Here is a 57,671-nt window from a genome sequence, read left to right as displayed (position 1 = left end):
TGAGATCACATGCTTCTTTATTATCTTCACAAACGTCAACATGCGTCATTGCTGCTGTATTAACAATAAAATCTGGATTAATCTTTTTTAGCAGCTTATTAACTTCCGAGAAATCGGTAAGATCTATATCATAATAGGAATAATTTGTGCTGGTAATATTTCGATCTTCTCCTCTTGACAAACCATAAACGTCAAATTCAGCAGTATCGAATTGATTTACTAATGTTTGACCCAATAGACCATTGCTGCCTGTCACAACAACTTTTAACATTATAGTATGGTATTTAATTTAGCTATTTGTTCTGCACTCCCTAAGACAATCAATTTAGAATCTGGTATCAATTGAGTGTCTGAGTTTGGATTTACAATATATTCGTTTTGTGGAGTCTTGAAGCCAATGATTGTGCATCCTGTTAATTTTCTAAAATCTAAATCTCTGATTGATTTTGAATTATAATTATTTGGTAAATCTTCTATAGCAATTTCTTTTAGACAGGTTGAATTATGAGCATCTACAGCTAACATATCTACAAACTCTACTATATCTGGTGTTACTAATAGTGAAGCCATATGATCACCGCCTAATTTATCTGGCATAATCACATTATCTGCCCCAGCAATACGTAACTTAACATCTGAAGAATCGTTTGAAGCTCTACTCACTATCCTTAATTTTTTGTTTAACTGTCTTGACGACAATACGACATATAAATTATCGGCGTCTGAAGGGAGTGCAGAAATCAAGTTTTCAGCATTTGAAATACCTGCCTTTTGTAAGGTTTCATCATTCGTAGCATCTCCTTTAATATATAATAAATTCATGCTCTCTAACTCATCAATTTTTTCTTCATTATTCTCAATAACTACTAGAGATTTATCAAACTTTATTAATTTACTAACAGACTGTTTTCCGTTTCTACCATAACCACATACTATGGTATGTTTCTCAAGCTGTTGAATTTTTCTCTGCACTTTATTAAATTTTATTTTTTCAAATAACTCTCCACTTACAATATACTCTGTCAAAACTGAAGCCACATATCCTAAAGTAATCACACTCGTTAAAATTAGAAAAATTGTAAATAATTTTTCTGCATCATTAAGCTCATGTAGTGTACCAAAACCTACGGTAGTTATGGTAATTACTGTCATATAAAGCGAATCAATAAAGGAATCGCCAGAAATAACCATAAATCCCACAACTCCAGTAATAATTACTAAAAAGAAGAGCGCTACAGCCTTATATAATTTAGATTTAAATACATTCATTAATTAGAGATCAAAAACTGAGCTTCTTTTGGTATAAATCATATCTTTAAGTTTTAATAAAAATGCCATGGTAAGATAGATACCAAACCAGAAACCTAAAGTAATGAATGTAATGTAAACAAAAAATAATCTTACATTAGTCACCTGCATCCCTAGTTTATCTGCTAATCTTGACGACACATCAAAACCTCTTTTTTCAAAAAAATGCCGTATATCAGTAATAATTTTCAACTACCAGTATTTTGTTGGCAATTTAACTATTTATTATATACCTATGTTAAAATTTTTCTAACAATTCAGTACCTTTGCGGTTTGCATTTTACAGCTAATGATCCCAGAACAACAATATATAGAAGTACTTGGTGCTAGAGTTCACAACTTAAAGAATATTGATGTAAAAATACCCAGAGAGAAACTCGTTGTTATTACAGGATTAAGTGGTAGTGGTAAGTCTTCATTGGCATTTGATACTATTTATGCTGAAGGGCAACGTCGCTATATTGAAACTTTTTCTGCGTATGCTAGACAATTTTTAGGCAGTTTAGAACGACCAGATGTTGATAAAATTGATGGGCTTTCTCCAGTAATAGCCATCGAACAAAAAACTACAAGTAAAAACCCAAGATCTACTGTTGGCACTATTACTGAAATTTACGATTTTATTCGACTCCTTTTTGCAAGAGCTTCAGATGCTTTTTCTTATAATACAGGAGAGAAAATGGTTAGTTATTCTGATACCCAAATTCAGGAACTTATTTTAAAAGATTTTAAGGATAAAAAGATTATTATTTTATCTCCTGTAATTAAATCTAGAAAGGGGCATTATCGTGATCTTTTTGAGCAAATTTCTAAACAAGGATTTGTAAGAGTTCGTGTTAATGGTGAGTTACTAGAAATTGAAAAGGGAATGCGTTTAGATCGTTACAAAACGCATGACATTGAAATAGTAATTGATCGATTAAAAGTAGATGACACTTCTAATAAAAGACTACAAGAAACTATAAAAACTGCTATGCACCATGGCGATGGTGTTTTAATGGTTATTGATAATGATGATACTAAAAATGCACGTTATTTTAGTAGAAATTTAATGTGTCCCTCAAGTGGGATTTCATATCCACTACCTGAACCCAATACATTTTCGTTTAATTCTCCAAAAGGAGCATGCCCTACATGTAATGGTCTTGGTAAAGTGAATGAAGTGAACACAGAAAAAATTATTCCTAATAATTCAACAAGTATCTATAGTGGTGGCCTTGCTCCTTTAGGTGAGTATAAAAATTCATGGATATTTAAGCAACTATCTTTGATAGCAGATCGCTATAAATTCACATTGAACACGCCTATAAATGAAATTCCAAAAGAAGCTTTAGAAATTATCCTTAATGGAGGAAATGAAAAGTTTGATGTAGTTTCAAAAAGCGCAGGTATAACACGTAATTATGAAATTGATTTTGAGGGAATTATTAATTTCATAAAAAACCAGTTTGAGAGCACAGAATCGACCTCAATAAAACGATGGGCAAAAGGTTTTATGGATGAAAATCTATGCCCCGAATGTTATGGCTCTAGATTACGTCAAGAAGCTTTGCATTTCAAAATCAGTGAGAAAAATATTTCCGATTTAGTTGGTATGGACATCATTCAGTTAGCTGAATGGTTTACATCTGTTAAGACTAAGTTATCAGAAAAACAATTATTAATCGCTTCAGAAATCCTTAAAGAAATTGAAACAAGAATACAATTTCTATTAGATGTTGGTTTAGATTATCTTACGCTGAATCGTAGTTCGAAAACACTTTCTGGTGGCGAGGCACAACGCATTCGATTAGCGACACAAATAGGCTCTCAACTTGTTGGGGTATTGTATATATTAGATGAACCTAGCATTGGTTTACATCAGCGCGACAATGAAAAATTAATCGATTCTCTTCAAAAATTACGTGATATTGGCAATTCTGTATTGGTAGTAGAGCATGATAAAGATATGATAGAACAGGCCGATTATGTAATTGATATTGGTCCTAGAGCTGGGCGTTATGGTGGAGAAATTATTAGTATAGGTTCTGCAAAAGATTTACTTAAAAGTAACACATTAACCGCAGAATATCTCAATGGAGATAAAAAAATTGCAGTCCCTAAAAGTCGCAGAAAAGGGAGTGGAAAAAAAATCGTTTTAAGCAATGCTACTGGGAATAATCTTAAAAATATTACTACTGAATTCCCTTTAGGTAAAATGATCTGTGTTACTGGTGTTTCGGGTAGTGGAAAATCTACCTTAATAAATGAAACACTATACCCTATTATAAATCAGCATATATATAAATCGGTTAAAAAACCGCTGCCTTATAAATCTATAAAAGGATTGGAGTATATTGATAAAATCATAGAAATAAATCAATCTCCTATTGGAAGAACTCCTCGATCTAACCCAGCAACTTATACTGGTGTGTTTAGTGAAATAAGAAGTTTATTTGCTAAAACACCAGAAGCCATGATTCGCGGTTATAAACCAGGTCGTTTTTCTTTTAATGTCAAAGATGGCCGTTGCCCGACCTGCGAAGGTGGTGGTGTTCGTGTTATAGAAATGAACTTTTTGCCAGATGTTTATGTAGAATGTGAGATCTGTCAAGGAAAACGTTTTAACAGAGAGACACTAGAAATTAGATACAAAGGAAAATCTATATCTGATGTTTTGAATATGACTATTAATGAAAGCGTCTTGTTTTTTGAACATATTCCAAAAATATATCGCAAACTAAAAACCATACAAGAGGTAGGATTAGGCTATATTACACTAGGCCAACAATCGACTACACTATCTGGCGGTGAAGCGCAACGCATTAAGTTGGCCACCGAATTATCTAAAAAAGATACAGGAAATACCTTTTATATCTTAGATGAGCCTACAACAGGCTTGCATTTTGAAGATATTCGCGTATTGATGGATGTATTAAATAAATTAGTAGATAAAGGAAATACGGTGCTAATTATAGAACATAACTTAGATGTTATAAAGCTAGCTGATCATATCATTGATATAGGCCCAGAAGGAGGGAAAAAAGGCGGACAAGTATTATGTATTGGAACACCTGAAGAAATAATAAATAATAAAAAGAGCCATACCGCTCGATTCTTGAAAAAAGAATTACTTTAGAACACATAAAAATTTTGATACTATGACGAATGACGATAGAAAGATTCGCGAAAAATTACAACAGAAAACTTGGAATGAAATAAAAACAAACGATTCTTGGGCTATATTTAAAATTATGGCAGAGTTTGTTGAAGGCTATGAACGATTAAGTAAAATTGGTCCTTGTGTGTCTATCTTTGGGTCTGCTCGTACAAAACCAGATCATAAATATTATAAGCTAGCTGAAGAAGTAGCATTTCAACTTACACAAAGTGGTTTTGGTGTAATAACAGGTGGCGGACCAGGTATTATGGAAGCTGGTAATAAAGGAGCGAACCGAGGAAAGGGTTTATCGGTAGGTTTAAATATAGAATTACCTTTTGAACAACATGATAACCCTTGGATTGATCCTGGCAAAAGCCTAGATTTCGATTACTTTTTTGTTAGAAAAGTTATGTTCGTAAAATATTCTCAAGGATTTGTAGTAATGCCTGGCGGTTTTGGTACTATGGATGAGCTTTTTGAAGCAATCACCCTCATACAAACTAAAAAAATTGGTCGCTTCCCTATTGTTCTTGTGGGTACTAAATTTTGGTCTGGCCTTATAGATTGGGTTAAAAACACCTTAATAGCTGAAGGAAACATAAGTGATGAAGATCTTAACTTATTTAGAATCGTAGATACTGCAGAAGAGGCTGTAGAGCACTTCAACCGATTCTATGCTAAGTATAGCCTAAAGCCGAACTTCTAGAAACTTATGCGTAGAAAAGCTACTATTATAGCCATCATGGCTTTATTCTCTATGTGCGCATTTTCACAAGAGAATTACAAGATCATGTTTTATAATTTATTAGAGTTTCCTGATGCACCTCCTTCAAACAGATCAACAATACTAAAAACTATTATTGATAACATATCTCCAGATCTATTCATGGTTTGTGAGTTAAAATCTGAAAATGGCGCTAAAACTATTTTAGAAGAAAGTTTGGCAACTAGTGATGGTCGCTTTGCTATGGCAAATTATGTTTCAAATAGATCTAGTGGTGCTAACTTACAACAACTGGTATATTATGATACAAATAAGTTTGAGTTAGAAAATCAAAGTGAAATAGTAACCTCTGTACGAGATATCAATCGTTATACCTTTAAGTTAAAAAACACCAATACCTATATTGAAACCTTTGTGGCACATCTCAAAGCTAGTCAAGGGTTTACCAATGAGCAAATTCGACTAGATATGGTACGCGAGTTTACACTTGAGCTGGCCAGAATACCTAAAGATCGCTTTGTACTCTTTGCTGGAGATTTTAATTTTTATACCTCAAATGAAGATGGTTACCAAGAAATACTTGATAACACCAATGCTATTATTTTAAAAGATCCAATAAACACTAGTGGTAATTGGCATACTAATTCAACATTTAGTAACATTCATACACAATCTACACGCACCTCTTCATCATCTTTTGAGGGCTTTGGCGCTGGAGGCGGTTTAGATGACCGATTTGATTTCATTATGATTTCAGAAAATCTAACAGATGGTTCTGTACTGCAATATGTTAAAGATTCATATAAGAGTATTGGTAATAATGGTAATTGTTACAATCGAAATATTAATGACTCACGTTGTACGGGATCCTACTCTCAATCCTTAAGAAATGCTTTGTATAACATGAGTGATCATTTACCTGTAACCTTAGAATTAACTCTAGATGCAGTACTTTCTATCGATGATTTAAATGCGAATAAAGGAATAATCCGATTAAAGGATGGTAATATCATCAAAAATCAATTAATTATTAAAGTAGATGACCGTGCATTAAATCAATCATTGGTTATTTATAATAGTCTTGGACAACAAATAAAAAAGATTAATATTGTAAGTTCAATGATTCATAGAGAGATAAATATTAACGCAACCCATTTAGCTTTAGGCATCTATTATTTAGCTATCGAAAACTCAACAACCCCTAGCCCTATTAAGTTTATTAAAATTAATTGATACAACGAATTTTCATAGCGATCTTTATGGGATTCATTTTAAGCTCAAATGCTCAAAATGATCATATTACTATGCAAGTTTTTTTAAATATAAAAGAACATCAGTTAGAGATTGAACAAGAAATCATTTATTTTAATAAGAGTAATACTTCACACGATACTATTTACTTACTCAATTGGCCAAACAGTTACAAAGGGCGTAATACACCCTTAACCAAAAGGATGATAGAAGATTATAATAAAAGTCTTTATTTTTCTAAAAAAAATGAAAGAGGATATACTCGAATAGACACTATAACTGTAGAAAATTACCAGTCTAGCTGGAAAATTAATAATAAAAAGCCAGATATTATTCCTTTAGTATTGAACAGCACATTGAAGCCTAATGACTCCTTAGTCATTAATTTAAAATATAAAGTTCTTATACCATTAGATGAGTTTACCAAATATGGCAGAGCGGGTACTACTTATAATTTGAGAAATTGGCATATTACTCCTGCCGTTTTCGATTCAAAATGGCAAGCTATGAGCAATCTTAATCTAGATGATTATTACATGCACCCTACAAATTATAACATACAACTCAAAACATACGAAGGTATTGCCGTTAACACCGATCTAGATCAAGTAAATACTAACGTGCAACCACCTTACAAAACCTATAACTTTAAAGGAAACGATCGCGTTGATCTAGAGCTTAACATTTCTGTATTAAATGATTTTAAAAGTTATCAAGCTAATACTGCTGAAGTGTTGACGAATGTAAATGGCACTACTTTAAAAGAAGATTTAAAGGAAGACGTTATTAACCGGCAAATAAGTTTTATTGAAAAATATTTGGGCGCATATCCACATAAAAAACTCTATGTAAGTAAGATAACATACGATAAAAATCCTATTTATGGATTGAATCAACTACCTAAGATATTCAATCCCTTTTCGGGTGTTTTTGAATGGGATATAAAAATGTTCAAGGCACTCACAAGAAAATATTTAGAAAACACCCTCATTGTAAATCGCAGGACAGATAACTGGCTTTTAGACGGTATCCAAACCTATTTAATGATGCAGTATGTAGCGAAATATTATCCAGAAATTAAAGCCATGGGTAATATCTCAAAAATTTGGGGTGTGCGTAGTTATAATATTGCAAAGTTAGATTTTAATGATAAGTATCCTTTTGTGTATCAGTTTGCTGCTCGAAAAAATTTAGATCAAGCGCTTAGTACTCGAGTAGATTCACTATCAAATTTTAACAGAAAAGTTGTCAATAAATATAAAGCAGGTATAGGTTTACAATATCTAGATGAATATTTACAAGATAGTATTGTGACTAAAAGTATTAAAGAATTTTACAATACTAACAAACTCAAAAATACTTCTAGCCATAACTTTAAGAAACTTATTACAAAAAAAACCGATAAAAATGTAAGCTGGTTTTTTGGTGATTATATAAACACTCAAAAAAAAATAGACTATACCATTTCTAAAGTAAAAAAGAAAGGTGATTCGATAAAAGTTACCATTAAAAACAAACGAAATTTCACAGCACCAATTACTTTATACGGTGTAAATAAGCAAAAAGAAACTGTTTTTAAGAAATGGTTAGAAAATATAGATAGTACTGCTACTGTTACAATACCAAAAGGCGATTATAAACGGCTTGTTTTAAATTACGATTATCATTATCCAGAATTAAATTTACGGGATAATTGGAAAAATCTAAAAGGTATATTTAATAAGCCCATACAACTTCGTTTCTTTAAAGACATAGAAAATCCATTCTATAATCAGGTTTTTTATAACGTTAGAGCCAATTATAATTTCTATGACGGATTGATTCTCGGACCTGAAATTTATAACGAGGCCTTATTCAAAAAAAAATGGTTATATAAAATTTCACCATCGTATGGTTTTAAAAGCAATCAATTATCGGGTTCAGCGTCATTAGTCTATGAAAATTTACCAGAAGATTCTTCGATTTATCGTTACAGAATCGGTGTATCTGGCAGCACTTTTCAGTATGCACCAGAATTATCGTACACACGATTCACTCCTTTCATTTCACTAGATTTTCAGAGAAAAAGCTTAAGAGACATTGGCGGAAAATCACTTTTTGCAAGATATGTAGTAGTAGATAGAGAAGCAGCACCAGATGCCGAACCCTCAGAATTAGACAGCTATAATGTTTTTAATGCCCGATATGTTTTTGCAGATTTAGATATTATTACAGAGTTAAGTTATAGTACTGACTTTCAATTATCAAAAAATTTTAGCAAGCTAGCGTTAGACTTTAGGTACAGAAGACTCACAGAAGAAAATCGCAGGTATGATCTGCGACTGTTTGCAGGAACTTTTTTACATAATCAAACCTCTTCTAATGAGTTTAGTTTTTCTCTAGATAGACCTACAGATTACCTATTTGATTATCAATACCTAGGACGCTCTGAACAATCTGGATTTTTAAGTCAGCAGATCATTATTGCTGAAGGCGGATTTAAATCTCAATTTGAAAATAGCTTTGCAAATCGTTGGATGATCACGGCAAACGGAAGTATCGGTATATGGAGATGGATAGAAGCTTATGCTGATGCTGGATTATTTAAAAATAAAGGCTTTGAACCAGAATTTAGATATGATACAGGCATCCGGTTAAACTTTGTACATAATATCTTAGAAATCTATTTTCCGCTACAGTCGAGTTTAGGTTTTGAACCCAATCTAGGAAATTATAGCAGGAGAATACGATTTGTAATTACATTAAGTCCAGGAAGAATCTATAACTTTATAAAAAGAGGATTCTACTAATTTTCTTTTGAAAAAATCTGGAAAAAAATTACAGCTCAATGCTATAAGAATCGTAAAAAAATCTCATTTTTTTTACTAAAGAATTGCTTTTTGTTAAATAACTAGTATGTATTTTTAAAAGAGTTTTAAAAATCATACCTTTGCAAATTGAAAAACCACCCATATAAAATGTCAGAAAAGTTGATTGATTCGCAAGAAAAATTGTCATATCAAGAGTTTAAAAAAGAAATTCTTACTGACTATAAAATTGCTGTAGTTAGTAGAGAATGTAGCTTATTAGGACGAAGAGAGGTTTTAACTGGCAAGGCAAAATTCGGAATTTTTGGTGATGGTAAAGAAGTACCTCAATTGGCCATGGCCAAGGCATTTAGAAATGGTGATTGGCGTTCTGGTTATTATAGAGACCAAACCTTTATGATGGCTATTGGTGAACTTACACCTCAACAATTCTTCGCAGGTCTATATGCACATACAGATATTAAAGCCGACCCCCAATCTGCAGGCAGACAAATGGGTGGGCATTTTATGACACATACCTTGAATGAAGATGGCTCTTGGAAGAACTTAATGCAACAGAAAAATGTAAGCGCAGATATCTCTCCTACTGCCGGACAAATGCCTAGGTTATTAGGCTTGGCACAGGCTTCAAAAATGTTTAGAAACAATGACGGATTAAAAAATAAAACTACATTTTCTGATAATGGAAATGAAATAGCTTGGGGTACAATTGGTAATGCCAGTACTTCTGAAGGATTATTTTTTGAAACTTTTAATGCGGCAGGAGTCTTGCAAGTGCCCATGGTGATTAGTGTATGGGATGATGCTTACGGAATTTCTGTACCTGCAAAATACCAAACTACCAAAGAAAATATTTCTGAAATCTTAAAAGGATTTCAACGTGATGAAAATAACCAAGGCTATGAGATTTATATTGTTAATGGATGGGATTATTCTAAATTAATAGATGCTTATAATCAAGCGGCAACCGTAGCGCGTAATGAACATGTGCCTGTTTTAATTCATGTTCAACAACTAACACAGCCTCAAGGACATTCTACTTCTGGCTCGCATGAGCGCTATAAATCTGCTGAACGTTTACAATGGGAGAAAGAATTCGACTGTAACACAAAGATGCGCGAATGGATTATTAGCACATTTGAAAATGAAGAAGAAATAATTGCATTAGAAAAAGATGCAAAAAAAGAAGTAAATACCGCTAAGCGTGAAGCCTGGACAGCCTATTTAAATCCGATTAAGGAAAAGAAAAATCAATTATTACGATTGATAGATAGTATAGCAGAACAAAGTTCTAATAAAGTATTCATTGCTAAATATGCTAACGACCTAAAATCAACTACAGAACCTACCAAAAAAGATGTACTGTCTATTGCTAGAAAAGTATTGGTTCAAATTAGAAATGAAGAAGTTGTTCATAAGGAGGCTTTACAAAACTTTATAAAACAATTTACAGCCGAAGAATATAAAAATTATAGCGAACATCTTTATAGTGAACTACCCAACAAAGCAACTGCTGTTAGAGAAGTTAAACCTACATATGCTGAAAATAATGAGACTGTAGATGCTCGTATTATATTAAGAGATAACTTCAGTAAGCTTTTAAACAAGCATCCTGAGATTGTTATTTTTGGCGAGGATGCAGGTTATATAGGCGATGTGAATCAAGGCTTAGAAGGACTCCAAGAAAAATTCGGTGAACTAAGAATTGCCGATACGGGTATTCGAGAAGCTACAATTATGGGACAAGGTATTGGTATGGCAATGCGTGGTTTAAGACCTATAGCAGAAATTCAATATCTTGATTATCTGTTATACGGAATACAAATTTTAAGTGACGATCTTGCTACCCTTAGGTACAGAACTTTAGGAAAACAAAAAGCTCCTATGATTGTAAGAACCAGAGGGCATCGACTAGAAGGTATTTGGCATGCAGGTTCTCATATGGGTGCAATGATTCATTTACTACGTGGCATGTATATTCTAGTTCCGAGAAACATGACTAAAGCTGCAGGTTTTTACAACACACTTTTAGAAAGTGATGAACCTGCTATTATTGTCGAAAATTTAAATGGTTATCGCCTTAAAGAACAATTGCCAACAAATTTAGGTGAATTTAGAACCCCCATTGGTCTTGTAGAAACTATAAAAGAAGGTAATGATGTAACGGTCGTTTCTTACGGATCAACGCTAAAAATAGTAGAAGAAGCCGCTAAAGAACTCGCACAAGTTGAGATTGATATTGAAATAATAGATGCACAAAGTTTGATACCATTCGATCTAAATCATGATACTGTAAAAAGTGTTGAGAAAACGAATAGGCTTATTATAATAGATGAAGATATGCCTGGCGGAGCTTCTGGCTATCTTCTAGATTGTATTTTAAATAAGCAAGGAGCTTATCAGTATTTAGACAGTCAACCGTTAACAATTACCGCTAAAGATCACAGAACAGCATATGGCACAGATGGAGATTACTTCTCAAAACCTTCAGTTGAAGATGTTTTTGAGGGTATTTACAACCTTATGCATGAGGTAAATCCCACTAAGTATAAATCACTTTATTAAACGTTTTCAACATAGGTGTATTTTTTTTAGAATAAATAATTACTTTTGACACCTTAAAATAACTCAATAAATTTTTTTAGTAAATGAAACGAGCTAAGTTAATACTCTCAATTCTCACCCTACAATTACTATCATTAACCCTTAATGCTCAAAATACTACTAGTGAAGAAACAGGTTCTTTAAACGATGGCTCTATTCAAAGTCAATTTGACTACTTATATAAGAAGTCGCCAAAATGGACTGATCCTAGAACTGGTCAACGTTATAAAACTGTAAAAGTTAACAACCTTTTTAAGTTTAGAGATAATGTGATCGATTCATTAAAAAGTGCCCGAGCTCAATTTGCCAATGCAAACAATACCATTGCTACTCAAAAAAGTGAGATCGAAACGCTAAAATCTGATCTAGGCAAAACCAATGAAAATTTAACTTCTGTTACTAAAGAAAAAGATAGTATAAAGTTTTTAGGGATTCCAATGAGTAAAACTGGGTACAATACTTTGTTATGGTCTATTATTGCTGCATTATCTGTTTTACTAGCAATATTTATTGGTAAGTTTAAACAAAGTAATACAATTACTGTACAAGCAAGAAAAGATAAGGCTGAAATAGAAGAAGAGTACGAAGGGCACAGACAGCGTTCTTTAGAACGCGAACAAAAACTCAGACGTGAACTTCAAGATGAGTTAAACAAACAAAAATATACTAGTGATACTAAAAAAGGCAACAAATAATGTTGTCTTTTTTGTTAAAGTATATTTTCTATACAATAAATCATAATAAAATAAGTTAATAGAATCTGTGTGTTATCGCATGCTTCCCTTTTTTTAATGGAAAATTATAAACTAATTTCTATCTAAACATGAAAGAAAAAGGACTTTTATTGATTTTATTTTTATTTACTTTATCTACTATTTCTTGGAAAAGCAGTGTTGAAAAACCTATTGTAAAAGAAAAAACACCTATTCTTAAAACCAATGAACTTTCCTTTGAAAGTTATGCCTATAACTTTTATGAAGATCTCCATACAGAAAATCTAAATTTTAAAGCATTTAAAATCGCATTAAAAGGGTTTTTAACCTTACAAAAAGATAATAAATTATCGAATACTAGATTTCTAACTGTAATTGATTTTAGTAAGCATTCTAAAGAAGAGCGTTTATTTATCATCGATACAAAAACGAAGCAAGTAGTTCATAAAAGTTTAGTGGCTCATGGCAGAAATTCTGGTTTCGAATTTGCAAAATATTTTTCTAATAAACCTAATAGCCATAAAAGTAGTATTGGTTTTTATAAAACTGCAGAAACTTACATGGGTAAACACGGGTATTCGCTTCGTCTTGATGGATTAGAATACACCAATAGCAATGCTAGGAAAAGAGCTGTGGTAATTCATTCAGCTGACTATGCTAGTCCTGATTTTGTGAAAAGAAACGGCAGATTAGGTAGAAGCTATGGGTGTCCTTCGCTACCAAAAAAAGGTTATAAAAACGTTATTGCCAAAATAAAAGAAGGTAGTTGTTTATTCATTTATTTTCCAAAAAGAGACTACTTGTCTAAATCAAAAATAGCGAATACTTCAGTAGCTATTCAGAAAAATACCTAATCATTATTTGGTTGGTATTTTTTATCTATTTGACGTAATTGCTCTAAAATAAGTCTGTCCTTATTATACATATCATCATATAATACAACTTTATCATTTTCATTAACATCTACAGTAAAATAATATAGAAATACTGGTAATCGCTTTTTAAGTCGTATAGATTTTTGCTTTTTAATACTTATATATTTTTTTATAGTATCGATAGTCATTCTATTTTTATCATACGTAAGTAAGTTATCAGCTAATTGTAAAGCATGTTGTACGCGAACGCATCCATGACTGTAGGCTCTTTTCTCTCGATTAAACAATGATTTTGAAGGAGAATCATGCAAATATATTGCATTTTTATTGGGAAAAATAAATTTGACCAACCCTAGTGAATTTGACCAGCCACCAGCCTGTCGAACCAGATAATTAAACTTACCCTTATTGATTTCTTCCCAATTTAAACTGGCATAATCTACTGGTTCTTTTTGATAGGTAATGATTTCAAAATTATTTCTTTTAAAATATGTAGAATCCTTTTGCGCCTTCACAAACACCTCTTCTAACGATATTTTTTTAGGCACATACCAATACGGGTATGCAATCACCGAAAGTAATGAGTCTTTTATTTCTGGGGTTTGTGTTTTATACTTTCCTACAACAGTATTATATTGATGTTTTAGTTTACCTTTCACAAACATTTTTACATTATACGCAGCAATATTTGCCAATAAATAATCTTCTGGTAATGTATCTTTCCAACGCCATCGTTCTAGGTTAGCCACCAAGGTTTGATAATACCTGTAAGGGCTTTTAGAGAGTGCCTTGGCAGTGTTACTACCTACTAAACCATCGGGTTTTAACCCATGATCTTCTTGAAACTTCTGCAAAGCAGTATTAAATATAGAATCTGATGCTACACTGTCTAAATACTTATGTAAGATTAATGCCTTTTGAGCTTGCGTTAAAGCCTTTATTGAATCTTTTCTAAAATTCGTTACAGAGACATAATCGGTACTCATTGATCCGTTATCCAAATAATCAGCAAGTTTAAATTGAATTTTCTTATAGGTAGCGCTTTTAGGCTGTAAGTCAAATAATGAATTGAGTAAAGTTTCAGATGTTAAAGCATTTTTAAAATAATCAATAAAGTTTACAGTTAACTTCTTTCTTGGCAACTCAGTAATTCCTGTTAATGAATCTAACACACCATAATGCAAGTGTTTCCCGAAAAACATATAGGCATCAGAAAGTTTTAATTCGATCTCAGATGCAATTTTGTATTTCTTTTTCTCATCAACTTCTTTTAAAAGTTCTTTGGTAAGCTTTCTAATTGAATTCACATGATAATATGAAGCATTAAGTCCATACTTTCTAGCTTCTGTTAAACTATCTAACAACGCTTTTGCCTTATTATTTAAGGTTAATGAATCACTAATCCAGATACATTGATGATTAAGATCATTATAGAGAGAATCTAACGCAAAATTTTTATTAGAAAAGCCTTCGTTTAATACACTTAAATTTGACTTTAAATAGGATTGTAGTTCTTTTTTATAATCAATCTTAGGTGGCGCAGTGGCAAAATTTACACCTTCTTTTTGCAACTCTTTTGCACAAGAAATTAAAAGTAGAAAAGTACTGATATTAAGCAGTATTTTCTTCATAGCATTTTGGTTTTTCAATTCTGGTACTTATAAAGATACAAAAAAGCTGCCAAATAGCAGCTTTTCCGATTTTATTTAAGCTAGTGTTAAACGCTTAATAAAGTACATTTAAAGCAATCACATCATTATTATTAAATGTAATAGCTGGACCACAAGATTGCATTAAAGAAGTTGCATCTGATTCTGTTGGTGTACCTGCAATATGAATTGCGCCAACTCCAGCACTACCTTCATTCACATTAGAACCACAACTTTCTCTTGTTTGATAATCTGTATGACGAAAACCTATACAATGCCCAACTTCATGCGCCATAGTACCTGCAAGCTCAGCAACACTCGGTGCAATAGAAAGTTCAAACCAACGACTATTGATACCAAAACCTTTAGCTGGATCGCCTTTTCGAGTTGGAAAACCAGCAGCTCTACCTAAAGTAATAAAGCCTCCAGATTCTAACTCATAAAATTCGGTAACTTCAATATTAGCGCTTCTTTTACCCTTTAAGCCAAAATCAACTCTCCTAAAAGTGATTGATAACCCTTCAGCATTATACATATCGATCGTTGCATCTAAAGCATCAGATCCTATTTGACCTAAACCAGGATCAACACTCATTGTAATCACTCTAGAACCACCTCTAACACTTACAATATTGTTTGTTCGATACTGCTTTGTTTGAATTGCGCCCTCATTAGCATCAGCCATTTCGTCTATTTGTTCTAATGTAAAGAACATATCTTCTACGGCAATTCCATCTTCTCCCATAAAATTCATATACTTTGCATTAGAAATGTCAAAATACATTTTTTCTAATTTCGCAAGTGCGTCTTTAGGGATTTCATTTTCAATAGATGTATTATCTTCATTACAAGCGACAAAAATTGTTAAACAAGCTAACACTAATACTGATGCTAACTTTGTAATTAAATTAGTTTTTTTCATTATTTAAATAAATTGGTTAATAAATTATTTGTTAAAAAACAGGCGAATATAAACTTATTATCTAAAAAAAATAAATATTTTATATTAACATCACTTATTTATTACTGACTTGTTAATAACTTAACTCCTATATTACAATTTAGACAGTTGTTATTTTGACAATATTTTTTCTTTAATTGTAGCAGTGACTGAGAATGTAATGCAGATTTTGATACTACACCCAACTCACTAAAATGTCTAATTGTAGTATTTTTTTCAGGTTTAATAGTATCGATTAATGCTAGTACCTCATCATTATCTGGCTTACCAAGATGTTTTTTATAAATAAATTTTAAAGGAATGATCGTATTGATAAGCAACAGATCTATAAAAGGTTTTGATAATATTTTAGCGCTTTTTTTAGATGTAGCATCGAACGTATAATGTGCATCCCAAAATGAAGATGCCTTTACAGAAAAAAGATCGTAAAAATCATTTTTAGAAGAAGTGACAATAGCTTGAGAAAATAAATTTTTATGCTTAAAATATAAGGCAGCTAATTGAGCTAATCTAATTGTAGGAAAATTATGAGGTCGCAATCTAAAAAACTGCACACTTAATTTATCTTGAACAATTAGTTTATACTTCTTTACTTGAAAATCATACTCCTTTTTTAGTGAATTATAATAACTACTGTCCTTCTTTTCTAATAATAGCCCTACTTGACCCAAAAAAAGTGCTTCTAAGTTTTCCTGTGAATGAGATTCTTTTCTAATAATAGAAAAATCAATTTTTGTTGCCATATCAAAAAATGACTCTGCATTCACCTTTAAACCAAAATTTCTGGCTAACAACCTGAAAAGTACAGCTTCCCAATCGTTATTAGATGTAGTTAATAAATCTAAAATTAGATTTCCTTTCTGTTCTAATCTTTCAAAGTATAATCGCTCTAACCAATTATCAATTATAAAATTATCTATCTTATTAATTTGGCTTTCACAATTAATCCATTTTCTTTTTTTAGAAAATAATTCATAATATTTTTTAAGCACAGATATATCAATAAACTTTGAAAGTTCTAAAGTTGCAAGTTCTGTATTGTCTTTTCTAAAAACAGGTACGTCATGTTCCCAAACAACGTGCAGAATTACATTATCATAATTCGTATCTTTTTCATGACCATGCACATACCAGTCTGAAGATTTTACATGCATTTCGATAGTACCAGCCCATAATTGATTATCTATTTTTAATAGTGCATTAAAAAAATCTGGCCCAGTATTCATATTGCGATGACCTACATTTTTCACAAGAACCGATTCGTTCTTAACTGTTTTTAAAATGTTGGTATCAAACATTTTATTTACCCAAAGATAATATAGAAAGTCTTCTTTAATCACCAAGGTAATATACTAATTTTTAGCTGTTTTATTACAAGTTTTGCTATTTGTAAAATAATTTATATTTTTACATAAGCACTTATATAAATATTTATATGAATTCATTAAGAGGATTAGGAAATATTGGTATTGGCTCTCGTCTAAAAAGATTGAGCGAGTATATGATGAAAGAAACACAGTTAGTGTATAATCATGTAAATCTAGATTTTGACCCGTATCTATTTCCTTCTTTTAAAATTATAACTCAGAAAAAAGGCGTTACAAATACTGAACTAAAAAACAGTTTGCAATTGTCGCAACCTGCAATTACACAAATAACTAATAAACTATCAAAAAAAGGGTTAATTGCTTTAAAAAATGATTCTATTGACAAACGAAAAAAAATCATTACGCTTTCTAAAAAAGGTAAAAATTTATTACCGAAACTAAAACCAATATGGAATGCTATTGAGAAAACTATTAATAAAATTACTCAACATACTAGCACTTCTCTAATAGAACATATAAATCATTTAGAAGATCAATTCAGTAAAAAAGACTTCAGTAATTTAATACTTGAAAATATGGAAACAAAAACTGAAATAGAAATTATAGATTATAACAACAAGCACAAAAAGTACTTTTATGACCTAAATATAGAATGGTTAGAAACTTTTTTCTATGTAGAAGCATATGATAAAGAAGTACTTAGCAAACCTGAAAAATATATTTTAGGAAAAGGAGGTTATATTTTCTTTGCAAAATATCAAGACAATATTGTGGGTACTGTGGCTTTAATGCCTATGAAAGATAAAAATGTTTTCGAACTCACTAAAATGGCTGTTTCACCAAAGTATCGCGGTTTAAAAATTGGCCAACAATTAATGCAAAAATGCATTTCTTTTGCCAAAGAAAGAAAATTTAACAAATTGACTCTTTATTCAAATAGAATTTTAGAAAACGCCATTTACATCTATAGAAAATATGGTTTTATAGAAATACTGGTTGAAAAAAAATCTCCTTATAAACGGAGTAATATAAAAATGGAACTAAAAATTAGTTCATAATATTCTACTAGAACTCATATATTAGCGTCTATATAAAAAAATATGGTCAACTTATCAAAATCTATTTTTATATCTGCGCTAAACATTATTGCTGTTTATATCTTTATAAGTAGTTCATTTAAATTATTTACAGATGGCTTCTCATTTTTACAATTAGGTAAACTCATTTCTTCTGGATCTATTGTCTCCTATTTTGCTGGCTTATTCTTATTTCCGAAACCAAGAACTAGTTTAAATCTAAAACCACATACCATAGTAATAATTATAGGATTACTTTGTAGTTCAATAGCTGCTTTTATACATAACGAACATATATTTAAATCTATAACTATTGCATTTTTATTATTGGTATGGCTTCTATATGTTTATTGGTATTCTAAACTAACTAACGATGAAAGCAAGGTTTTAAAATTAGGAGAAAAATTACCCGTTTTTGAATTAGAAGATATTGACAGTAATCGTATAGTTTCTTCAGGTTTTAAAGGTCAACCTACTATATTTTTATTCTATCGCGGAAATTGGTGCCCATTATGCATGGCGCAAATAAAAGAAATAGCATCTCAGTATAAAGAGCTATCAAATAGAGGTGTAAAAACTGTTCTTATAAGTCCTCAACCTCATAAGTTTACCAAGACTTTAGCAGAAAAACATCAGGTTTCTTTTGAGTTTTTAATTGATGCTAATGGTAAGGCAGCAAAACAATTAGGTATCTACCATAAAAACGGAATACCAGCAGGTTTTCAATTATTAGGTTACAATTCAGACACGGTTCTACCTACAGTTATCATTACCGATAAAAATTTAAAAATAATTTATTTAGATCAAACTGATAATTATAGAATTCGTCCAGAGCCAGAAGAGTTCTTAACTATAATTGATACTCATTTAAAATAATTTTTGCGTGGTATATGGATAAAGAGAATATTTTAAATGAGATTATTATCGGATATCGCAACCTCATCGATGAGCGTTATCAATATAAAAATCTTATTAAAAAATATGAATTACCATCTTCTATCACTGAAGATCAAATTAATGAAATTAGAACCTATTTTTTAACCTACATCTATCCAGATCTTCAAAAAAGAAAGCAACTCGATGAAGCTTTTGAAAGTCTAGATAATTATATTAAAAACCCAGGTAATCTATTACAAATATTAATTGATTCTGCATCTCTTATTTTTAAACATGGTCGATATCTTCCAAAAATATTAAACTCTGGTATAAAAGCTTTACGCTCGTTTCGCGATGCAAACACGTTTGAAAAACAAATCATAGCACAAGCAGAAAAATCAAAAAAAGAACCTCCTTTTACTACTGAAATCATTTATAACTTCATTAGAAAGTTACCGAGAGCAGATGTAGATAACTTTATATATGGTACTAAAACACTATTTGAAACGCTACATGATAGAAAACAGGTAGAAAAGATTATTGAGATCATCTCTTTTTTGATTATAAAAATGAAGAAAAAACCAAAAGCGTATTCAAAACAAGAAATTAAGGGATTAGAAATTGGCTATGAACTTATCGCAAAAGGAAACGATTTATTTAAAAACCTTGGTAAAGAAAACCAAGAACAACTTATTGATTTTATTGTTCAAGTCGAAACAGATACATTAGATAGTATCTACACTTAAAAAAGTTAATCTATATATCCCATTTCACGCATCCAATCATTATTAAACATCTTACCTACATAGCGACTTCCGTGATCGTGAAATAATACCACTACTACATCATCTTTGGTAAAATGCTCTTTTAATTGTAATAAACCTTTTACAGCAGCTCCCGCAGAATTCCCTAAAAACATTCCTTCTTCTTTAGCAAGCAGTTGCGTATATACCGCAGCATCTTTATCGGTTACTTTCGTAAATCCGTCAATAATAGAAAAATCTACATTCTCGGGTAAAATATCTTCACCTATACCTTCTGTGACATACGGGTAGATTTCATTTTCGTCAAAAATACCTGTCTCATGATATTTTTTAAATACAGATCCATAGGTATCTATACCCCAAATTTTAATATCTGGATTTTGCTCTTTTAAATAGTTACCAACACCAGATATCGTTCCGCCAGTACCTACACCTACCACAAAATGTGTGATTTTACCATCAGTTTGTTTCCATATTTCAGGGCCCGTACTTTCATAATGCGCTTTTGCATTACTAGGATTATCATATTGGTTTACATACCAAGAATTAGGTGTCTCCTCTCCCAGCCTTTTAGAAACTGAATAATAACTTCTCGGGTCGTCTGGTTCAACATCTGTAGGACACACAATTACCTCGGCACCTACAGCACGTAAAATATCCATCTTCTCTTTAGATTGCTTATCGCTAATCACAAAAATACACTTATATCCTTTTACAATTGCAGCGAGTGCTAACCCCATACCTGTATTACCAGAAGTACCTTCGATGATCGTTCCGCCTGGCTTCAAGCGTCCATCTGCTTCGGCATCTTCAATCATTTTTAAGGCCATACGATCTTTTACCGAATTGCCAGGGTTAAACGTTTCATATTTTGCCAACACCAAACATGGTAACGCTTCCGTTAACTTATTGAGTTTTACCAACGGCGTATTACCAATGGTTTCGAGTATGTTCTTAGCGTATTCCATCTATTCATTTTGTCGGCGCAAAAATAGTAAATACTAATCGTAAAATAATAGGTTAACGAAACATTCTTGGAAAGGCTTTTTCTATCGGATTTTGAAGCACGCTTATGCGAAAAACAGATCGTAAGAAACCGAACCCATATCCTAAAAATTGCACAAGCGTTGTCAACATACTCATAAGCGCAACACTAAAATTTTGATTTTTAACAAAGCTATCTAAAAATAGTAAGATAAAATAGAGGCTAAACCCTAATAAAAACCAAGTATAACCAAAGAAAAAGGCAACCACAGAAAACAACAAGCCAAGTACAAACAAACTAGGAAACCAATAGGTAATCTTTGCCGTTTTGGGATGTTGCTTATTTAAAATCGGTCTAGCAGCACCAAAATTAAAGGTTTGTTTAAAAAAACTTAACAAGGTATTTCTACGTTTATGATAGACAAAGGCTTTTTCAATAAACTGAGATTCAAATCCGTTTTGCCGCAATCGAAAACTAAGGTCGATATCTTCACCAAAATGCTGTGCTCCAAATCCATTAGTCTTTTCAAAAGCAACTTTTGACAAGCCCATATTAAAACTACGCGGTTGGAATTTTTTTATATTTTTATTTCCACGAATGCCTCCTGTTGTTAGTACCGAGGTCATCGAATAGCTAATCGCCTTTTGTAAGTGGGTAAATGAAGGATGCGAAGCATCTGCACCACCAAATGCATCGGTAAAATTATTTTGTAAAGTAATATCGACTTCCGTTAAATAATGTGCTGGTAATAAGACATCAGAATCTAAAATGATAAAATAGTTTCCATTAGCTTTTTGCATTCCATGATTTCTGCTCAACCCAGGACCACTATTGTCTTTAATAAAATATTGAAGATAAAGTTTGTCTTTAAAGTTGTTTACTAGCTCTTCTGAAGTAGTATTAGAACCATCTTCAACCACCACCACTTCAAAATCGTCTTTAAAAGTTTGTTTACATAAACTTTTAAGTAATTCCTTAATTTCTTGAGGGCGATTATAAACAGGGATAATTATAGAATACGAACGTTGCAACACATATTTGGTTTGCTGTAAAAATAGAAATTTAGTTTGATTCTTAATTCGTTTTCAGGCAACTTCGCTTATCACTCGCTAAACGGAATTAAAACTCAGCTTAAGCTTAACGTTGGCAAACATTTGAAAAAATCAGACGTGAATTAATTCAAATGAATAATTATAATCTATTAAACTTTTGCTTTTTTCATTTTCTAACCAAGCTTTTTCATCATGGCTTTTTTGCATTATTTGTGTAGCATTACATCCTCTGAATGTACTTACAATAACATTTAAAGACTCTATTTCCTCGGAACTGAATAATTCAGAATTAAAATCCTTTTGACTCGATTTATAAAAACATTTACCCCAATATCCATTACCATAATCTTCCACTTTCATAAAAATATAATCCTTATTTGCTGCATAATCAAAGATACCTCCAAATCTCACTGGAACTGGACCATAATTATGTGCCATATAATTTGAACCACTTATTGAATATGCTGTCTTCTTGTAATTATAAAAATCAGAATAAAACAATAATTTATTCATCATTGTTTCGGTAGGATTTAGCTTTTCGGCAAAAAACAAAATCATATTTGCCATCTTTTCCATATCAGGTTTTCTATAACCTGTATAATTATCTGGTAATCTATTTTCAAATAAGATATCTACATATTTATTATCATCCTTGCTCTCTCGATAATTTTCAATGACAACCTCAATCTTTTTAAGAATTTTTATTTTTTCTTCATCGTTTAAATCATTGTTTAAATCCACTAACAATTTAAAGTTCAAAATACTGTTTAAAACGGTATTAATTAAATTAGCATTTGCTAAACTTGGAACTTCACCTTTTTCATAATTCCTATAACTATTAGTCCCAAAACCCAATATTTTGGACATCATACTTGCAGATAACCCATAAGTATTTCTTAATTTAATAATTTGGTCTGGAAAAGGGATATTATGTTTATCCCTATATTGATTATAAACTTGATTTAAATTAAAATCATCTAACTCTGTGGTTGTAAATGATTCTCCACTTTCTTCACAAGAATAACTTTTGTGATTATACTCGAATTTTTCTTTTCGAAATTCCAAAATACTCTTTTCAATTTGTAAGGTCATTTCCTTACCTGTGATTGGACTTTTCATAATTAATTTGTTTTTAGTTTAATCCTTAAGCGGAAATTTCATAGGGAATTCAGCCTTGTGAAAAGAAATGCAAATTGCTTGGTCTGTGATTTGAGAAATAGTTAACTTAATATAAATTTGTTGACCTTTAATTGTTTTGCCAAAAACCCACATTTCAGTTCCTCCTTGTTGAGTTTCCTCTAAAGGTCCTTCACTATAATCCTCAATTTCTAGATTGAGAATTATTTCTTCACGCATATTAGCAGTAATACTTAAATCTGCAAGATTTTGAATACTATTTTTAGGGCGATTGGAAAAGATAATACCCCATACTTTAATAATCTGCTTTAGTTTTTGTAAAAAAGATTGTACAATTAATTTATCTGCCATTTTAACGTGTCAAATTCAGTACAAATATAGAAATATTTTAAATAAAAACACTATAAAGTTGCGTTATTAACACTTTGTAAACAAATATACAACTTTAAAGTGTATAAAAAAAGTTTGCCAACACCGTGCATTATTAATTGCTTGGCTCTAAACTACATAGGAATATCCTTGCGGATACTTTATTTAATTTGTATTTGCTAACTTTTAACACTTAAACACACAACGAAACCATACACAAAATCGATAAGCGAAACTGGTAAATTTACCACTCAATTATTTCTAAATTTTCACTTTTTAGTAAAGCATTTGTTTTCGAAAAATGCTTGTTACCAAACCAATAGCCTCTATTAGCACTTAAAGGTGAAGGATGCCCAGAAGTTAACACATAGTGTTTTGATGTATTAATCTTCGCTCCCTTTTTCTTGGCATACCCACCCCATAATAAAAAGACTACATTTTCTTTTTGTTCAGAAATTTTAGCAATTACCGCATCTGTGAATTGCTCCCAACCTTTATTTTGATGTGAACCTGCTTGGTATGCACGAACCGTTAATGTTGCGTTTAATAATAATACACCTTGCGCTGCCCATCGTTCTAAATTTCCGCTTGACGGAACTGGCAATTCTAAATCAGTTTCTAGTTCTTTAAAAATATTAATCAATGATGGCGGATGTGCTATACCATCATTTACCGAAAAGCACAAACCGTTCGCCTGTCCTACCCCATGATACGGATCTTGACCAATAATCACCACCTTTACATCATTAAAAGAACAGTGATCAAAAGCCGAAAAGATCTGACTTCCTTTTGGATAGCAGGTATAATTTTTATATTCACTTTTCACAAAATCGGTTAGTGATTTAAAATAGGGTTTCTCAAATTCGTCTTGTAAAACAGCTTTCCAACTTTCGGCAATTTGAACATTCATAATACTCGTAAAAATAGTTACTTTGCAGTGTGTTTGTAAAAGTACAATTTTGAGTAGCAAAATCACCCAAAAAACATTGAATGATCTCGAGTTTTATACCGTGATCGATAGTATAAGTGAATACTGTATTTCTGATTTAGGTAGAGAGGCTGTTCAAAAACTAGGTCCGATCTCAGCTAAACTCAAATTACTAGAAGAATTACAATTGGTAAGTGAATATGTAAGCTCTTTCGAGAATGAGAATAAGTTACCTAATCATCATTTTGATGAAATTACCAAAGAGATTCATTTATTAGGTATTGAAGATAGTTTTTTAGAAGCTGATGCTTTTCTAAAGATTGCAGCTATTTCTGAAACTGTAAACATTCAATTAAAATTTTTAAAGAAATTTCAAGAATATTATCCAACACTCTATAAAATAGCTTCTAATGTCGAATTTACTAGCACATTGATAGATTTTATAAGAAAAGTCATCAACAACTTTGGCGAAGTTGACAGTAAGGCTTCAGATCAATTAAAAAGTATTCGTAAAGAACTCAACACAGTTAGAGCTAAGATAAGCACCAGTTTTTCGAGTGCGATGAGCCGTTATGCGAACGCTGATTATTTAGATGATATTCGTGAATCTGTTATTGAAAATCAACGTGTTATGGCGGTTCAAGCCATGTATAGACGTAAAGTAAAAGGTTCAATTTTAGGTACCTCAAAAACTGGAAGTATTGTTTTTATCGTTCCAGATGCAACAGCAAGGTTGAATCGCGAACTTCAAGATCTTATTCATGAAGAAAAAGAAGAGATTGTAAGAATTCTAAAAAAACTAACAAATGATATTCGAATATACAGCCCTTTATTAAGTACTTATCAAGAATTCTTAACACAGTTAGATCTTATTGCGGCAAAGGCAAAATATGCAAAGCATATTGGTGGTATCTTACCCAACATCTCGAATACTAAAAAACTATTCTTACGCGATGCGTATCATCCTATTTTACTTGAAAGTAATAAGAAACAGCATATAGAAACGATACCTCAGACGTTAGAATTAAACAAAGAACAACAGATTATCGTTATTTCGGGTCCTAATGCTGGTGGTAAAAGTATTACGTTAAAGACTATTGGTTTATTACAAGTTATGATTCAAAGTGGTATTTTGATACCCGTTCATGAACGTAGCGAGGTCTATTTTTTTGATACTATTCTCACCGATATAGGAGATAATCAGTCAATTGAAAATCAATTAAGCACCTACAGTTACCGCTTAAAAAATATGCGTGCTTTTTTACGTAAATGCAATGCGAATACGTTGTTTTTAATTGATGAATTTGGTACGGGTAGTGACCCAGAATTAGGAGGTGCATTGGCAGAAATCTTCTTAGAAGAATTCTATGAAAAAGGTGCTTATGGTATAATTACTACGCATTATGCAAATCTAAAAGTATTAGCAGATGAGCTCGATAACGTTACGAATGCTAACATGCAATTTGACGCCAAAACATTAGAGCCAACTTTTAAATTACTTACAGGGCAGGCCGGAAGTTCTTTTACGTTTGAAGTAGCTCAAAAAAATGGAATACCATTTAGTTTAATCAATCGTGCTAAGAAGAAAGTAGAACGCGAAAAGATTCGCTTAGACAAGACTATTTCTAAATTACAACAAGAGCGCAATAAGTTGAGAAAAACTTCAGATAACTTAGAAAAAGCACAATCGAAAGCACAAGAGCATACCGAGAATCTATCTGATAAAGAACGAAAAATTCAAGAAAAACTAGAGCGTTTTCAAGAGTTGTATGATAATAATCAAAAGATGTTATCATCAGGTAGAAAATTTAACGAACTCACCAATAAATATTTTCAAACCAATAATAAAAAACAATTTTTAACCGATTTGATGAAATGGGTAACCATAGAAAAATCAAAACATCATAAAAAGAATAAACCTAAAACAAAAGCTGAAAAGAAAGTCATAAAAAAACAAGAACAACAACAGCAACAAAAATTAGAAATAGTTAAAAAGGAAGTTCTTGAAAAAGTAAAAAAAGTTCGAAAAGAAAAAAACACCGAAGCAAAAAAAATCGCTAGAGCTAAAGCTGATTATAGTTACAAGATCAATGACAAAGTACGCTTAATAGATAGTAATTCGGTAGGCACTATAGAAAAAATAGAAAAAAATAAAGCCACCATAAACTTCGGTTTAATTACCACTAAAACTTCACTTGACAAAATAGAGTTAGTACAAGCCGCAAGAAAATAACATCTATAAAATGTGACGTCTAGGCTTCTAATTGTGTCTCAAATATTAGAAAAGCTTACAGGTGTATTTCGTAATTAAATTTATAATATACTAAATACGAGATTAGTACATTTGTAACACAGCAAACTTTTTGTTACATTTAGCTACAATTAATTAACCAAAACTTAAAACATGAAAAAATTCTGGCTTGCCTTTATGCTTTTTCTACTTTGGGCTGTCTTTGCATTAGTATTTCACCAATACATCAGTAATAGTATTTGTGGAGAATGCGCAACAGCTCATAATTTAAAAGAAGGGCATTCAATTAACAAAGAAGAACCAAAAACTTCTGTAGAAGTACCTAAAACCGCTTTCTCAATACTTTCGTCTGACGGTAGTACTGCTTTTAACTTTCCGAAAGGATTTATAACCAAAGAAGCAAATGGAGGCGTAATAATTCCTAACGAATTGAGTGGTTTTAAAGATTCTATTTATAATTTTCTTAATGCGAATCAAGATAAAGAGCTATTATTGAATGTGAAGCATTTGGCTTCTGAAGTTGATACTAGTAAAGATATACATTTAGGTAATTCAAGGGCAGCTTTATTGAAAGACATCCTTGTAAAAGCAGGTGTAAACCCAGATAGAATTGTACCCAACACTGTAGTATCAGCATATAATTATGATACTAATGGTAATTATTTTGATGGTGTTTCTATGGCATTTCAAGATATTACAGCAGCACACGCACTAGAAATTGAAGCAGGTATTAGTAACAAAACTTTATATGCCGATTTTGCAGAAGCAGAATTTAATCCTGATAGAACATTAACTGCATATACTATCGAACTCAAAAATTATCTACAAAAATATGCTGGTAAAAAAGTAATTGTTACGGGTCACACCGATAGTATTGGTGTTAATAATTACCAGTGGGGTTTAGATAGAGCTAACAATGTGAAAAATTATTTAGTTACACAAGGTATCGCTGCCGACATTATAGAAGTAGTCTCAAAAGGTGAAACCGAACCAGTAACAAGTAATGACACAGAAGAAGGAAGAGCAAAAAATAGAAGAATAGTAATAACCGTAAAATAATAACCAATGACCTTATCAATATTTTCAAATCAAAATACCGCTCATTTAATCGAACTTTTTTTATGGATGCTTGGCGCTTTTTTAATCGGATGGTTTTTCTGGCGTTGGTGGTATCAAAATAAATGTAAAAATGAACTTATAGAGTGGAAAAACAAGTATAGAGACCTTGAGAATCGTCAGAATACAACCATAAAAGCTACGAAAGTGACGGCTTCAGGTGTATCAGACCCAAGCATCGTAGCTTCAAATTTTGTAGATGGCGTTGCAAAAGCAGATGATGTTAAAGATGATCTTACAAAAATTGAAGGTATAGGCCCTAAAATTAAAGGACTTATTAATGATGATGGCATTTGGAGTTTTAATCAGTTAGCAGGTACTAAAGTAAATAGACTTCAAGATATATTAGATAATGCTGGCTCAAGATATAGAATACATGACCCTTCGACATGGCCAGCACAAGCGCGTTTAGCTGCAGATGGTAAATGGAGTGAGCTAGAGAAATGGCAAGACGAATTAAAAGGAGGTGTAGCGGTAAGTAAGGATGCAAAGTCTGGCGATACAGGAGATTCTGTAAAAGATGATCTTACAAAAGTAGAAGGTATTGGTCCTAAAATTAAAGGCTTATTAAATGATGATGGCATTTGGAGTTTTAGACAATTGGCAGATGCGACTGTAGATCGATTACAAGAAGTTTTAAACAATGCTGGTCCTAGATATCGCATGCACGATCCAGGTACTTGGCCAAAGCAAGCTGATTTAGCTGCAGACGGTAAATGGAGTGAACTAGAAAAATGGCAAGATGAATTAAAAGGAGGTCGCTAAATACTAAAACCTCTTTTTTGGATGAACCCTCTATAAATTAATCTATAGAGGGTTCTTTTTTAATCCTCATATCGTTCCATCTCTCTATCATAAAAGTGAGAAGCTTCTTCAATAAGCGCATTAACTTCGTTCTCTAAAGTAGATTCATTATCACTTACTACTTCTTCTAACCATTCTATCTCATCATTCACTAAATTGATGATGAATTGAGGATATTCAGTGTGCACAATGAAAATATCATCTGGATAATCTGTATTATCGCCTAATAAAAATTTGGGTAATTTCATAACTTCTATAAGATTGCAACTATTTCTTTGAGTATATCAACCAATTGCTTTGTTAATGATTTTCTATGGTATTGCTCAATTTTTTTTGAATCAATTATAAGATTGTTAACTTTAAAAGCATCAAATAAAGTCTTTATCTTTTGTTTTAATCTTTCCTTATCTGAAAAATCAACCACAAATCCAGCTTCAGTTTTATTTAAAATTTCTGCTAAATCTCCGTGAATTGGTGCTATGGCTAAAATAGGTCTTTTTGCTTGTAAATATTCAAAAATCTTTCCTGTAATAATACCTTTTGCGCTTGGCACATTGTTTACGAATAACATCAAAACTTGTGCTGACTTTTGGTATTGTAATATTTCATCATGAGGCACATACGAAATTAGATTTGCGTATTTTTTTAAATCGAAAGTGTTTAAGTCTTTTAGAACCTCATCTGCAACGGCACCAATGAATTTTAACTCTAAATCAGCAGCAAAATCTTCAGATTCTTTAATAAGTTCTTGTAACGTCTCCCAAAGTACAATATGGTTTCTATCAGCGTTCATCATACCAATATGTACCAAAGAAAATTTTTCATCTAAAGCTACATTAGATTCTACTTGTTCAGAGTCAAAACCATTAGTAATTACATGAACATTAGTATTGTACTTTTTATAACTGTCTGCCATTGTTTTACCAATCACTACTACTGCATCAGCTTTTTTTAGCACTTTTTGTTCTAAAAATCTATGTTTCTCTATAGATTTAGTAGTTAATGGTAATTGATGAAAGTAATCGATCTCTGTCCAAGGATCTCGAAAATCTGCCATCCATTTTATGCCTAATTTTTCTTTTAATCCGAGGCCTATTAAATGCATACTATGCGGTGGACCCGTAGTAATAACAACATCAATTGGATGCTTACTTAAATAGTTAGACAAATATTTTATGGATGGTTTCACCCAAAATTTACGCGCATCTGGTATAAAGTAATTGGCACGAATGTATTGGACAATTTTCCCTAAAAAAGAAGGATTGGTATTTAAAAAACCAGCACTTGTTTTTTTTGATGTTTTTTTTAATAATGAATTGGGTTCCCAAATAGGTTGCCTTAACACTTCAATATCTTTTGGAATATCGTTTAGTAGAGATTCATCTTCTATAGCATACTTAGGATCTTTGACGGTATAAATAACAGGCTCAACACCAAATGCTCTTAAATATTTAGCAAATTTTAACCAACGTTGTACACCAGAGCCTCCAGCAGGTGGCCAATAATATGTAATGATGAGTACTTTCAATTTGCTAATTTATCGTACAAAGCTATCAATTTAGTAGCTGTTTTTTTCCAATGGAATTCATTTTTTATAAATGCTTTTCCATTTGCTCCCAACGTTTCCGCGAAAGCTTTGTCATTATACAACTTCAATATTTTTTCGGCAAAATCGTTTACATCACTGTCTTTATGAACAAGACCACTATTCACACGTTCTATAAGATTTTTCTGAGCGATAGCATCACTCACCAAAACAGGCTTCCCAAAACTCATATATTGAAATAATTTATTTGCATAAGCAATATCATGCTGAATATTTCTGTGCAATGGTGAAATACATATAGCACTCGCCATAATATAAGAAGGAAATAAACTTACATCTTGCCAACCTTCAAAATCAACATAATTGTTTATTTCTAATTCTTTTACCTTTTCTTTTAAAATGGTATCGGTTGTATTCTTACCTACGATGACCAACTTAACATTTTCTATGGTTTCCTTTATCGTAGCAATGGCTTCAATAGCAGTTAACAAGCCTCTACGCAAACCGGTATCGCCTACGTAAAGAATAACAAAATCTTCTTTATATTTTGAAATGATTGTATTGTTTAGAATAAACTTCGTATAGAAAGATTTCAAGACCGTATTCGGCACTACGTGAATTTTATCATCGGTAATCTTTGTCCTTTGAATGACCTCATCTTTAAATTCATTCGAAACTGTAATTACTCTTGTTGCTTTCGCAATGAACTCCTCTTCTTTTTGTTTCCACTTCTGCGGAGAAATCAAGTACTTACCAGGAAATTTTTGTAAATGAGGATAAAACTTCATAATTTCTGGTATATTATCATGTAAATCTAAAACAGTAGGTAATTTTAGTTTTTTATTGGCTTTAAAAACGGCGGCTGCAATTCGCATATCATGAATATGGATTACCTCTATAGTATTTTTCTTTAAAAAGTGTTTAATTTTTCGTAACATTACATTCGTGTAAAACGGAAATGTGTATGCCAAGGCTGATAGTTTGTATTGTAACTTATTAGATTTGTAGCGCCTAACCTCTATACCTTCAATAATTTCCTTGTTGGGAAAATTTTGATATCCTAAACAAAATAAAAATACTTGATGACCAGCATTAACCAAAGAAACCGCTTCGTTTTCAACACGAGGGTCTGGCGGAAAGGTTTTATCTAAGATCATTCCGATACGCATAGGCTATCGTTCTGCATATACGGCATAATACCGTGGTGTATATTTTCTCAAAATGGGTCTAAAACCAATTTTATTGATAGGACTTGTCCATTTTTGAGTTTCTTTAATTTTCCAGCCAGATTTTTCTAACAGCCAATCAAATTGCCAATCTTCAAACTCATGGTAATGTCTATCCCATTTATCAGTCTTTGAACGATAAGCGCTTGCAAACCAAAGATTCAATGGAATCGTCGCGATCAACTTTGTTGGTTGAATTTCACGTAATACGTTAAAAGGTGCTATAAGATGCTCAAAAATTTCAAAAGCTGTCACTGCATCAACCTTATATTTTTTCACCACTTCAGGTAAAACATCTAAATCTTCACCTTCGGTATTATATACGGTATAACCGTGCTTTTCCATGATTTCGGTAAAATCATTTCGCGTGCCCAAATCTAAAATAGTAGCTGGAGCTGGTACTACTTTCTGTAAAAACTCAATGGTATGGTTATAGCGCTTATTGTGGTGACTCATGCCTTCTCTTTTCAATAAAAAACCAACCTGCAGGCACTAATAATAATAAGGCATAGGAAATTAATGTAATTGTATTTCCTTTCTTTATAACTGTAGGTTCAAATTTAAATTCGATTGTATGCTTACCTTCTGGTATTACCAAAGCACGCAAAACATAATTAACTCTAAAATGTGGTGTCAATTCACCGTCAATGTAGGCATTCCATCCTTCTTTATAGTACATATCTGAAAATACAGCCAATTGCTCAGAATTTGATTGTGATGCATATGTCAAAGCATTGGGTTTATAATCTGTTAGGGTAATTGTAGCTGTTGAATCTTTTTGAAATGATGTATTTTTAAGCAGCTCTTTAAATTCGATATGTACGATCGCCTTTTCCTTTGTTTTCAAGCTATCTAAGGCCATCATCTCTGCATTCGCAGAGTTCACAAATTCTACAGTATGTACAAACCACGCATTACCGTTTGCGTCTTCATTTTTTTGCAATTGAAGACTACCCTGCTGATCTGGAAATAGAATATACTTTGTGTTTAGCATATTCAGTACTTCAATATTATTCTTGGCAATTTGATATTCGAACAATTCTTCATAGCGACGTGGCTTTGCCGCATGATATCCACCGATAGAATTATGAAAATAGGAGGTACTACCATCATTTATAGGGTTTACTGCAAAATTTGCCACACGGTAGTAAGATTTATCTTTTAGAATTTCTTTATCTATTGCTGATGCTTGAAAGGGTTTTTCTTCTCTTGTTTTAGAAACAAAATCATCATTGTTTAGATAACGCCTATCAACACCTACTAAATCAAATAAAATAAGGATTGCAAAAATTGCTAATGTAGTATTCTTGTTAATCTTATCTTTAAGAAATGCCCATAAAGCAACAGCCGAAAGGAGAATTAAAAGTAATGAACGTAAGCTATCCTTAAAAAACAGCGATTTTCTATCGATAATAAACGCTTCAGAAATTCCTTCTAATTGTTGTTCCCAACGTGCATCTCTAAAGCTTTCAAAACTGAATAAACTTGTTCCTACTAACGTAAAAAGCAAGGTAAGTCCTCCTACTCCATAGAGTGCGTATTTTAAATATTTTAGCTTTTCTTCTTTTGCATTTGATGCGTTCAAAAACTTGTTAAGTGCTAGTATGGCTAATAAAGGCACCGCTAATTCTGCAATCACCTGAATTGACGAAACAGCTCTAAACTTATTGTACAAAGGAATATAATCAATAAAGAAATCGGTTACTATAGAAAAATGACGTCCCCAGCTCAATACGAACGAAAAAATCGTGGCAGCAATGAGCCACTTTTTTAGGTTTCCTTTTACTAAAAAAGCTCCGAGAATAAATAAAAATATGAGAATAGACCCAATATAAAAAGGGGCCTCAACTATAATTTGTTCGCCCCAGTACCCTGGAAAATTCTCACTAAAATCTTTGGCTTGCTTTCGTCCAACTTTATTCTTTAAAAAATCATAGGTTTCTGAGTCTTTACCTATGTTCTCATAACTACCACCACCATAAAACCTAGGAATAAGTACATTAAAATTTTCAGCCGGCTCAATACTATATTGCGTAATGTATTCTCTCGATAAGCCTGTAGTGATCTCTTCTTTTTCAGAGCCATCGGCGTTTATAGTTAATTCACTTTTACTTCGGGTACTATGACTTGCGTATTCTTTGGTAGCCAATAAACTAGTGGCATTCACCCCTACAGCCAATAGTACCGCTGAAGCTAATATGCCAACTGTTTTGAAAAAATTTGGCAGCTCTTTCTTTTTAAAAGCATCTATCAGATAAACGATACCTAAAATAAGTACAGAAAAAAGTAAATAATATGTCATTTGAGGGTGATTCGCATTAATCTCTAATGCCATTCCTAATGCAGTTACTAAAAAACCAAATAAATATCTTTTTTGAAATACAGCAATAATACCCGCTAAGACGACTGGCATATACGCTATCGCATGTGCTTTTGCATTATGACCTGCTGAGAAAATACTTATAAAATACGTTGAAAAACCAAACGCCAATGCTCCTAAAATTGCTAATTTCCATTCTACTTTAAGTACATAAAGCAATACAAAAAAACCTAAAAAATATAAGAATAAGTAATCTGCTGGCCTAGGTAAAAAACGCAATGCCAAATCGGCTTTCTTAATATAATTATGAGGATAGTATGCACTCAATTGATAGGTAGGCATCCCTCCGAAAGCTCTGTTTGTCCAATAAGGTTCTGCATCATTATCTTTACGAAAATCTGCTACTTCTTTAGACATACCCCTAAACTGGGCTATATCACTTTGAAACAATTTCTTACCTTCTAGAACTGGAGAAAAATATGCCAGTGCTGCAATAACAAAAACAGTAATAGCTACTATAAACGGAACTATTTCTTTTCCTAAATCTTTCATTAAAAATCTTGATTAATCGACCTCTTCAAAATCAACATATTCACCCATATCGGCATCCCCTTTTTTCTGCTCTGGTCTTCTATCTATGGTGGTTTCTCCCACTTTACTTTGTGTATCTCTATTATTAAATTGATCTTGCTGTTGTTGGAATTTTCGCTCTACATTTTTTGCAAATCTATTCATCATAAAAGGTAATGCTATTCTCATAATTAGCTTTAAGCCATAATAAATTAAAAGTATAAATAATATCGTTCTTAAAAAGTTCATAAATCCAGCTTCTTGCATAAATTTTGAATAATATGCCAAAAGTAACAATTTGAGCGCAACTTAAACGTTAGTATAATGATAAAATAACACAAGCGACCCTAAGAATTTATACCATGAGATATCTCCTCGGCATCATTCTATTCATTATCTGCATTCAATTTAGTAGTGCTCAGTACACAGAACTTATTAACTCAAGACGCCCTGGCTTTAGTGATAGTCCGTTTAGTGTTGGCACTGATGTTTTACAATTTGAAGGAGGTTTATTTTATCGCAGTATTGATGATAGAGGTACAAATGTAAATTCTATAGGTAGCGACATTATGGTGCGCTACAGTAAGTTTTTAGAAAAGCTTGAAGTGAACTTAAACGTTAAATTTCAGCAAGATAAAATTGATTTTGCTGAAAATCTAGTAATAGCAGACCCTTCCTTAGAAAACATATCACAACTTGCTTTTAGTCAAGCTACAATTGGTGCAAAGTATTTGGTGTATTCACCAAAATATCAAGATAAATCTAAAGAAATTCGTAGTTGGAAAAAGAGAACTTCATATGATTGGAAGCGTCTTATTCCCGCCGTAGCAATTTACGCCGGTGTAAATTTACCCATCACAAAAAATTATATAGGAACCCAAGTTCCTCAGTATATAAAAAATGAATTCAGTCCAAAAATAGCGCTATTCACGCAAAACAACTTTACTAATAAATTTGTATTTGTAACGAACCTTATTATGGATAGAATAGGTTCTGATCAAAAAGAGAATTCTTATATCTTAACCGCTACCTATTCTGTTAATAATAAATGGTCTATATTTGGCGAGCACCAAGGTATTTTTAAGGGTGATAATATTCCTAATGATTTTCAGTTTGGTGGTGGTGTTGCATATCTTTTTAATAGAAATATGCAATTTGATTTGTCAGCCAGAGCTATTAGTGACAGAGGTGGCTCTACCCTTCTGATTAATACAGGTTTAGCTTGGCGTTTAGACAAGCATAAAGATTCATTTAAGGTTATTGGTGCTGACGGACAAGCGGTAGATGGTGAGAAAAAAGGAGGTTTCTTTTCTCGATTGTTTGGAAAGAAAAACAAGTTCGGTAAGCAACGTAAGGTAAAGAAAATAAAAGCCAAGAAACGCAAAATAAAAAAGGATAAACCTAAGAAAAAAAGTAAAGCTCAAAAACGTAGAGAAAAGGATGCCAAGAAGAAGGCAAAAGAGGATGCCAAACAACGTAAAAAAGAGCAAAAAGATTATAACAAGAATTACGATCCCAATCAAGAAAACGATACTAATTTATGATTACCATTAAGGAAATTACAACTTCTTCTGAATTAAAAAAATTTGTAACATTTCCTTTTAGCTTATATAAAAATAATCCCTATTGGGTACCACCAATTATAAGCGAAGAATTAAACACTTTTAACAAAGATAAAAATCCGGCATTTAAAACTGCCGATGCTCGATTTTTCTTGGCCTACAAGAGCAGTAAAATTGTAGGACGTGTGGCTACAATTATCAATCATATAGAAGTTAACAAACAAGGCATAAAAAAAATGCGGTTTGGTTGGTTTGATGTAATTGATGATATCACTATTACCAAAGCATTGCTCAATAAGGTTGAAGAGATTGGCAAACAACACAATCTCGAATATATAGAAGGCCCAGTTGGGTTTTCAAATTTAGATAAAGTAGGCGTGCTTATTGATGGTTTTGATCATCTAGGCACTATGATTACTTGGTATAATCACCCATATTACAAAGAGCATTTTGAAAAGCTTGGTATGATAAAAGAGAAAGAACATTTAGAATGGCGTTTCCCCTTTGAAAATGTGAAGCCAGAGTTTTTCAAAAAAGCACAAGAATTAATTAAAAGGAGATATGAGCTCACGGCTTTAGACTTAAGAACTACGAAAGAAGTACTGATGTATGCAGATGCCATGTTTGATTTGTTTAACGATTCCTACGCAAAACTATCTACATTTACGCCTATCACAGATGAGCAAAAAGCCTATTTTAAGAAAAAATATATCAGCTTTATAAACCCTCGTTATATTAAATACGTAGTCGATAAAGATGGTAATTTGGTAGCATTTGCTATTGTAATGCCCTCTTTCTCAAAAGCGTTACAAAAAAGTAAAGGGAAATTATTTCCTTTTGGATTTTATCATCTTTTACAAGCTAAAAAACATAGTAAGGATGTTATTTTTTATCTAATCGGAGTGCATCCTGATTATCAAAGAAGAGGCGTTCATGCTGTAATTTTTAATGAATATTATGAAACGTTTAAAGCGTTGGAAATTAAAAACTGTATTAGAACGCCAGAACTTGAAGATAATATCGCTATTCAGCAAATTTGGAAACATTTCGATCCTAAAATTGTAAAACGTCGAAGAACATATCGTAAAAACCTATAATGCAACTTTTTTACAATAGTATTTTAAAGCCTGGTGATAATCAACTTACTTTCGATAAAACTGAAAGCAGACATATTGTTAAGGTTTTACGTAAAAAAGAAGGAGATATTTTACATATTACAAATGGCAATGGTCAATTGTTTGATGCAAAAATATCGGTAGCTAATGATAAAAAATGTATTGCTACAATTATACATTATTCGAACCAAGAAAAATCTTGGAACTATAATTTGCATATCGCTATAGCTCCTACAAAAAATAATGATCGATTTGAATGGTTTTTAGAAAAAGCTACAGAAATAGGTGTTGATGAAATTACTCCTATTATTTGTGATCATTCTGAACGTAAAATATATAAGATTGAACGAGGTCAAAAAATTATAGAATCGGCTGCTAAGCAATCGTTAAAATATCACTTTCCAAAGTTAAATACACCCCAAACTTTTAAAGAGTTTATGGCCCAAAGTATTCATGGGCAGAAATTTATAGCACATTGTGAAAACGATGCTTCTAAGACATCTTTGGCATCTATTTTACAAGAAGAAAAAAATAGTACTATTCTAATTGGACCCGAAGGTGATTTCAGTTCTCAAGAAATTACTTTGGCTAAAACTTATGATTTTCTTCCCGTGAGTTTAGGTGAAAGTAGATTGCGCACCGAAACAGCAGGTATTGTTGCTGTGCACACCATTTCTTTATTAACATAAAAAAAGACCACTTTTCAGTAGTCTTTTCTTTCTTATAATAGCTGCTAATTAAGCGTTATCTACAGATTTTTTTGCTTTTACATCAAAAGAAATCTCAACATTATCTGAGATTACTTTATCTTTTAATGTTTCTGTAAGTTTGCCTGAGCTATACATTACATCCCATTCAGTTCTGTCTATTGTAAAAGGCTCACTTGTAAAAGATATTTCATCACCACTCACAGATATAGATGCAGGAAATTCAATATTCTTCTTGATTCCTTTTATAGTCAAATTACCTTTTACCATTGTTTTACCGTCTTTAGTTTCAACTCCAGTAATTGCAAATACACTATACGGATGCTTTTCTACATCAAAAAAATCAGCATTTTTTAAATGACCTTCTAATTTCCCTTTGTATTCTTCACTTTCAATATCAAGGTTCGCAATAGTATTCATATCTATCACAAAATTTCCTCCACTTAAGTTGCCATTTTCTAAGGCAACATATCCTTCAGAAACTTTAATGGTACCATTATGAGAATCTGCAGGTTTAAAACCTTTCCAAGTAATAGTACTGTTATCTGCATCAGCTACATATTTAGCAGCTGTTGCCGCGATTTCTTTATTAGCTTCTGGTTTTGTTGCTTCAGTTTCGTTTTTAGCCTTTTTACAAGACACAATGGCTAAGCCCAAAAATAACACGGTTGTAATTTTTACAAATGATTTTTTCATTTTTGATTTACTTTAGTTTTACTATTTTAAATTAAGGTGACAAATTTAAGTATAAAATCTCCACAGATTCTAAAGACAACTAAAAATTAGGGATTAATAAAATGTTAATTTTTCATATCTCTCCATATTAATTTTATATTTGATTTCAAATACAAGTCGTTTGCGAACCTTAATCACTCTTATAGCATATCTATCTTTTACACTAGTTATAGCACAAAAAGTAGCTGTTTTAAAGTATGATGGCGGTGGTGATTGGTATGCAAATCCTACGGCATTGCCCAATCTTATAAAATTTTGTAATTCTAATATTAATACAAAAATTAAAGAAAAACCAGAATCTGTAGAAGTACATAGTGCAGATATTTATAATTACCCGATACTGTTTATGACGGGCCATGGTAATGTTTTCTTTACAGATGAAGATGCAAAAAATTTAAAAACCTATTTAGAATCAGGTGGATTTTTACATATTTCTGATAATTATGGTCTAGATAAATACATTCGTAGAGAATTAAAAAAAGTATTTCCAGATCAAGAATTTAAAGAAATACCTTATGAGCATGCTATATATCATCAATCGTATGATTTTGATATTTTGCCCAAAGTTCATGAACATGACGGAAAATCACCGCAAGGATATGGTCTCTTTTATAAAGGACGACTTGTATGCTTCTATGATTACGAATCTGATCTAAGCGATGGTTGGGAAGATCAAGAAATTCATAATAATCCTCAAGATTTACGAGAAAAAGCATTAAAAATGGGTGCAAACATTATTGAATATGCTTTTAAAAATTGAATCAGATACTGTTTTAGATTCATTAAAAATAAATTTTAATGATGAACAAATATGGTCGGTAAATTTTATTCTCGCACTTATTATGTTCGGCGTTGCATTGGGTATTAAAACCGAAGATTTTCAACGCCTCTTTAAAAGTCCTAAAATTGTTTTAACTGGTATTATTGCTCAGTTTTTTTTGTTTCCACTATTGACATTTTTGTTAGTGAATGTTATGCAACCTTACCCAAGTATTGCTTTGGGTATGATCATGGTAGCTGCTTGCCCAGGAGGAAATATTTCGAATTTCTGTACACATTTAGCTGGAGGAAATGCTGCATTATCGATTAGCTTAACTGCTTTTGCAACGCTTGTAGCTGTCGTTATGACTCCCTTAAATCTCGCTTTTTGGGGGAATCTATATGAACCTACAACGAGAATTTTAAGAGAAGTAGAATTAGACCCTATCGAGCTTATTAAAATTGTAAGCTTAATTGTAGGCTTTCCTCTTATCTTAGGGATGCTTATAAGAAAATACCGACCTAAAATCGCCGACAAGCTATCAAAAATATTACGCCCACTATCAATTTTAATATTAGTATTGTTTGTAGTCGGTGCATTTTATGAGAATAGATATATTTTTTTAGACTATGTTCATTATGTATTAGTTGCTGTACTCGCCCTTAACATATTAGGGTATGTCTCTGGGTTCTATTTTTCTAAAATGGTTGGTCTATCGTATAAAGATCAAAAAACCCTATCTATTGAAACTGGAATTCAAAACTCAGGACTTGGTTTATTACTATGTTTTATCTTTTTTGATGGTTTAGGAGGCATGGCGCTGTGTTTAGCATTTTGGAGTGTTTGGGATATTGCATCGGGATTAGGATTAGCGTACTTTTGGTCTAAGAAATCAGAAAAAGTAATTGCCTAATGCTCAAAAAGATTTGGTACCAATTAGTAAAAATTTATATAACTACTGCTTTATTTTTTTATCATAAAAAAATAAAGGTTGTAGGCACAAAAAATATTCCTAAAAAAGGAGCATTATTATTTGTTTCAAATCATAAAAATGCATTAATAGATCCGTTACTAATAGCTACCACTACTACCAGAAATATTCATTTTTTAACACGCGCTAGCGCCTTTAAGATACCTTTGGTAAAATGGATACTTTCTACGGTTAACATGCTGCCCATTTATCGTTTACGTGATGGAAAAGAAACTTTGGCAAAAAATGAAGAAATATTTAACACCTGCTATTCGTTATTTAATAAAGGAAGGTCACTACTTATTTTTCCAGAAGGAACGCATGATATTCGAAGGTGGGTTCGACCATTAAGCAAAGGATTTACGAGGATAATTTTCGGCGCTTTAGAACAGAATCCTGATTTAGAATTGATCATTGTTCCTGTTGGACTTAATTACACCAAAGCAGAAAATTTCGCTGAATCAGTTTCTATTATTTACGGCAAGCCCATTTCGGTAAACCCATTTTATAATAAAGACAAGCTAGCCGAATCAACGCTACAACTAAAAGAGGCTGTAGGAGTTGCTATGAAAAAATTAACAACACATATAGAAGACATTGATAATTATGATACAATTATAGAGAAGTTAGGAAATGTCAACTATTTAGAACCTAAAATCGTCAATAGAAAAATTGAAAATTTAGATATACTACCAGACGCATCCTTTCAAAAAAAAGAACCAAACACAGGATGGAAAGTATTATATGGTTTGGTAAAACTAAATAGTATTGTTCCTGTGAGCATTTGGAAAGCTATTCAACCAAAAATACAAGAGGTAGAGTTCGAGTCAACTACTCGTTTTGCTATAGGCGCAAGTGCATTTCCGATATTCTATCTAATACAAACTTTTTTAGTGAATTATTTTTTTAACACTAAAGTTGCCCTTATATACCTTGGAGTAAGCATTGTTTTAGTAGTTTTCGTTGCTAAGAATAAAATTAATTGAAAATTTATTCTGTACACGTTTTTCAGGACAAATATAGAATTGCTGAACATACAAGAGCTGGCGCGTAGCACATGTTTCACCATTTTGATTTCTACAATTACCTACATGATCACAAACAAGAAATTCATTTTTCACCTATCTTTTAACTCTTCCAAAAATCGTCTTAGGATTTTTAGAAATTTCATTTATTAATTCAATTTTGTAAGCTAGTGCAAAGTCACTATGATCATTTTTTAGTATCATACTTTCTCAATCTTTTCAACTTTAAATATAGAATTTCTTAAAACCAACTATCCCTAGGGCAAGCCACAGGAGTATCACCAGTTTCATTTTGACCTCAGGGTCAAAAACCGAAATCCTATTATTTAGATTCCCGTTTTCATGGGAATGACAATTTCAACAGATACCCCGATGCAAGCATGCGGGGAATTCTTTTCGATTAAATCAATGTTAGTTTCTTTGAAGTTTTTACCATGTAAATAGAAAATATCTCTCAAAAGTAAATTTTATTATACGTAATGAGTCATAAAAGGTCTTTGTCAACCTGAACTTGTTTCAGTTTCTCATCATAAATACTTGATTTATTGAGTGATGAGGTTTAGAAATAAATTTTTGTTTAACCGTCTAACTTTTGGGGTTCAGTAGATTTAAATGGAGGCTTTTCTTTTTTAGTTCTTTGCTAATTTGTTACCGTGATATGGGCAAAAGGTATAGGTTCCATCTAGTTGCTTGTTATCTACAGAGCATTTTTTAGGTTTAAGTAAAGATGCCAACGGAAGATCCCATTTAAATTTTTCATTAGTGAGTTCGATAACAAATGAATCCGATTGTAAAGGATCCACAATTTTATTTAATGGATCATTTCTTTTTTGAAATAAATAGAAGTGCATATTCTCTCCTACTTTACCAAGCATCTGTCCTAAAATTGGTTTGATAACACTTATTAACTGCTGCGTATCTAAATCTATCTCATCATGTTGCAAAGGATTGTATTTCTCACCAGCATCGTCTATCACACGTAACGTATTAAATATTTCTTCATCAGAATGATAGGTAATATCGCCATTCATGTCAATATTTCCATCTACCGCTACGACCATTGTATATTTCTCAAGATGTTCTAACATGTTTTCGGCCTGTGTCTTAGGCATATTTTTATCTTGATCAAAGATTGCTTTCCAGAAATCTGTGGGTATCCACCATACTAATTGCATCTTATCTTGTGATTCTGATAAGAGCTGTGTTTCTTCGGTTAGCTTATTAATGTTTACTTTAAAATCTTGAGCCGTTAGGTTTTTACAACAAAGTAAAACGATAAGTAGTAATGTAATTTTTTTTATCATAGTAGCTTGTAATAGTTTTTATAACGTTAGAGTTAATTTGGTTAGTATATAAAAAGTATTAAAAAATAAAAAAGGCTGCCGATACCGACAGCCCTCCATTTAACAAAAAAATGGAAAAAACAACTCAATTTTTAGCCTCTGATTCCTCCACCAGAGTTACTACTTTTTCTTACTTTTTTAGGAGAACCTGTATATCTAATGTCACCACCACTAGTAGCACGAGCATCTAATTCTTCACTAACATTTATACTTATATCTGCTCCACTAGTTACACTGGCATCACATTTTTTCGCTTTTAGATTTGATGCATTAATATCGCTACCACTGGTAGATTTAGCGATAAAGTAATCTGCGCTACCTTTTATTCGTGCATCTGCCCCACTAGTTGTGCTACATGATAGGTTAATTGCATCTACAATTAATCTAACTTCTGCTCCGCTTGTAGAGCTTACTTTTAGTTCTTCACTTTTAATGGTATTTTCTGATATAACTTCTGCACCACTCGTAGTTCTGATCTCATTAATACTTTCAGCAGTTACATATACTTTTTTGCTCTTGGCACTCCAAATATTATCTTCTGCATAAATTCTTAAAACCCCATCTTCTACTTCTGTATAGATAATATCGTGTAGATTTTCATCAGCCTCTAACGTTAGCGAAGTAGTAGCACCCATAGTTAGATACACATCGATACCATGACTTGCTTTAATAGCTTGAAAATTTGATGAGATATTTCGATCTTGAGTTTTTACAATTCTATTCCCTTTAACTCCATTAAACATACAAGATGTTGTTAAAAATAGTATTGCTATTGCTAAAGTTTTCGTTAATGCTTTCATTTTTGTGTTTTATAGATTTGTATGAATCAAATGTCTTTACAATAAGTTTTCTATTCTAATTAAAGGTGATCAATTGTCGATTCTTTACTATGAATTGTCAATACTCATTAGCTACTAATGCTTCCACCTGAAGTACTCTTTTTTTGTATTTTCTTTGGCTCACCATAATATTGAATACTTCCTGCACTTGTTGCATTAGCATCTAACTCTTCATGCACACGAACAGAAATATTTGCAGCGCTGGTAGCATCGGCATTACATGTTTTCACATCTAATTCTTTTGCTATAATTTGCGCAGCACTTGTTGCACTCGCCTTAAAAGAATCTGCCTTCCCTTTTATTCTAACATCTGCAGCACTTGTTACATTACATGAAAGCTCTGTTACATCGACATTTAGATTTAAACTGGCTGCACTTGTAGCTTTTAACGTTAGTTTGTCTCCCCTAATAGGATCTTTACTTTTAACACTTGCTGCGCTCGTTACTTTAATTTCTTCAATAGTATTAGCTGTTACGTATATTTTTCTACTAGTTGCCAATCTGATATTTTTATTCGTATAAATACGCAATACACCATCTTCAACCTCTGTTTCAATAACATCTAATAAATTTTCATCTACTTCAAGTTTTACAGAAGGAGTGTCTCCTATGGTTAAATGCACATCTAAAGCTTGACTGGCTGAAATAGCATCAAAATTGGCAGATATATTTCTCTTTTGGGTTACCACATTACCATCCCCTGTAATTCCCTCTAAGAAACATGATGAAACCGTTACTAGCAATACTAATAAAACTGTTATTCTGTTGAGTGTTTTCATTGTTTTATATTTTAATTTTGTTCAAATCTATCCGTTAATTCACTTTCAAAACAGCAAATATTTCTGAACTGTTGTTTTTTAAGTATGAATTGTATTAATGTAAACTAACTACTTTCGCCATTTCCCATTTATCATCCTTTTTTCTCCAAAAGCCAATAAATTTAGATGGTTTAGAAATACTCTTTTCTACTAGGTTATGAAATTTATGATAGCCCATTGCAATTACGCCATAATTTGGTATTTCATATACTTCAATACTGTTTGGAACCAACTCTCTTTTTACTTTTCCGCAAATATTATTTTTAATAGAAACTATTAGGTCCTTCTTAGATGTTTGTAAACCTCCCATGTCATGAAAAAATTCAATATCATCGGCATAGAAAGAACTATGTTTTTTTAAATTTTCTACATCAGAGCAGTTGTTGTAAGCCTCAAAAAACTCTTTATCTAGCTTTAAAATTGTTTTATACAGATCAGAATTCTTTTCTTCTTGTCCATTTACAGAAAAGAACATTGAAAACATTAAAAAAAATACTATCGCTCTCATATTTATTTTTTATTATTAGACGTTAATTTCTAATTTCAGGTTTCAAAAAATTAATTAATTCTTACGCCCTTTTCATCAATTTTAACTTGCGCAGAATCGCCATCACGATCTTTGATTTTAATTTCCAAACCATCTTCGTCTATATTTACTTTTAATCCTTTACTTTCATTATTATCTTGATCATTAGCGCCGTTATCTTCTTTTTCACAATCTATACACAGCAAACCTTGTTCAGTTACTCTATAATAATGTTCTGGCATGTCTCTTCTTGAAATATTATTTACAGTATCAATCCAACCTAAAAAACTCTTTGTCGATGCGTCTAAATAAATTACTTGTCCTTTAGGTATATACATAGTTATTGTTACATCCTGATTTCTATAACCGTTTTTGGGTTCAGTTAAAAAGTAGCTATTTAGAGATAGTATATTTCCAGATTGTGTAAAGTAATATAAAATGTTCTTTGCATTTTCCTTCGCAATAAGTCGTGTTCTGCCACTCGCCTCTTTCTTTACTTTCAAATAAGTTTCTGTACTATCTGATTCTTTAAGGTAAATATCGATATCGTTAGCATATAGCATTGCATTGTCATTTTCATCTAATACTTTTCTAAAATCTCGATGATACTTAACATTATAGTTATTCGATAGATTCTCATTATCTACCATTTTAATGGTTAGTGTATCATTTGGAACAGAAATGTAATCTTGTCTTTCAATGACATGACCATCTCTTGCAAATTCTGCTCCTTGCTTTACACCAAAAAAGATCGCGGCTAACAAAGCAATTAACCATATACCCAACAGTGCGAATTTTGCAGTTCTATTCAAAATTCTAGTTTTACCAGATATAATGAATAACCCCAAGAAGAATAACATCAAAAATGGAATTCCGATAAGAACTAATAGCAATAATGATAATAACCAAATAGGAATATCTGTTGAATTTACCAATACAAAATTATCATCAAGCAACCAATCAGCACCCATAAAATCAACAGTACCTGCCGTAAATAAACCTACTATCAAGCCAATTAAAGTGGCAATAGAAACTATAATTAATAGCACTCCTATAAACTTGCCTATAATTTTAAAGAACGTTGTAATTATTTTACCAATTACATCTACAATTTCATGAATACCAGTTCGTGTTCTACTACCTATCTCTTTTTTTTTTAAGGAGTTAGATACATTAGTATAAGTATCTTTTGCTACATCTGACACCTCTCCAACAGCACCTTTAATAGATTCTGAAGCACTTTCAAACTCAGCGCGAACGCGCTTTTCTATATTACTAATATTCACAGGCTCACCCTCCATTTGTAATTTCTCAGCGGTAGTTTGTGCTTCTGGTAATAAAATCCAAAGGATGATATAAATTAAAATACCCGTACCAAATCCAGCAAAAACGGCTATTAGGAAAAAGATTCTTACCCAAATTACATCGATATCAAAATAATAAGCTATTCCAGAACATACGCCCCCTAAAAACTTATCATCTCCATCACGAAATAGTCTTTTGCCTGTCGATCCGTAATTAGATTTTTTATAGCTTTTTTTATCACTTTCATGAAATATTTCTTCATCTACCAGATAATCTTCTGGCTGCCCCATTACTGTTATGACTTCTTCAATATCAGTTTCACTCACCACTTGACGTTGATCTTTTACTCTTTCTGCCAATAATTCACTTATTCTTAATTCTATATCAGAAATAATCTCGTCTCTACCTTTAGGATCATCACTAAGTGATCTTCGAATGGCATCTAAATATCTTTTCAATTTTTGATAAGCAGTTTCATCAATATGAAAAAAGATTCCCCCTAGATTTATGTTGATTGTTTTATTCATTTTTTGGTAGTTTTTTTGCTAGTTACTGTTTTTACAGCTCCAACGAGCTCATTCCAAGTTGTATTCAATTCGGTTAAAAATAATTTTCCTGTTTCTGTAAGCGCATAATATTTTCGTGGTGGTCCAGATGTAGATTCTTCCCATCTATAGCTTAAAAGACCTGCATTTTTAAGTCTTGTTAGTAAAGGATATACAGTACCTTCAACAACAAGCAATTTTGCATCTTTAAGTTGCGAAAGAATTTCTGAGGTATAAGCATCTCCATCTTCTAAAATAGACAGTATGCAAAACTCTAAAACTCCTTTACGCATTTGCGCTTTTGTATTTTCAATCTTCATATTGTTTCTTACGTTTTATGACTTGTTAAAATATATGTATCAATACATTTATTATGAACAGAATCAATGCGGTTAATACTGAGATCATTGCGTGTTAGTTTAAGTTATTTTACAAATTTTATAGTAAAAGGATACTTATACACTTCGCCTCTACTTGCTTTAATTGCTGCTACAATTATTAATACCAATTGTAGCAAACCAACTACAGCGATTACTGAAGCAATGCTTAATATCCCAAATATATTATCAAAATCTATATTGAAATGAAAATCAAAGTAATCGTAACTACTTACATTACGTATGTAATGAGACAAAGAACCAAAAGCAAATGGAAACATTACAATACCTAGAACTATCATATAAATAGTATAACTGATATTAAAATTCACAGCTTCTACTCCATTCTCATCAACAAACTCACTTCTTTCTTTATTAACAGACCACATAATTAAAGGACCCAATATATTACCAAATGGAAATACGAAGCTTAAGAAAGATGATAAGTGTGTTAAAAAAGCAGTATTTGTTTCTCTTTGTGACAACATAACATTAATTTTATATAATACTTGACATTGCAAATATATATACAAAAGATACTACTATGCAATACAAAGTACTATTAATTTAAAAATTTAACATTTAATTAACAATTTGTTAAAAACAAAAGCTTGCTAGAATTATGACGCTATAAAATTCAATTATGGTACTAAAAAGAGTGCTTAAAAAGCATATTACAATTGAAAACAAATGTTAACTATAAACTTTATGGTAAGAGAAGTAATTAACTTAGAGAAGTTTACAATTCATAAATTATTAGCTCAAAAAAGATTAACAATCTTTTAGATTAGGTTTCAACAACAAAAACGGTTTCACATCAAAAACTTTTGTAAATTGGCAGATTAAACTTCTAACTTATACTATTTTTTCTTACTGATTCTAAATGAAGACCAAAATAACCCTTAAAGACATAGCGAGAGAATTAGATGTTTCTGTATCGACAGTATCAAAAGCATTAAACGACAGTCATGAAATAAGCGAAGATACCAAAGAAAGAATCAGAGCGTATGCTGAGTATTATAAATACAAACCTAATAGTCTTGCCCTAAAACTACGAACACAAAGAACTTTAATAATAGGGGTGATTATACCAGAAATTGTACACCATTTTTTCTCTACTGTTTTAAGAGGTATTGAAGATTATGCAAATGCTAAAGGGTATAATGTCATGGTATGTCTATCAAATGAAAGTTACGAAAAAGAGGTGTTAAATATAGATATGCTACTAGAAGGTAGCGTAGATGGTATGTTAATATCAACTTCTAGAGAAACACAAGAAAAGGGCAATTACGAACATATAACAAAGCTCGTACAAAACCAATTTCCTATTGTGTTGTTTGATAGAATGGTAGAAAACATAGAGTGTGATAAAGTAATTATTGATGATGAAGGAGGAGCCTTCAAAGCAACCGAGTATTTAATTAATACTGGATGTAAAAAAATAGCATTAATTACACACCCTGAATATGTAAAGATTAGTTCGTTAAGAATTAAAGGATATAAGAGAGCACTCAGCAAATATGATATTTCGGTGAATGATGATATGATATTACAAATTGATCATGAAAAAGATATTCAAGAACAGATTCAAACCCTTTTTAGTAAAGAATTTCCTGATGCCATTCTTGCAGTAAATGGAGAAATATATGCAAGTGCAGCCATGCAAATAGCAAAAGATAAAGGACTAAAAGTACCTCAAGATATCAGTATTATTACTTTTACTGATGGATTAATTTCCAAATACTCTTACCCACCGTTGACTGCGCTGGTACAACATGGTTTCGAAATGGGTAAACAAGCTGTCGAACTACTTATTAGCCAGATAGAAAATGATACTGTAGCGAGAAACTATCAAGAAAAAGTATTATCAACCAATCTTAATATCCGAAAATCAACGCGATAGTTTATACTATACCCTAACCTAAGTTCAAGTAACTAATAAAATATTAAACCTTTTTTGTGTTGATAATTTTGGTACATGTATTCTTAGATGCTAAATTAGAAAACATATTTTCGTACTTTAAAAAACAAAAGAGACATTTAAAAAGTGGTTTCTTCTAAAAATGTATGATGAATAAAAAAGCATTTATTTTTGATCTTGATGGGGTGATTGTAGATACGGCTCATTTTCACTATTTAGCATGGAAAAACACAGCTGCTGAATTAGGGTTTAAACTCACTGAAGAATTAAACGAACAATTAAAAGGAGTAAGTAGGGTTGGTTCGTTGCAAAAGATTTTAGATTGGGCAAATATTTCGATATCACAAGAAAAATTCGATAAACTTACCGCAGAAAAAAATATAGAATATTTAGGATATATTAATGAAATGGATCATAAAGATGTTCTTGTTGGTGTTGAAGATTTTCTAAAAGATTTAAAAGATAGAGGCTACCCTATCGGCTTAGGATCCGCTAGTAAAAATGCACCTGCTATTTTAGCTAAAGTTGGTTTATTACATATGTTCGACACGATTGTAGATGGCAATAGTGTCACCAAAGCTAAACCAGACCCAGAAGTATTTTTAATAGGTGCGAATCAGTTAAAAACTGTTCCAGAAAATTGTATTGTTTTTGAAGATTCTGTTGCTGGTGTTAGCGCTGCCAATTCAGCTGGTATGATTTCAGTAGGAATTGGCAGTAGCACTATACTAGGCCACGCCGATTATATCTTTAACAATTTTACAGAATTTGAACCAAATTTTATTGAACAATTAGTAAGTGAATAAAAATGAATCAAGATTATATTATACCCGATGAATGGTCAATCATCGAAGAAGGTTTTGATAAAGAGCGTGTAAAATCATCAGAAAGTTTATTTAGTATCGGTAATGGTGCTATGGGACAACGTGCTAATTTTGAAGAGCAATATTCTGGTGATACTTTTCAAGGAAGTTATATTGCAGGTGTTTATTATCCTGACAAAACCAGAGTAGGTTGGTGGAAAAACGGTTATCCTGAATATTTTGCTAAAGTATTAAATGCACCTAATTGGATTGGTATTCATGTTTTAATTGATAATGAATCTTTAGACCTAAATTCGTGTAAAGAAGTTTCTGAATTCAGAAGAGAACTAAACATGAAAGAAGGATGGCTATCGAGAAGTTTTAAAGCCATCTTACCAAATACTATTCAAGTCGAAGTACAAACAAAACGCTTTTTAAGTTTAGATGTTGATGAATTAGGTGTCATATATTATAGTATTACTCCATTAAATCGCGACGTTTCAATTTCATTTCAACCATATCTAGACAGTGGTATCCATAACGAAGATTCGAATTGGGACGATCAATTTTGGAACACCTACGATGTGGAGCATCAAGACGAACAAGCTTTTATCAAGGCACACACAATGAAAACAGATTTTCATACCTGTTCTTTCATGCAATCTCAAGTTTATCTCAATGGTAATCCATTAGAATTAACTCCAAAAATTGAAAGTTCAGAAACCAAAATTTCATTTTCTTATAGTTATAATGTTGCTGAAGGAGAAACAGCAAGTATTATTAAATTCGGTGGATATACTGTCGATAGAAATTACGAAAAAGAAAAACTCACCGAATCAGCTAAAAAAGTATTAAAAAATGCAACTGCATTAGGTTATGATGTGTTACTAACAAAGCAAAAGGAAGCCTGGGAAAAGATATGGGATATGGCTGATATTACGATTGAAGGTGATGTAAAAGCACAACAAGGTATTCGATTTAATATTTTACAACTTAACCAGACTTATTTAGGAACCGATTCGAGATTAAATATTGGTCCTAAAGGTTTTACAGGAGAAAAATATGGTGGAAGTACATATTGGGATACCGAAGCGTATTGCATTCCTTTCTATATGGCAACCAAAGATCAGCAAGTTGCTCGTAATTTATTAACCTATCGTTATAACCAGTTAGATAAGGCCATTGAAAATGCTGAAAAATTAGGATTTAAAAACGGAGCTGCTCTCTACCCCATGGTTACCATGAACGGTGAGGAATGTCACAATGAATGGGAAATTACTTTCGAAGAAATTCATAGAAATGGGGCTATCGCGTTTGCTATTTATAATTACCATCGCTTTACAGGTGATTATAGTTATATTCCTGAAAAAGGTTTAGAAGTACTTATTGGCATTGCACGCTTCTGGCATCAACGAGCTACCTATTCAACACATAAAAATAAATATGTAATTCTTGGTGTTACCGGACCTAATGAATATGAAAACAATGTCAATAATAATTGGTACACAAACTATATAGCAAAATGGTGTTTAGAATATGCGGTTGAGTCTGTAAACAAAGTAAAACATGATTACAATGATGATTTTAAGCGCATTATTACTAAAACGAATTTAAAAGGTGAAGAAACCTATGATTGGTTAAAAGTTGCAGACGAGTTATACTTTCCCTATAACGAGGAACATAATGTATATCTACAGCAAGATGGCTTTTTAGACAAAGAATTGATTACCGTTTCAGATTTAGATACCTCCCAAAGACCTATTAACCAAAAATGGAGTTGGGATCGTATTTTAAGATCTCCCTATATCAAACAAGCTGATACTTTGCAAGGTTTTTACTTTTTTGAAGATCATTTTTCAAAAGAAGAACTAGAACGTCATTTTGATTTTTATGAACCGTTTACGGTTCACGAAAGCTCACTCTCTCCTTGTGTACACAGCATACAAGCAGCGAAGTTAGATAGAATGAAACAAGCCTATCAATTCTATTTAAGAACTTCACGCCTAGATTTAGATGATTATAATAAAGAAGTAGAAGAAGGTCTGCATATCACCTCAATGGCAGGTACCTGGATGAGTATTGTAGAAGGTTTTGGTGGTATGCGTATTAAAAATGAGATGCTAAGTTTCGAACCAAGAATTCCTAAACAATGGAAGGCTTATACTTTTAAAATTAATTTTAGAGGTCAAATTTTAAAAGTGACGATAACAAATAAAGATGCTTCCTTTACTCTTGAAAAAGGTGAAGCCTTAACCATTCTTGTTAATGGTAAAAAACAAACAATTCAATAGAAAGTATGAAAACACTGACTTACATTATTGTACTCCTAATATTCATGATGAGTTTTTCTTGTGCACAAAAAAAAGAAGAAGTTACGAGTACGGTAGCTAATGAAATTAGTACTACACCATTTACATGGGAAGCAGCCAATATTTATTTTTTATTGACAGATCGCTTTAATAATGGAGACAAAACGAACGATGTAAATTTTGGTAGAGAAAAAAAAACAGCTGTGCTTAGAGGTTTTGAAGGTGGTGACATTAAAGGAATTACGCAGAAACTTAAAGAAGGCTACTTTACTGATTTAGGTATTCAAGCTATTTGGATGACACCCGTTGTAGAGCAAATACATGGAGGTACCGATGAAGGTACAGGCTACACCTATGGCTACCACGGGTATTGGACAAAAGATTGGACGGCAATAGATCCGAATTTTGGCACCAAAAAAGATCTAAAAGAACTAGTTAACGAAGCACATAAAAGAGGAATTCGAATTTTATTAGATGCTGTTATTAATCATACTGGGCCTGTAACCGATCAAGACACTGTTTGGCCAGATTCATGGGTAAGAACATCACCAAAATGTACTTTCGATTCATATGAAAATACTACTATGTGTACGTTAGTCGAAAATCTTCCAGACATAAAAACAGAAAGTAACGAAGCTGTAGCACTTCCTCCTCAACTGGTAAAAAAATGGAAAGCAGAGGGGCGTTACGAACAAGAAATCGCCGAACTCGATGCTTTTTTCGAAAAAACAGGATACCCTAGAGCGCCAAGATTCTATATTATGAAGTGGCTTGCCGATTATATTACTGAGTTTGGTATTGACGGATATCGTGTTGATACTGTAAAACATACTGAAGAATACGTATGGGAAGAGTTTGAAGATGTTTGTGAAAATGCCTTTAATGATTGGAAAAAAAGCAACCCAGAACTCACGCTAGATGACACCCCATTTTACCTTGTTGGTGAAGTATATAACTATAATGTCAACACAAATAAATATTATGATTTTGGTGATAAAAAGGTAAATTATTTTAATGATAGCTTTAATGCTTTAATCAATTTTGATTTACGCAGTAGCGCCAATAAAACCAACGAAGAGATCTTTAGTAATTACTCAAATATCCTGAATAATGAATTAGATGGATTTAGTACAGTGAGCTATCTTACTTCCCATGATGATGGAAGCCCTTTCGATAGAGAAAGAAAAAAGACCTATGAATCTGCTACTCGCCTCTTATTAGCTCCAGGAGCTTCGCAAGTGTATTATGGTGACGAATCTGCACGTTCTTTAATCATCAAAGGTACTAATGGTGACGCTACACTACGTTCTAATATGAATTGGGATTCAATTGCAAACAATAAAGAAACGCAAAAACTAATGACTCATTGGCAAAAACTTGGTAAATTTCGTAGTAATCATCCAGCAATTGGTGCGGGTATTCACAAAATGATTTCACAACATCCTTATATCTTTTCTCGTAGTTGGAAAAAAGATACTTATAAAGATGATGTAGTTATCGGATTAGACCTCCCTACAGGTGAGAAAACCATTGAGGTTTCAAGTATTTTTAAAGATGGTCAAAAACTTCATGACGCGTATAGCAACCAGAATTTAAAAGTTAAAAATGGGAAAGCGCAATTGACCTCAAAGTACAGTATTGTTTTATTAGAACCTAAAAAGTAAACCAATGAAAAAAATAGTTGCAATACTTTTCATATTCATGGTAATTCTTGCCTGTAAAAACGATAAGAAACAAGTGCCAAGTATTGCTAAACAAATAAAAGCAGATAGTATAGCACCCGTTACAAATGCCATGATGGAATCTGCAGTAATTTACGAAGCGAACATTCGTCAATATTCACCTGAAGGTACTTTCGAAGCGTTTACTAAAGATATTCCTGTGCTAAAGCAGTTAGGTGTAAAGATTATTTGGGTAATGCCTATTAATCCTATTTCAGAAATAAAGCGCAAAGCCACTGGTGATAAATTTACTTCTGAATTTCCAGAAGAAGAGCGAAAAAAGTACTTAGGCAGCTATTATTCAGTCTCTGATTATAAAGCCATCAATCCTGAATTCGGAACCTTAGATGATTTTAAGAATTTGGTATATACAGCACATAAAAATGGCATCTATGTAATCATAGATTGGGTACCTAATCATACTGGTTGGGATCATCCATGGATTATAGCACACCCAGATTGGTATACACAAAATGATAAAGAAGAAATTATGGATCCTATTAATCCAGATACGGGAGAATCTTGGGGATGGACAGACGTAGCTGACCTCAATTATGAGAATCAAGATATGCGTAAAGAAATGATTGCCGATATGTCATTTTGGGTAAAAGAAGCAAATATTGATGGTTTTCGTATGGATGTAGCACATAAAGTACCTCCAGATTTCTTTAAAAATGCCATTTCTGAAATGGAAAAAATAAAGCCGCTTTTTATGCTTGCAGAAGCTGAACAACAAGACTTATTTAGAAACGGATATGATATGCAATACGCCTGGGAAGGACACCATTTGCTGAATAGTATTGCAAAGGGACAAGCTACTGCCAAAGATTTTGTAAACTACATGGTAGAGCAAGATAGTATATTACAAGATGAAGATTTCAAAATGAATTTTGTAACCAATCATGATGAAAATTCTTGGGCTGGCACTTTAAAAGAGCGAATGCCAGAAAGTAAAGATCTCTTTACGGCACTTACCTATGTAATGCCTGGTATGCCTTTAATTTATAGTGGTCAGGAGTATGATCTCGATCATCGATTAAAATTCTTTGAAAAAGATGAAATTCCAAAAATTAAAAGCAATTATTTTGATCTTCTTATAAAACTAGGGAAGCTAAAAAATACTGCTGCTGCACTCCATGGAGGCAAAGAAAAAGCGTCTTATAAAAATCTCGTAACAAATAATGATAATGTTCTTGCTTTTGTAAGAGAAAAAAATAATGAAGTACTAACGTTTATTGCGAATTTTTCGGGTAAAGAACAAACCATAAATGATGTAATTCATGGCAAGTTTACAGATTATATGAGTGGTAAAAAGTTGAATTACACCAACCTCGGAATATTAAAATTAAAACCTTGGGAATATAAAATTCTTATAGATTAAAAACACAACACACTTAAGATGTAAAGAATTCCTTGATGTATAGTATCAGGGAATTTTTAATTAAATTCACCACAAAATAAATTTGAATGGCAAAATATACTGTTAGTAACCTTAATAAGTTTTTATTATTCAAACTTCCGTCAGCTTATTTTTCTGGGGTACGTGTAAAGTCGATGAGCGAAAATGAAGCTATAGCTACGGTAAAACATCGATGGATTAATCAAAACCCATTTCGATCGTTGTATTGGGCAACACAAGGTATGGCATCAGAATTAGCCACTGGTATCTTAGTAATGAAAAAGATCCAGGAAAGTGGTAGAAAAATATCGATGTTAGTACGTGCTCAAAAAGGCGAGTTTACTAAAAAAGCTACAGGCAGAATTAATTTTGTCTGTACTGAAGGTCATTTAATTGACGAGGCAATTCAAAAATCAATAGCAACGGGAGAAGGGCAAACTGTAACCTTATCGGCAGAAGGTATCGATGAGCATGGCGATTCGGTATCTAAATTTGAATATACCTGGGGTATTAAAGTGAAAAATTGATATAATACGATATAGAAAGTACGTATGATAGTGTTGCGTTTATTCGTAAATTTCGTGCGTAAAAAAAGAATATAAACGCAACTAAAACCATATAGAATATAAGTGCAATACACTTATATTATAGTTACAAACCATTTATTGAGGCGTAAATCTGGCCGTTCTCATCTCTACTCTAATGAAAGCGTAGCTTTCGATTTTTTTTCGGAATTTAAGACAAAGGTGCTTTCGAAAAAATTGGAATAAAAATATCGGAATTGAATAACGGAACGCAATTGTTACGCAAGCAACGACGCAACGGAATTTGACACTCGCACGTGAAAAATGAAATAAAATAAAGTAAAAACGGTTTGTAACAACGCCTATAGTTCATTGTGGCGGAATTTTCCGTGGAAAATTCCTACCTTTAAATCATCGCTTGGTTCTCGCGGAATGGTCCTAGCGGACAATTCCACAACGAAACCATAGCCCAAACGTTGTGCATAATGCCCAAAAAACGACAAACTAAAAAATGAAATTGAAAAATAAGATATTATTAATAGCCCTTTTGTTGAACATTATACTTGGATGTAAAACCTCCGAAAAAAAGAACATCCATCAAAAAATTGAAAATGACACGGAGGAAATATTTAACAAAATAGTTGAAATTAGGAGAGACTTCCACAAGAATCCTGAATTGGCAGGAAATGAAAAAAGAACCGCTGAAGTTATTACGGAATACTTATTGGATTTAGGATTAGAAGTTAAAACTGGTGTTGCTGGTTATGGTGTTGTTGGAATTCTGAAAGGAAAAAAAGAAGGAAAAAATATAGCTTGGAGAGCCGATATGGATGCTCTGCCAAATGATTTCCCTGACGAAGTTCCGTTTAAGTCCAAATTTAAAGGAATACAACACGGTTGTGGACACGATGTTCATATGGCTATTGGTCTTGGGATAGCTGAAGTATTGTCCAAAAATAAGGAATCTATTAAGGGTACAATTTATTTCATTTTTCAACCGGAAGAGGAACCTTTTCTCGGTGCAAAAAATATAGTTAGCAGCAGTTTGTTTTCGGAATTAAATATTGACGAAATATATGCATTACACGTAACTGCATTGCCTGTAGGTCAGATAATGGTCAAACCAAATGAAATGTACGCATATCAAAAGCTAATGCAAATCAAATTTGATGATGATTTTTCAAAAGAGGAAGCAAGAATTTTATACAATCAAATAAGGGAGAAAACATTAAGAAAAAAAGAAGAGGGGAATCCTTGGGAAATTCCATTGGCTTTTGACTCGATAATTGGGTTAGTCAATCCAAATACTATTTTTAAAGATTATTTTTTTCTGGAGGAAAATTTCATAATTGAAAAAAACGAAAATCAATTTGACATAACAGCGTTTGCCTATGAAACTAACAAATCGAATTTGCCTTATATTTTACCGAGAATTGAACAGATAATCAATAATTCAGAATATAAGGATAAATTTATATCAACGTCATATATAATGGAAAACCCAACGGTATTGAATGATGTAGGGTTAACGGACAAAGCAATAAAATCACTCAACAACATTTATGGAAATGAAACGATTGTTATGGATTATGGTCAGATTCCATATTTCAACGATGACTTCTTTTATTTTCAGCAAAAAGTACCAGGTGTATATTTCTTATTGGGCGGTTCAAATCTTGAAAAAGGAATTGTTGCTATGAATCACGCACCAAATTTCAGAGTTGACGAAGAGTGTATGAAAATTGGAGTTAAATCTTTTTCATCATTAATTTTAGAAAGAACCAAAAATGAATAAAGCACTATGCACAACAATGGCTATAAGTAATTGCTACTACTCGCTTACTTTGGAAATTCCTTCGGAATTTCCAACTCGGTGCGTACTTGCAAAGTTTCACGCTAACCCACGCAACTACTCATAGCCGAAACCGTTAGGTGCAATGCGCATTTAACAAAACCTAAAAAGGTACTCCCTGCCAACTTCCATA

The 57,671-nt window shown here is 32.1% G+C and carries 51 protein-coding genes (1 of these 51 running past the window's edge); 26 read left to right on the top strand and 25 right to left on the bottom strand.

The features are described 5' to 3' along the window. The 3 genes in view from AC1EUY_RS09890 to AC1EUY_RS09880 are tightly spaced (at most 3 nt apart) and all read right to left on the bottom strand, a layout consistent with a single transcriptional unit that may run on beyond the window. Window positions 1–271 carry the 5' portion of an SDR family oxidoreductase gene (locus tag AC1EUY_RS09890; protein WP_480195367.1) on the bottom strand. Its footprint begins 629 nt before the window's first position, so only the first 271 of its 900 coding nucleotides appear in the window; the start codon lies at window positions 269–271; the stop codon falls past the left edge of the window. Continuing rightward, window positions 271–1,269 (bottom strand): potassium channel family protein, encoded by a 999-nt coding sequence (locus tag AC1EUY_RS09885; RefSeq protein ID WP_480195366.1) that lies wholly within the window; start codon window positions 1,267–1,269, stop codon window positions 271–273. The genes AC1EUY_RS09890 and AC1EUY_RS09885 overlap by 1 nt, the downstream gene beginning before the upstream one ends. A gap of 3 nt (window positions 1,270–1,272) precedes the next feature. Further along, window positions 1,273–1,494, bottom strand: coding sequence for a PspC domain-containing protein (locus AC1EUY_RS09880; protein ID WP_480195369.1), 222 nt, complete (start codon window positions 1,492–1,494; stop codon window positions 1,273–1,275). A gap of 103 nt (window positions 1,495–1,597) precedes the next feature. On the opposite strand from AC1EUY_RS09880, the gene uvrA reads away from it, so the two are divergent. From uvrA to AC1EUY_RS09845, 7 genes are all read left to right on the top strand, one after another. After that, complete coding sequence (gene uvrA, locus AC1EUY_RS09875; protein ID WP_480195365.1) at window positions 1,598–4,426, top strand: excinuclease ABC subunit UvrA; 2,829 nt, start codon at window positions 1,598–1,600, stop codon at window positions 4,424–4,426. Between the two features lie 22 nt (window positions 4,427–4,448). Next, on the top strand, window positions 4,449–5,156 hold the full coding sequence (locus tag AC1EUY_RS09870) for an LOG family protein (protein ID WP_480195364.1): 708 nt from the start codon (window positions 4,449–4,451) through the stop codon (window positions 5,154–5,156). Window positions 5,157–5,162: 6 nt separating this feature from the next. Further along, a complete protein-coding gene (locus tag AC1EUY_RS09865; RefSeq protein WP_480195363.1) occupies window positions 5,163–6,407 on the top strand; it encodes a hypothetical protein in 1,245 nt (414 codons plus the stop codon). 26 nt (window positions 6,408–6,433) lie between these two features. Next, window positions 6,434–9,214, top strand: a complete 2,781-nt coding sequence (locus tag AC1EUY_RS09860; protein WP_480195362.1) for a gluzincin family metallopeptidase — start codon at window positions 6,434–6,436, stop codon at window positions 9,212–9,214. 168 nt (window positions 9,215–9,382) lie between these two features. Continuing rightward, window positions 9,383–11,797 carry a thiamine pyrophosphate-dependent enzyme gene (locus tag AC1EUY_RS09855; RefSeq protein WP_480195361.1) on the top strand — a complete coding sequence of 805 codons (2,415 nt, stop codon included), beginning with the start codon at window positions 9,383–9,385 and terminating at the stop codon, window positions 11,795–11,797. Window positions 11,798–11,880: 83 nt separating this feature from the next. Beyond that, window positions 11,881–12,531, top strand: a complete 651-nt coding sequence (locus tag AC1EUY_RS09850) for a tRNA (guanine-N1)-methyltransferase (protein ID WP_480195360.1) — start codon at window positions 11,881–11,883, stop codon at window positions 12,529–12,531. Window positions 12,532–12,659: 128 nt separating this feature from the next. Next, window positions 12,660–13,403 carry a murein L,D-transpeptidase catalytic domain family protein gene (locus AC1EUY_RS09845; protein WP_480195359.1) on the top strand — a complete coding sequence of 248 codons (744 nt, stop codon included), beginning with the start codon at window positions 12,660–12,662 and terminating at the stop codon, window positions 13,401–13,403. Here AC1EUY_RS09845 and AC1EUY_RS09840 read toward each other — a convergent pair. The 3 genes from AC1EUY_RS09840 to AC1EUY_RS09830 form a co-directional block, all read right to left on the bottom strand. After that, the gene (locus AC1EUY_RS09840) at window positions 13,400–15,055 is read right to left on the bottom strand and encodes a L,D-transpeptidase family protein (protein WP_480195358.1); all 1,656 of its coding nucleotides are present in this window, start codon (window positions 15,053–15,055) and stop codon (window positions 13,400–13,402) included. The genes AC1EUY_RS09845 and AC1EUY_RS09840 overlap by 4 nt on opposite strands. A gap of 94 nt (window positions 15,056–15,149) precedes the next feature. Continuing rightward, complete coding sequence (locus AC1EUY_RS09835) at window positions 15,150–15,995, bottom strand: M57 family metalloprotease (RefSeq protein WP_480195357.1); 846 nt, start codon at window positions 15,993–15,995, stop codon at window positions 15,150–15,152. Between the two features lie 101 nt (window positions 15,996–16,096). Further along, on the bottom strand, window positions 16,097–17,374 hold the full coding sequence (locus AC1EUY_RS09830; RefSeq protein WP_480195368.1) for a DUF2851 family protein: 1,278 nt from the start codon (window positions 17,372–17,374) through the stop codon (window positions 16,097–16,099). 95 nt (window positions 17,375–17,469) lie between these two features. On the opposite strand from AC1EUY_RS09830, the gene AC1EUY_RS09825 reads away from it, so the two are divergent. From AC1EUY_RS09825 to AC1EUY_RS09815, 3 genes are read left to right on the top strand one after another with little or no spacing between them, the layout of a single operon-like run. Beyond that, complete coding sequence (locus AC1EUY_RS09825) at window positions 17,470–18,420, top strand: bifunctional helix-turn-helix transcriptional regulator/GNAT family N-acetyltransferase (RefSeq protein WP_480195356.1); 951 nt, start codon at window positions 17,470–17,472, stop codon at window positions 18,418–18,420. A gap of 42 nt (window positions 18,421–18,462) precedes the next feature. Beyond that, the gene (locus AC1EUY_RS09820; protein WP_480195355.1) at window positions 18,463–19,314 is read left to right on the top strand and encodes a peroxiredoxin family protein; all 852 of its coding nucleotides are present in this window, start codon (window positions 18,463–18,465) and stop codon (window positions 19,312–19,314) included. 14 nt (window positions 19,315–19,328) lie between these two features. Then, entirely contained in the window at window positions 19,329–20,060 is a 732-nt protein-coding gene (locus tag AC1EUY_RS09815) for a Sec-independent protein translocase family protein (RefSeq protein WP_480195354.1), read from the top strand. A 5-nt stretch (window positions 20,061–20,065) separates the two neighbouring features. Here AC1EUY_RS09815 and AC1EUY_RS09810 read toward each other — a convergent pair whose 3' ends face one another. The 5 genes from AC1EUY_RS09810 to AC1EUY_RS09790 form a co-directional block, all read right to left on the bottom strand. Continuing rightward, on the bottom strand, window positions 20,066–21,046 hold the full coding sequence (locus AC1EUY_RS09810; protein WP_480195353.1) for a PLP-dependent cysteine synthase family protein: 981 nt from the start codon (window positions 21,044–21,046) through the stop codon (window positions 20,066–20,068). A gap of 52 nt (window positions 21,047–21,098) precedes the next feature. Continuing rightward, on the bottom strand, window positions 21,099–22,094 hold the full coding sequence (locus tag AC1EUY_RS09805; RefSeq protein WP_480195352.1) for a glycosyltransferase family 2 protein: 996 nt from the start codon (window positions 22,092–22,094) through the stop codon (window positions 21,099–21,101). Window positions 22,095–22,226: 132 nt separating this feature from the next. Further along, window positions 22,227–23,234: a type II toxin-antitoxin system antitoxin SocA domain-containing protein gene (locus AC1EUY_RS09800; RefSeq protein WP_480195351.1), complete on the bottom strand. Its 1,008-nt coding sequence runs from the start codon at window positions 23,232–23,234 to the stop codon at window positions 22,227–22,229. An 18-nt stretch (window positions 23,235–23,252) separates the two neighbouring features. Continuing rightward, entirely contained in the window at window positions 23,253–23,603 is a 351-nt protein-coding gene (locus AC1EUY_RS09795; protein WP_480195350.1) for a hypothetical protein, read from the bottom strand. 262 nt (window positions 23,604–23,865) lie between these two features. Beyond that, window positions 23,866–24,531, bottom strand: coding sequence for a uracil-DNA glycosylase (locus AC1EUY_RS09790; RefSeq protein ID WP_480195349.1), 666 nt, complete (start codon window positions 24,529–24,531; stop codon window positions 23,866–23,868). Window positions 24,532–24,580: 49 nt separating this feature from the next. Here AC1EUY_RS09790 and AC1EUY_RS09785 point away from each other — a divergent pair, with 49 nt between their 5' ends. The 3 genes from AC1EUY_RS09785 to AC1EUY_RS09775 all read left to right on the top strand — a co-directional run bounded on the left by AC1EUY_RS09785 (window position 24,581) and on the right by AC1EUY_RS09775 (window position 28,681). Next, window positions 24,581–26,782, top strand: coding sequence for an endonuclease MutS2 (locus AC1EUY_RS09785; RefSeq protein WP_480195348.1), 2,202 nt, complete (start codon window positions 24,581–24,583; stop codon window positions 26,780–26,782). 171 nt (window positions 26,783–26,953) lie between these two features. Further along, window positions 26,954–27,859: an OmpA family protein gene (locus AC1EUY_RS09780; RefSeq protein WP_480195347.1), complete on the top strand. Its 906-nt coding sequence runs from the start codon at window positions 26,954–26,956 to the stop codon at window positions 27,857–27,859. A gap of 6 nt (window positions 27,860–27,865) precedes the next feature. Continuing rightward, window positions 27,866–28,681, top strand: coding sequence for a helix-hairpin-helix domain-containing protein (locus AC1EUY_RS09775; protein WP_480195346.1), 816 nt, complete (start codon window positions 27,866–27,868; stop codon window positions 28,679–28,681). 59 nt (window positions 28,682–28,740) lie between these two features. Here AC1EUY_RS09775 and AC1EUY_RS09770 read toward each other — a convergent pair whose 3' ends face one another. The 6 genes from AC1EUY_RS09770 to AC1EUY_RS09745 are packed head-to-tail and all read right to left on the bottom strand — an operon-like array spanning window position 28,741 to window position 34,670. Further along, on the bottom strand, window positions 28,741–28,968 hold the full coding sequence (locus AC1EUY_RS09770) for a hypothetical protein (RefSeq protein ID WP_480195345.1): 228 nt from the start codon (window positions 28,966–28,968) through the stop codon (window positions 28,741–28,743). Window positions 28,969–28,973: 5 nt separating this feature from the next. After that, a complete protein-coding gene (locus AC1EUY_RS09765) occupies window positions 28,974–30,248 on the bottom strand; it encodes a glycosyltransferase family 4 protein (protein ID WP_480195344.1) in 1,275 nt (424 codons plus the stop codon). Next, window positions 30,245–31,435 carry a glycosyltransferase family 4 protein gene (locus AC1EUY_RS09760; RefSeq protein WP_480195343.1) on the bottom strand — a complete coding sequence of 397 codons (1,191 nt, stop codon included), beginning with the start codon at window positions 31,433–31,435 and terminating at the stop codon, window positions 30,245–30,247. The genes AC1EUY_RS09765 and AC1EUY_RS09760 overlap by 4 nt, the downstream gene beginning before the upstream one ends. A 3-nt stretch (window positions 31,436–31,438) precedes the next feature. Continuing rightward, on the bottom strand, window positions 31,439–31,948 hold the full coding sequence (locus AC1EUY_RS09755) for a class I SAM-dependent methyltransferase (RefSeq protein ID WP_480195342.1): 510 nt from the start codon (window positions 31,946–31,948) through the stop codon (window positions 31,439–31,441). Then, the gene (locus AC1EUY_RS09750; RefSeq protein ID WP_480195341.1) at window positions 31,932–34,364 is read right to left on the bottom strand and encodes a YfhO family protein; all 2,433 of its coding nucleotides are present in this window, start codon (window positions 34,362–34,364) and stop codon (window positions 31,932–31,934) included. Before AC1EUY_RS09750 ends, AC1EUY_RS09755 begins: the two co-directional genes overlap by 17 nt. A 12-nt stretch (window positions 34,365–34,376) precedes the next feature. After that, the gene (locus AC1EUY_RS09745) at window positions 34,377–34,670 is read right to left on the bottom strand and encodes a DUF4834 family protein (RefSeq protein ID WP_480195340.1); all 294 of its coding nucleotides are present in this window, start codon (window positions 34,668–34,670) and stop codon (window positions 34,377–34,379) included. Window positions 34,671–34,744: 74 nt separating this feature from the next. On the opposite strand from AC1EUY_RS09745, the gene AC1EUY_RS09740 reads away from it, so the two are divergent. Genes AC1EUY_RS09740 through AC1EUY_RS09730 form a run of 3 tightly spaced genes read left to right on the top strand, consistent with a single transcriptional unit; the run spans window position 34,745 to window position 37,748 of the window. Further along, window positions 34,745–35,926, top strand: a complete 1,182-nt coding sequence (locus AC1EUY_RS09740; RefSeq protein ID WP_480195339.1) for a transporter — start codon at window positions 34,745–34,747, stop codon at window positions 35,924–35,926. Then, window positions 35,923–37,041 (top strand): GNAT family N-acetyltransferase, encoded by a 1,119-nt coding sequence (locus AC1EUY_RS09735; protein WP_480195338.1) that lies wholly within the window; start codon window positions 35,923–35,925, stop codon window positions 37,039–37,041. Before AC1EUY_RS09740 ends, AC1EUY_RS09735 begins: the two co-directional genes overlap by 4 nt. Further along, window positions 37,041–37,748 carry a 16S rRNA (uracil(1498)-N(3))-methyltransferase gene (locus AC1EUY_RS09730; protein ID WP_480195337.1) on the top strand — a complete coding sequence of 236 codons (708 nt, stop codon included), beginning with the start codon at window positions 37,041–37,043 and terminating at the stop codon, window positions 37,746–37,748. Before AC1EUY_RS09735 ends, AC1EUY_RS09730 begins: the two co-directional genes overlap by 1 nt. A 48-nt stretch (window positions 37,749–37,796) precedes the next feature. Here the strand turns inward: AC1EUY_RS09730 and AC1EUY_RS09725 are convergent, their stop codons facing one another. Next, on the bottom strand, window positions 37,797–38,462 hold the full coding sequence (locus tag AC1EUY_RS09725; protein WP_480195336.1) for a YceI family protein: 666 nt from the start codon (window positions 38,460–38,462) through the stop codon (window positions 37,797–37,799). Between the two features lie 160 nt (window positions 38,463–38,622). On the opposite strand from AC1EUY_RS09725, the gene AC1EUY_RS09720 reads away from it, so the two are divergent. From AC1EUY_RS09720 to AC1EUY_RS09710, 3 genes are read left to right on the top strand one after another with little or no spacing between them, the layout of a single operon-like run. Next, on the top strand, window positions 38,623–39,261 hold the full coding sequence (locus AC1EUY_RS09720; protein ID WP_480195335.1) for a DUF4159 domain-containing protein: 639 nt from the start codon (window positions 38,623–38,625) through the stop codon (window positions 39,259–39,261). Next, window positions 39,245–40,174 (top strand): bile acid:sodium symporter family protein, encoded by a 930-nt coding sequence (locus AC1EUY_RS09715; RefSeq protein WP_480195334.1) that lies wholly within the window; start codon window positions 39,245–39,247, stop codon window positions 40,172–40,174. The genes AC1EUY_RS09720 and AC1EUY_RS09715 overlap by 17 nt, the downstream gene beginning before the upstream one ends. Next, window positions 40,174–41,217 carry a lysophospholipid acyltransferase family protein gene (locus tag AC1EUY_RS09710; protein ID WP_480195333.1) on the top strand — a complete coding sequence of 348 codons (1,044 nt, stop codon included), beginning with the start codon at window positions 40,174–40,176 and terminating at the stop codon, window positions 41,215–41,217. The genes AC1EUY_RS09715 and AC1EUY_RS09710 overlap by 1 nt, the downstream gene beginning before the upstream one ends. Before the next feature lie 668 nt (window positions 41,218–41,885). Here the strand turns inward: AC1EUY_RS09710 and AC1EUY_RS09705 are convergent. From AC1EUY_RS09705 to AC1EUY_RS09675, 7 genes are all read right to left on the bottom strand, one after another. Then, window positions 41,886–42,560 carry a hypothetical protein gene (locus AC1EUY_RS09705; RefSeq protein WP_480195332.1) on the bottom strand — a complete coding sequence of 225 codons (675 nt, stop codon included), beginning with the start codon at window positions 42,558–42,560 and terminating at the stop codon, window positions 41,886–41,888. A 131-nt stretch (window positions 42,561–42,691) separates the two neighbouring features. Further along, window positions 42,692–43,399, bottom strand: a complete 708-nt coding sequence (locus AC1EUY_RS09700) for a head GIN domain-containing protein (protein WP_480195331.1) — start codon at window positions 43,397–43,399, stop codon at window positions 42,692–42,694. Between the two features lie 107 nt (window positions 43,400–43,506). Then, on the bottom strand, window positions 43,507–44,217 hold the full coding sequence (locus tag AC1EUY_RS09695) for a head GIN domain-containing protein (protein ID WP_480195330.1): 711 nt from the start codon (window positions 44,215–44,217) through the stop codon (window positions 43,507–43,509). A 94-nt stretch (window positions 44,218–44,311) separates the two neighbouring features. Further along, on the bottom strand, window positions 44,312–44,764 hold the full coding sequence (locus AC1EUY_RS09690; protein ID WP_480195329.1) for a nuclear transport factor 2 family protein: 453 nt from the start codon (window positions 44,762–44,764) through the stop codon (window positions 44,312–44,314). 50 nt (window positions 44,765–44,814) lie between these two features. Then, complete coding sequence (locus AC1EUY_RS09685; RefSeq protein ID WP_480195328.1) at window positions 44,815–46,614, bottom strand: PspC domain-containing protein; 1,800 nt, start codon at window positions 46,612–46,614, stop codon at window positions 44,815–44,817. Then, window positions 46,611–46,952 carry a PadR family transcriptional regulator gene (locus AC1EUY_RS09680; protein ID WP_480195327.1) on the bottom strand — a complete coding sequence of 114 codons (342 nt, stop codon included), beginning with the start codon at window positions 46,950–46,952 and terminating at the stop codon, window positions 46,611–46,613. The genes AC1EUY_RS09685 and AC1EUY_RS09680 overlap by 4 nt, the downstream gene beginning before the upstream one ends. Before the next feature lie 104 nt (window positions 46,953–47,056). Then, the gene (locus AC1EUY_RS09675) at window positions 47,057–47,497 is read right to left on the bottom strand and encodes a DUF4870 domain-containing protein (protein WP_480195326.1); all 441 of its coding nucleotides are present in this window, start codon (window positions 47,495–47,497) and stop codon (window positions 47,057–47,059) included. A 395-nt stretch (window positions 47,498–47,892) separates the two neighbouring features. On the opposite strand from AC1EUY_RS09675, the gene AC1EUY_RS09670 reads away from it, so the two are divergent. The 7 genes from AC1EUY_RS09670 (at window position 47,893) to AC1EUY_RS09640 (ending at window position 57,481) form a co-directional block, all read left to right on the top strand. Further along, window positions 47,893–48,912 (top strand): LacI family DNA-binding transcriptional regulator, encoded by a 1,020-nt coding sequence (locus tag AC1EUY_RS09670; RefSeq protein WP_480195325.1) that lies wholly within the window; start codon window positions 47,893–47,895, stop codon window positions 48,910–48,912. Between the two features lie 167 nt (window positions 48,913–49,079). Further along, the gene (pgmB, locus tag AC1EUY_RS09665; protein WP_480195324.1) at window positions 49,080–49,736 is read left to right on the top strand and encodes a beta-phosphoglucomutase; all 657 of its coding nucleotides are present in this window, start codon (window positions 49,080–49,082) and stop codon (window positions 49,734–49,736) included. A 2-nt stretch (window positions 49,737–49,738) separates the two neighbouring features. Then, window positions 49,739–52,024 (top strand): glycoside hydrolase family 65 protein, encoded by a 2,286-nt coding sequence (locus tag AC1EUY_RS09660; protein ID WP_480195323.1) that lies wholly within the window; start codon window positions 49,739–49,741, stop codon window positions 52,022–52,024. A 5-nt stretch (window positions 52,025–52,029) separates the two neighbouring features. Further along, window positions 52,030–53,706 (top strand): alpha-amylase family glycosyl hydrolase, encoded by a 1,677-nt coding sequence (locus AC1EUY_RS09655; protein ID WP_480195322.1) that lies wholly within the window; start codon window positions 52,030–52,032, stop codon window positions 53,704–53,706. A gap of 4 nt (window positions 53,707–53,710) precedes the next feature. After that, on the top strand, window positions 53,711–55,144 hold the full coding sequence (locus AC1EUY_RS09650) for an alpha-amylase family glycosyl hydrolase (RefSeq protein WP_480195321.1): 1,434 nt from the start codon (window positions 53,711–53,713) through the stop codon (window positions 55,142–55,144). A gap of 86 nt (window positions 55,145–55,230) precedes the next feature. Beyond that, window positions 55,231–55,689 (top strand): DUF4442 domain-containing protein, encoded by a 459-nt coding sequence (locus tag AC1EUY_RS09645; protein ID WP_480195320.1) that lies wholly within the window; start codon window positions 55,231–55,233, stop codon window positions 55,687–55,689. A 508-nt stretch (window positions 55,690–56,197) separates the two neighbouring features. Further along, on the top strand, window positions 56,198–57,481 hold the full coding sequence (locus AC1EUY_RS09640) for a M20 metallopeptidase family protein (RefSeq protein WP_480195319.1): 1,284 nt from the start codon (window positions 56,198–56,200) through the stop codon (window positions 57,479–57,481). Window positions 57,482–57,671: the final 190 nt, after the last annotated feature.

It is taken from the genome of Maritimimonas sp. 2210JD6-3, from assembly GCF_056591795.1.
Note: the sequence above shows the minus strand (reverse complement) of the source record. Positions and strands in the feature narration are given on the sequence as shown.

Coding starts and splice junctions, on each gene's coding strand:
- AC1EUY_RS09780 (WP_480195347.1), top strand. CDS start 26,954: ATGAAAAAATTCTGGCTTGCCTTTATGCTTTTTCTACTTTGGGCTGTC.
- AC1EUY_RS09640 (WP_480195319.1), top strand. CDS start 56,198: ATGAAATTGAAAAATAAGATATTATTAATAGCCCTTTTGTTGAACATT.
- AC1EUY_RS09730 (WP_480195337.1), top strand. CDS start 37,041: ATGCAACTTTTTTACAATAGTATTTTAAAGCCTGGTGATAATCAACTT.
- AC1EUY_RS09775 (WP_480195346.1), top strand. CDS start 27,866: ATGACCTTATCAATATTTTCAAATCAAAATACCGCTCATTTAATCGAA.
- AC1EUY_RS09850 (WP_480195360.1), top strand. CDS start 11,881: ATGAAACGAGCTAAGTTAATACTCTCAATTCTCACCCTACAATTACTA.
- AC1EUY_RS09790 (WP_480195349.1), bottom strand. CDS start 24,531: ATGAATGTTCAAATTGCCGAAAGTTGGAAAGCTGTTTTACAAGACGAA.
- AC1EUY_RS09845 (WP_480195359.1), top strand. CDS start 12,660: ATGAAAGAAAAAGGACTTTTATTGATTTTATTTTTATTTACTTTATCT.
- AC1EUY_RS09700 (WP_480195331.1), bottom strand. CDS start 43,399: ATGAAAGCATTAACGAAAACTTTAGCAATAGCAATACTATTTTTAACA.
- AC1EUY_RS09800 (WP_480195351.1), bottom strand. CDS start 23,234: ATGAAAAGTCCAATCACAGGTAAGGAAATGACCTTACAAATTGAAAAG.
- AC1EUY_RS09770 (WP_480195345.1), bottom strand. CDS start 28,968: ATGAAATTACCCAAATTTTTATTAGGCGATAATACAGATTATCCAGAT.
- AC1EUY_RS09740 (WP_480195339.1), top strand. CDS start 34,745: ATGAGATATCTCCTCGGCATCATTCTATTCATTATCTGCATTCAATTT.
- AC1EUY_RS09695 (WP_480195330.1), bottom strand. CDS start 44,217: ATGAAAACACTCAACAGAATAACAGTTTTATTAGTATTGCTAGTAACG.
- AC1EUY_RS09795 (WP_480195350.1), bottom strand. CDS start 23,603: ATGGCAGATAAATTAATTGTACAATCTTTTTTACAAAAACTAAAGCAG.
- AC1EUY_RS09760 (WP_480195343.1), bottom strand. CDS start 31,435: ATGCGTATCGGAATGATCTTAGATAAAACCTTTCCGCCAGACCCTCGT.
- AC1EUY_RS09650 (WP_480195321.1), top strand. CDS start 53,711: ATGAAAAAAATAGTTGCAATACTTTTCATATTCATGGTAATTCTTGCC.
- AC1EUY_RS09825 (WP_480195356.1), top strand. CDS start 17,470: ATGAATTCATTAAGAGGATTAGGAAATATTGGTATTGGCTCTCGTCTA.
- AC1EUY_RS09735 (WP_480195338.1), top strand. CDS start 35,923: ATGATTACCATTAAGGAAATTACAACTTCTTCTGAATTAAAAAAATTT.
- AC1EUY_RS09660 (WP_480195323.1), top strand. CDS start 49,739: ATGAATCAAGATTATATTATACCCGATGAATGGTCAATCATCGAAGAA.
- AC1EUY_RS09885 (WP_480195366.1), bottom strand. CDS start 1,269: ATGAATGTATTTAAATCTAAATTATATAAGGCTGTAGCGCTCTTCTTT.
- AC1EUY_RS09690 (WP_480195329.1), bottom strand. CDS start 44,764: ATGAGAGCGATAGTATTTTTTTTAATGTTTTCAATGTTCTTTTCTGTA.
- AC1EUY_RS09680 (WP_480195327.1), bottom strand. CDS start 46,952: ATGAAGATTGAAAATACAAAAGCGCAAATGCGTAAAGGAGTTTTAGAG.
- AC1EUY_RS09865 (WP_480195363.1), top strand. CDS start 5,163: ATGCGTAGAAAAGCTACTATTATAGCCATCATGGCTTTATTCTCTATG.
- AC1EUY_RS09840 (WP_480195358.1), bottom strand. CDS start 15,055: ATGAAGAAAATACTGCTTAATATCAGTACTTTTCTACTTTTAATTTCT.
- AC1EUY_RS09855 (WP_480195361.1), top strand. CDS start 9,383: ATGTCAGAAAAGTTGATTGATTCGCAAGAAAAATTGTCATATCAAGAG.
- AC1EUY_RS09870 (WP_480195364.1), top strand. CDS start 4,449: ATGACGAATGACGATAGAAAGATTCGCGAAAAATTACAACAGAAAACT.
- AC1EUY_RS09820 (WP_480195355.1), top strand. CDS start 18,463: ATGGTCAACTTATCAAAATCTATTTTTATATCTGCGCTAAACATTATT.
- AC1EUY_RS09705 (WP_480195332.1), bottom strand. CDS start 42,560: ATGATAAAAAAAATTACATTACTACTTATCGTTTTACTTTGTTGTAAA.
- AC1EUY_RS09860 (WP_480195362.1), top strand. CDS start 6,434: ATGGGATTCATTTTAAGCTCAAATGCTCAAAATGATCATATTACTATG.
- pgmB (WP_480195324.1), top strand. CDS start 49,080: ATGAATAAAAAAGCATTTATTTTTGATCTTGATGGGGTGATTGTAGAT.
- AC1EUY_RS09835 (WP_480195357.1), bottom strand. CDS start 15,995: ATGAAAAAAACTAATTTAATTACAAAGTTAGCATCAGTATTAGTGTTA.
- AC1EUY_RS09715 (WP_480195334.1), top strand. CDS start 39,245: ATGCTTTTAAAAATTGAATCAGATACTGTTTTAGATTCATTAAAAATA.
- uvrA (WP_480195365.1), top strand. CDS start 1,598: ATGATCCCAGAACAACAATATATAGAAGTACTTGGTGCTAGAGTTCAC.
- AC1EUY_RS09750 (WP_480195341.1), bottom strand. CDS start 34,364: ATGAAAGATTTAGGAAAAGAAATAGTTCCGTTTATAGTAGCTATTACT.
- AC1EUY_RS09710 (WP_480195333.1), top strand. CDS start 40,174: ATGCTCAAAAAGATTTGGTACCAATTAGTAAAAATTTATATAACTACT.
- AC1EUY_RS09655 (WP_480195322.1), top strand. CDS start 52,030: ATGAAAACACTGACTTACATTATTGTACTCCTAATATTCATGATGAGT.
- AC1EUY_RS09755 (WP_480195342.1), bottom strand. CDS start 31,948: ATGAGTCACCACAATAAGCGCTATAACCATACCATTGAGTTTTTACAG.
- AC1EUY_RS09810 (WP_480195353.1), bottom strand. CDS start 21,046: ATGGAATACGCTAAGAACATACTCGAAACCATTGGTAATACGCCGTTG.
- AC1EUY_RS09815 (WP_480195354.1), top strand. CDS start 19,329: ATGGATAAAGAGAATATTTTAAATGAGATTATTATCGGATATCGCAAC.
- AC1EUY_RS09645 (WP_480195320.1), top strand. CDS start 55,231: ATGGCAAAATATACTGTTAGTAACCTTAATAAGTTTTTATTATTCAAA.
- AC1EUY_RS09685 (WP_480195328.1), bottom strand. CDS start 46,614: ATGAATAAAACAATCAACATAAATCTAGGGGGAATCTTTTTTCATATT.
- AC1EUY_RS09725 (WP_480195336.1), bottom strand. CDS start 38,462: ATGAAAAAATCATTTGTAAAAATTACAACCGTGTTATTTTTGGGCTTA.
- AC1EUY_RS09670 (WP_480195325.1), top strand. CDS start 47,893: ATGAAGACCAAAATAACCCTTAAAGACATAGCGAGAGAATTAGATGTT.
- AC1EUY_RS09675 (WP_480195326.1), bottom strand. CDS start 47,497: ATGTTGTCACAAAGAGAAACAAATACTGCTTTTTTAACACACTTATCA.